General features: G+C 65.7%; 55 protein-coding genes and 1 tRNA gene (2 of these 56 running past the window's edge). 39 read left to right on the forward strand and 17 right to left on the reverse strand.

The window, feature by feature from the left end:
• From ACS5PJ_RS16600 to ACS5PJ_RS16620, 5 genes are all read left to right on the forward strand, one after another.
• Nucleotides 1–48: the 3' end of a CDP-alcohol phosphatidyltransferase family protein gene (locus tag ACS5PJ_RS16600; protein ID WP_439435970.1), read on the forward strand. It extends 594 nt beyond the left edge of the window; the window shows 48 of its 642 coding nt (coding positions 595–642); its start codon lies off the left edge, out of view; the stop codon is at nucleotides 46–48.
• Nucleotides 48–956, forward strand: a complete 909-nt coding sequence (locus ACS5PJ_RS16605; RefSeq protein ID WP_439435971.1) for a DMT family transporter — start codon at nucleotides 48–50, stop codon at nucleotides 954–956. The genes ACS5PJ_RS16600 and ACS5PJ_RS16605 overlap by 1 nt, the downstream gene beginning before the upstream one ends.
• Before the next feature lie 110 nt (nucleotides 957–1066).
• A complete protein-coding gene (locus ACS5PJ_RS16610; protein WP_439435972.1) occupies nucleotides 1067–2263 on the forward strand; it encodes a glycosyltransferase in 1197 nt (398 codons plus the stop codon).
• Between the two features lie 134 nt (nucleotides 2264–2397).
• A tRNA-Ile gene (locus tag ACS5PJ_RS16615) sits at nucleotides 2398–2471 on the forward strand.
• A gap of 174 nt (nucleotides 2472–2645) precedes the next feature.
• Nucleotides 2646–3836 carry an acyl-CoA dehydrogenase family protein gene (locus ACS5PJ_RS16620; RefSeq protein WP_439435973.1) on the forward strand — a complete coding sequence of 397 codons (1191 nt, stop codon included), beginning with the start codon at nucleotides 2646–2648 and terminating at the stop codon, nucleotides 3834–3836.
• On the opposite strand, the gene ACS5PJ_RS16625 is transcribed toward ACS5PJ_RS16620, so the two are convergent.
• Nucleotides 3822–4442, reverse strand: coding sequence for a M23 family metallopeptidase (locus ACS5PJ_RS16625; RefSeq protein ID WP_439435974.1), 621 nt, complete (start codon nucleotides 4440–4442; stop codon nucleotides 3822–3824). The two genes, ACS5PJ_RS16620 and ACS5PJ_RS16625, sit on opposite strands and share 15 nt — an antisense overlap.
• 404 nt (nucleotides 4443–4846) lie before the next feature.
• On the opposite strand from ACS5PJ_RS16625, the gene rpsB reads away from it, so the two are divergent.
• The 6 genes from rpsB (at nucleotide 4847) to ACS5PJ_RS16655 (ending at nucleotide 9862) form a co-directional block, all read left to right on the forward strand.
• Nucleotides 4847–5764, forward strand: a complete 918-nt coding sequence (gene rpsB / locus ACS5PJ_RS16630; RefSeq protein ID WP_439435975.1) for a 30S ribosomal protein S2 — start codon at nucleotides 4847–4849, stop codon at nucleotides 5762–5764.
• A 129-nt stretch (nucleotides 5765–5893) separates the two neighbouring features.
• Nucleotides 5894–6730, forward strand: coding sequence for a translation elongation factor Ts (tsf, locus tag ACS5PJ_RS16635; RefSeq protein ID WP_354147197.1), 837 nt, complete (start codon nucleotides 5894–5896; stop codon nucleotides 6728–6730).
• Nucleotides 6731–6855: 125 nt separating this feature from the next.
• Complete coding sequence (gene pyrH, locus ACS5PJ_RS16640; RefSeq protein WP_439435976.1) at nucleotides 6856–7593, forward strand: UMP kinase; 738 nt, start codon at nucleotides 6856–6858, stop codon at nucleotides 7591–7593.
• Nucleotides 7594–7718: 125 nt separating this feature from the next.
• Nucleotides 7719–8276: a ribosome recycling factor gene (gene frr, locus ACS5PJ_RS16645; RefSeq protein ID WP_354147199.1), complete on the forward strand. Its 558-nt coding sequence runs from the start codon at nucleotides 7719–7721 to the stop codon at nucleotides 8274–8276.
• Nucleotides 8276–9199, forward strand: coding sequence for a phosphatidate cytidylyltransferase (locus ACS5PJ_RS16650; protein ID WP_439435977.1), 924 nt, complete (start codon nucleotides 8276–8278; stop codon nucleotides 9197–9199). Before frr ends, ACS5PJ_RS16650 begins: the two co-directional genes overlap by 1 nt.
• Before the next feature lie 78 nt (nucleotides 9200–9277).
• Nucleotides 9278–9862 (forward strand): DivIVA domain-containing protein, encoded by a 585-nt coding sequence (locus ACS5PJ_RS16655; RefSeq protein WP_439435978.1) that lies wholly within the window; start codon nucleotides 9278–9280, stop codon nucleotides 9860–9862.
• A gap of 22 nt (nucleotides 9863–9884) precedes the next feature.
• Here ACS5PJ_RS16655 and ACS5PJ_RS16660 read toward each other — a convergent pair whose 3' ends face one another.
• The 5 genes from ACS5PJ_RS16660 to ACS5PJ_RS16680 form a co-directional block, all read right to left on the reverse strand.
• Entirely contained in the window at nucleotides 9885–10574 is a 690-nt protein-coding gene (locus ACS5PJ_RS16660; RefSeq protein WP_439435979.1) for a hypothetical protein, read from the reverse strand.
• A 130-nt stretch (nucleotides 10575–10704) separates the two neighbouring features.
• Nucleotides 10705–12171, reverse strand: a complete 1467-nt coding sequence (locus tag ACS5PJ_RS16665) for a sodium/solute symporter (RefSeq protein ID WP_439435980.1) — start codon at nucleotides 12169–12171, stop codon at nucleotides 10705–10707.
• 7 nt (nucleotides 12172–12178) lie between these two features.
• Nucleotides 12179–12529, reverse strand: coding sequence for a DUF485 domain-containing protein (locus ACS5PJ_RS16670; RefSeq protein WP_439435981.1), 351 nt, complete (start codon nucleotides 12527–12529; stop codon nucleotides 12179–12181).
• On the reverse strand, nucleotides 12526–13251 hold the full coding sequence (locus ACS5PJ_RS16675; protein WP_439435982.1) for a LytR/AlgR family response regulator transcription factor: 726 nt from the start codon (nucleotides 13249–13251) through the stop codon (nucleotides 12526–12528). The genes ACS5PJ_RS16670 and ACS5PJ_RS16675 overlap by 4 nt, the downstream gene beginning before the upstream one ends.
• A gap of 44 nt (nucleotides 13252–13295) precedes the next feature.
• Nucleotides 13296–14486 (reverse strand): sensor histidine kinase, encoded by a 1191-nt coding sequence (locus ACS5PJ_RS16680; protein WP_439435983.1) that lies wholly within the window; start codon nucleotides 14484–14486, stop codon nucleotides 13296–13298.
• 173 nt (nucleotides 14487–14659) lie between these two features.
• On the opposite strand from ACS5PJ_RS16680, the gene ACS5PJ_RS16685 reads away from it, so the two are divergent.
• Nucleotides 14660–15040 carry a DUF485 domain-containing protein gene (locus ACS5PJ_RS16685; RefSeq protein ID WP_439435984.1) on the forward strand — a complete coding sequence of 127 codons (381 nt, stop codon included), beginning with the start codon at nucleotides 14660–14662 and terminating at the stop codon, nucleotides 15038–15040.
• Complete coding sequence (locus ACS5PJ_RS16690; RefSeq protein ID WP_439435985.1) at nucleotides 15037–16653, forward strand: monocarboxylic acid transporter; 1617 nt, start codon at nucleotides 15037–15039, stop codon at nucleotides 16651–16653. The genes ACS5PJ_RS16685 and ACS5PJ_RS16690 overlap by 4 nt, the downstream gene beginning before the upstream one ends.
• Nucleotides 16654–16767: 114 nt before the next feature.
• On the opposite strand, the gene ACS5PJ_RS16695 is transcribed toward ACS5PJ_RS16690, so the two are convergent.
• Nucleotides 16768–17427, reverse strand: coding sequence for a hypothetical protein (locus ACS5PJ_RS16695; RefSeq protein ID WP_439435986.1), 660 nt, complete (start codon nucleotides 17425–17427; stop codon nucleotides 16768–16770).
• Nucleotides 17428–17557: 130 nt separating this feature from the next.
• Nucleotides 17558–18031 (reverse strand): Lrp/AsnC family transcriptional regulator, encoded by a 474-nt coding sequence (locus tag ACS5PJ_RS16700; RefSeq protein WP_439435987.1) that lies wholly within the window; start codon nucleotides 18029–18031, stop codon nucleotides 17558–17560.
• Nucleotides 18032–18226: 195 nt separating this feature from the next.
• Between ACS5PJ_RS16700 and pdhA the strand changes: the two genes are divergently transcribed.
• The 3 genes from pdhA to ACS5PJ_RS16715 are packed head-to-tail and all read left to right on the forward strand — an operon-like array spanning nucleotide 18227 to nucleotide 21860.
• A complete protein-coding gene (pdhA, locus tag ACS5PJ_RS16705; RefSeq protein ID WP_439435988.1) occupies nucleotides 18227–19426 on the forward strand; it encodes a pyruvate dehydrogenase (acetyl-transferring) E1 component subunit alpha in 1200 nt (399 codons plus the stop codon).
• A complete protein-coding gene (locus ACS5PJ_RS16710) occupies nucleotides 19426–20436 on the forward strand; it encodes an alpha-ketoacid dehydrogenase subunit beta (RefSeq protein WP_439435989.1) in 1011 nt (336 codons plus the stop codon). Before pdhA ends, ACS5PJ_RS16710 begins: the two co-directional genes overlap by 1 nt.
• Entirely contained in the window at nucleotides 20433–21860 is a 1428-nt protein-coding gene (locus ACS5PJ_RS16715) for a dihydrolipoamide acetyltransferase family protein (RefSeq protein ID WP_439435990.1), read from the forward strand. The genes ACS5PJ_RS16710 and ACS5PJ_RS16715 overlap by 4 nt, the downstream gene beginning before the upstream one ends.
• Nucleotides 21861–21955: 95 nt before the next feature.
• Here ACS5PJ_RS16715 and ACS5PJ_RS16720 read toward each other — a convergent pair whose 3' ends face one another.
• A complete protein-coding gene (locus ACS5PJ_RS16720; protein ID WP_439435991.1) occupies nucleotides 21956–22633 on the reverse strand; it encodes an SACE_7040 family transcriptional regulator in 678 nt (225 codons plus the stop codon).
• Between the two features lie 156 nt (nucleotides 22634–22789).
• On the opposite strand from ACS5PJ_RS16720, the gene ACS5PJ_RS16725 reads away from it, so the two are divergent.
• The 7 genes from ACS5PJ_RS16725 (at nucleotide 22790) to ACS5PJ_RS16755 (ending at nucleotide 30807) form a co-directional block, all read left to right on the forward strand.
• On the forward strand, nucleotides 22790–24397 hold the full coding sequence (locus ACS5PJ_RS16725; protein ID WP_439435992.1) for a carboxyl transferase domain-containing protein: 1608 nt from the start codon (nucleotides 22790–22792) through the stop codon (nucleotides 24395–24397).
• Nucleotides 24398–24404: 7 nt separating this feature from the next.
• Nucleotides 24405–26630, forward strand: coding sequence for an acetyl/propionyl/methylcrotonyl-CoA carboxylase subunit alpha (locus ACS5PJ_RS16730; protein ID WP_439435993.1), 2226 nt, complete (start codon nucleotides 24405–24407; stop codon nucleotides 26628–26630).
• A 2-nt stretch (nucleotides 26631–26632) separates the two neighbouring features.
• Nucleotides 26633–27808, forward strand: coding sequence for an acyl-CoA dehydrogenase family protein (locus tag ACS5PJ_RS16735; protein ID WP_439435994.1), 1176 nt, complete (start codon nucleotides 26633–26635; stop codon nucleotides 27806–27808).
• Between the two features lie 77 nt (nucleotides 27809–27885).
• Nucleotides 27886–28680, forward strand: a complete 795-nt coding sequence (locus ACS5PJ_RS16740) for a CoA transferase subunit A (RefSeq protein ID WP_439435995.1) — start codon at nucleotides 27886–27888, stop codon at nucleotides 28678–28680.
• Nucleotides 28681–28682: 2 nt separating this feature from the next.
• Nucleotides 28683–29450 carry a CoA transferase subunit B gene (locus ACS5PJ_RS16745; protein WP_439435996.1) on the forward strand — a complete coding sequence of 256 codons (768 nt, stop codon included), beginning with the start codon at nucleotides 28683–28685 and terminating at the stop codon, nucleotides 29448–29450.
• A complete protein-coding gene (locus ACS5PJ_RS16750; protein WP_439435997.1) occupies nucleotides 29447–29971 on the forward strand; it encodes a MaoC family dehydratase in 525 nt (174 codons plus the stop codon). The genes ACS5PJ_RS16745 and ACS5PJ_RS16750 overlap by 4 nt, the downstream gene beginning before the upstream one ends.
• A complete protein-coding gene (locus tag ACS5PJ_RS16755) occupies nucleotides 29968–30807 on the forward strand; it encodes an HpcH/HpaI aldolase/citrate lyase family protein (RefSeq protein ID WP_439435998.1) in 840 nt (279 codons plus the stop codon). The genes ACS5PJ_RS16750 and ACS5PJ_RS16755 overlap by 4 nt, the downstream gene beginning before the upstream one ends.
• Nucleotides 30808–30824: 17 nt before the next feature.
• Here the strand turns inward: ACS5PJ_RS16755 and ACS5PJ_RS16760 are convergent, their stop codons facing one another.
• The gene (locus tag ACS5PJ_RS16760) at nucleotides 30825–32297 is read right to left on the reverse strand and encodes a lipase maturation factor family protein (RefSeq protein WP_439436056.1); all 1473 of its coding nucleotides are present in this window, start codon (nucleotides 32295–32297) and stop codon (nucleotides 30825–30827) included.
• A gap of 86 nt (nucleotides 32298–32383) precedes the next feature.
• Here ACS5PJ_RS16760 and dxr point away from each other — a divergent pair, with 86 nt between their 5' ends.
• From dxr to ACS5PJ_RS16800, 8 genes are all read left to right on the forward strand, one after another.
• Nucleotides 32384–33568 (forward strand): 1-deoxy-D-xylulose-5-phosphate reductoisomerase, encoded by a 1185-nt coding sequence (gene dxr / locus ACS5PJ_RS16765; RefSeq protein ID WP_439435999.1) that lies wholly within the window; start codon nucleotides 32384–32386, stop codon nucleotides 33566–33568.
• A gap of 18 nt (nucleotides 33569–33586) precedes the next feature.
• Nucleotides 33587–34918 carry a M50 family metallopeptidase gene (locus ACS5PJ_RS16770; RefSeq protein WP_439436000.1) on the forward strand — a complete coding sequence of 444 codons (1332 nt, stop codon included), beginning with the start codon at nucleotides 33587–33589 and terminating at the stop codon, nucleotides 34916–34918.
• Nucleotides 34919–35025: 107 nt separating this feature from the next.
• Nucleotides 35026–35727 (forward strand): hypothetical protein, encoded by a 702-nt coding sequence (locus ACS5PJ_RS16775; protein ID WP_439436001.1) that lies wholly within the window; start codon nucleotides 35026–35028, stop codon nucleotides 35725–35727.
• A 130-nt stretch (nucleotides 35728–35857) separates the two neighbouring features.
• Nucleotides 35858–36523, forward strand: coding sequence for a MarR family transcriptional regulator (locus ACS5PJ_RS16780; RefSeq protein ID WP_439436002.1), 666 nt, complete (start codon nucleotides 35858–35860; stop codon nucleotides 36521–36523).
• Complete coding sequence (locus ACS5PJ_RS16785; RefSeq protein WP_439436003.1) at nucleotides 36520–37044, forward strand: hypothetical protein; 525 nt, start codon at nucleotides 36520–36522, stop codon at nucleotides 37042–37044. The genes ACS5PJ_RS16780 and ACS5PJ_RS16785 overlap by 4 nt, the downstream gene beginning before the upstream one ends.
• A 135-nt stretch (nucleotides 37045–37179) precedes the next feature.
• Complete coding sequence (locus ACS5PJ_RS16790; protein WP_439436004.1) at nucleotides 37180–37473, forward strand: YciI family protein; 294 nt, start codon at nucleotides 37180–37182, stop codon at nucleotides 37471–37473.
• Between the two features lie 49 nt (nucleotides 37474–37522).
• Nucleotides 37523–38689 carry a flavodoxin-dependent (E)-4-hydroxy-3-methylbut-2-enyl-diphosphate synthase gene (ispG, locus tag ACS5PJ_RS16795; RefSeq protein WP_108600185.1) on the forward strand — a complete coding sequence of 389 codons (1167 nt, stop codon included), beginning with the start codon at nucleotides 37523–37525 and terminating at the stop codon, nucleotides 38687–38689.
• Nucleotides 38652–39542 carry a GNAT family N-acetyltransferase gene (locus ACS5PJ_RS16800; RefSeq protein ID WP_439436057.1) on the forward strand — a complete coding sequence of 297 codons (891 nt, stop codon included), beginning with the start codon at nucleotides 38652–38654 and terminating at the stop codon, nucleotides 39540–39542. Before ispG ends, ACS5PJ_RS16800 begins: the two co-directional genes overlap by 38 nt.
• Here the strand turns inward: ACS5PJ_RS16800 and ACS5PJ_RS16805 are convergent.
• Genes ACS5PJ_RS16805 through ACS5PJ_RS16815 form a run of 3 tightly spaced genes read right to left on the reverse strand, consistent with a single transcriptional unit; the run spans nucleotide 39526 to nucleotide 41734 of the window.
• The gene (locus tag ACS5PJ_RS16805; protein WP_439436005.1) at nucleotides 39526–40182 is read right to left on the reverse strand and encodes a TetR/AcrR family transcriptional regulator; all 657 of its coding nucleotides are present in this window, start codon (nucleotides 40180–40182) and stop codon (nucleotides 39526–39528) included. The two genes, ACS5PJ_RS16800 and ACS5PJ_RS16805, sit on opposite strands and share 17 nt — an antisense overlap.
• Nucleotides 40179–40922, reverse strand: a complete 744-nt coding sequence (locus tag ACS5PJ_RS16810) for an ABC transporter permease (protein WP_439436058.1) — start codon at nucleotides 40920–40922, stop codon at nucleotides 40179–40181. Before ACS5PJ_RS16810 ends, ACS5PJ_RS16805 begins: the two co-directional genes overlap by 4 nt.
• Before the next feature lie 8 nt (nucleotides 40923–40930).
• Entirely contained in the window at nucleotides 40931–41734 is an 804-nt protein-coding gene (locus ACS5PJ_RS16815; RefSeq protein ID WP_439436006.1) for an ABC transporter ATP-binding protein, read from the reverse strand.
• A 414-nt stretch (nucleotides 41735–42148) separates the two neighbouring features.
• Between ACS5PJ_RS16815 and ACS5PJ_RS16820 the strand changes: the two genes are divergently transcribed.
• Genes ACS5PJ_RS16820 through ACS5PJ_RS16830 form a run of 3 tightly spaced genes read left to right on the forward strand, consistent with a single transcriptional unit; the run spans nucleotide 42149 to nucleotide 46213 of the window.
• Complete coding sequence (locus tag ACS5PJ_RS16820; protein ID WP_439436007.1) at nucleotides 42149–43957, forward strand: proline--tRNA ligase; 1809 nt, start codon at nucleotides 42149–42151, stop codon at nucleotides 43955–43957.
• Nucleotides 43958–43966: 9 nt separating this feature from the next.
• On the forward strand, nucleotides 43967–44761 hold the full coding sequence (locus ACS5PJ_RS16825) for a sulfite exporter TauE/SafE family protein (RefSeq protein ID WP_439436008.1): 795 nt from the start codon (nucleotides 43967–43969) through the stop codon (nucleotides 44759–44761).
• Between the two features lie 54 nt (nucleotides 44762–44815).
• The gene (locus tag ACS5PJ_RS16830) at nucleotides 44816–46213 is read left to right on the forward strand and encodes a pyridoxal phosphate-dependent decarboxylase family protein (RefSeq protein WP_439436009.1); all 1398 of its coding nucleotides are present in this window, start codon (nucleotides 44816–44818) and stop codon (nucleotides 46211–46213) included.
• 42 nt (nucleotides 46214–46255) lie between these two features.
• On the opposite strand, the gene ACS5PJ_RS16835 is transcribed toward ACS5PJ_RS16830, so the two are convergent.
• From ACS5PJ_RS16835 to ACS5PJ_RS16845, 3 genes are all read right to left on the reverse strand, one after another.
• A complete protein-coding gene (locus tag ACS5PJ_RS16835; protein WP_439436010.1) occupies nucleotides 46256–47260 on the reverse strand; it encodes an aminoglycoside phosphotransferase family protein in 1005 nt (334 codons plus the stop codon).
• The gene (locus ACS5PJ_RS16840; RefSeq protein WP_439436011.1) at nucleotides 47260–47988 is read right to left on the reverse strand and encodes a VIT1/CCC1 transporter family protein; all 729 of its coding nucleotides are present in this window, start codon (nucleotides 47986–47988) and stop codon (nucleotides 47260–47262) included. The genes ACS5PJ_RS16835 and ACS5PJ_RS16840 overlap by 1 nt, the downstream gene beginning before the upstream one ends.
• 84 nt (nucleotides 47989–48072) lie before the next feature.
• Nucleotides 48073–49227 (reverse strand): DUF4439 domain-containing protein, encoded by a 1155-nt coding sequence (locus ACS5PJ_RS16845; RefSeq protein WP_439436012.1) that lies wholly within the window; start codon nucleotides 49225–49227, stop codon nucleotides 48073–48075.
• A gap of 105 nt (nucleotides 49228–49332) precedes the next feature.
• On the opposite strand from ACS5PJ_RS16845, the gene rimP reads away from it, so the two are divergent.
• The 5 genes from rimP (at nucleotide 49333) to rbfA (ending at nucleotide 55368) form a co-directional block, all read left to right on the forward strand.
• Nucleotides 49333–49947 carry a ribosome maturation factor RimP gene (gene rimP / locus ACS5PJ_RS16850; protein ID WP_439436013.1) on the forward strand — a complete coding sequence of 205 codons (615 nt, stop codon included), beginning with the start codon at nucleotides 49333–49335 and terminating at the stop codon, nucleotides 49945–49947.
• Complete coding sequence (nusA, locus tag ACS5PJ_RS16855; RefSeq protein WP_439436014.1) at nucleotides 49947–50927, forward strand: transcription termination factor NusA; 981 nt, start codon at nucleotides 49947–49949, stop codon at nucleotides 50925–50927. Before rimP ends, nusA begins: the two co-directional genes overlap by 1 nt.
• Before the next feature lie 202 nt (nucleotides 50928–51129).
• Nucleotides 51130–51489: a YlxR family protein gene (locus tag ACS5PJ_RS16860; protein ID WP_439436059.1), complete on the forward strand. Its 360-nt coding sequence runs from the start codon at nucleotides 51130–51132 to the stop codon at nucleotides 51487–51489.
• 152 nt (nucleotides 51490–51641) lie between these two features.
• Nucleotides 51642–54560 (forward strand): translation initiation factor IF-2, encoded by a 2919-nt coding sequence (infB, locus tag ACS5PJ_RS16865; protein ID WP_439436015.1) that lies wholly within the window; start codon nucleotides 51642–51644, stop codon nucleotides 54558–54560.
• Between the two features lie 298 nt (nucleotides 54561–54858).
• Nucleotides 54859–55368: a 30S ribosome-binding factor RbfA gene (gene rbfA, locus ACS5PJ_RS16870; RefSeq protein ID WP_439436016.1), complete on the forward strand. Its 510-nt coding sequence runs from the start codon at nucleotides 54859–54861 to the stop codon at nucleotides 55366–55368.
• A gap of 77 nt (nucleotides 55369–55445) precedes the next feature.
• Here rbfA and ACS5PJ_RS16875 read toward each other — a convergent pair whose 3' ends face one another.
• Nucleotides 55446–55966: the end of a ScyD/ScyE family protein gene (locus ACS5PJ_RS16875; protein ID WP_439436017.1), read on the reverse strand. 592 nt of this gene lie beyond the right edge of the window; the window shows 521 of its 1113 coding nt (coding positions 593–1113); the start codon falls outside the window, past its right edge; the stop codon is at nucleotides 55446–55448.

A 55966-nucleotide genomic window follows, 5' to 3' on the forward strand; every position in this document is an offset into this window, starting at 1 on the left:
CAGTCACACCAGGGCACGCAGTCACGTCACGACGGCGGCGCCGCCTGATGGTATGGGTGGCGGTTCTGCTCGCGGTGCTGGGCGCTTTCTGCCTTGCCTTTGGGGCGCAAAAACAGGGAAGTGCCGTCAAAGCCGACACCGGAGGGCTCGCCCTGAGCTCAAACGGCTTCCTTCGTCTTCTCCGGAACCCGCGTTGGGTCCTTGGTCTGCTCCTGTTATGCGTGGGGATGGGAATGAACGCCGTGGCGCTCGTGTCCGCCCCGCTGACCGTGGTGCAGCCGATCGGGGCGATTGCCCTGGTCATTACCACCGTGGTCAACGCCCGCGACCAGGGCCTCACCATCAACCGCGCAACCATGGTCTCGATTGCGGCGTGCGTGACGGGTTCGGCACTTTTCGTCCTTCTGGCCGTCAACGTGACCCAGGAGAACCACCACGTCAGCCAGGACGACGAACTGACCATTGTGCTCCTGCTGGCACTCGCCGTGGGCGTTTTTGGTACCCTGGCGGTGATGTTCCGGCACCGGATGAGTGCGTTCGTTTACATCCTTGGTGCCGGTGTGCTGTTCGGGTTTGTCGCAGTGCTCACCCGGATTATCGGTAAGCATCTGCTGGATCCGAATGGGCTGGTTCTGCTCAATGTCCAGTGGTACTCGGTGGTGGCAATAGCCGCGGCCGGCGGCCTGGGGTCCTGGTTTGTCCAGAGCGCCTACTCCGGCGGCCCTCCGGATCTGGTGATCGCCGGCCTGACGGTCATTGATCCGATCGTGGGCATCGCCATCGGCATCGTGATCCTGGGCGAACTGCGCCCTGACGTCCACGCCGTGATGGCGATTGCCATGGCTACTGCTGCTTCGCTTGCTATCGTGGGGGTGATCGCCCTTTCCAGGCACCACCCCGAGGTCACCAAGCGCAAGAAAGACGCGCGGAAGGCGGCGGGCAGGGCGGCCCATTAGCCCACGTCCATCCACCAGCCGATTTGTATCCAACTGCCCGGCGCCACAGCGCGGCAAAACCGCGGCGGCCGGCGACAGCTGCCGCCCCGTGACCTTCAGGAGCTCTCCACGTGACAACGCCCTCTGACCAGCCACCCCTGACCGTCCTGATTGCAGCCGATACCTATCCGCCCCACATCAACGGGGCCGCCCAGTTCAGCTACCGCCTCGCGAAGGGTATGACCGGCCGGGGCCACGATGTGCATGTGCTGGCTTGCCGCGCAGATAACGGTGCGAGCTTCACGGAGTTCCGCTCCGAGGCCACAGTGCACCGGCTGCGTTCCCACGGGGTGTGGACCCACGAGTACTTCCGGATCTGCTTTCCGTGGGAAATCAAGAAGGAAATCAGCCTCCTGTTCGACCGCCTGAAGCCTGACGTGGTGCACATCCAGAGCCACTACATGATCGGCGAGCACGTCCTGTATGAAGCTGTGAAGCGCGGCGTCAGGGTTGTGGCCACCAATCACTTCATGCCGGAGAATCTGAACCCGTTCCTGCCGTTCCCGCAGTGGTTCAAGGACATCATCGGAAAGATTTCCTGGAAGGACATGGGCAAGGTCATGGGCCAGGCCGATGTGGTGACGACGCCTACTCCGCTGGCTGCCAAGGCCATGCACCAGCACGCCTTCCTGCGAAAAGTCCTGCCGCTCTCCAACGGCATCGACTCGGCGGCTTACGAGCTGAAGCCAGGCGAAGTCATCGAACCCAACCCCTTCCCCACGGTGTTGTTCGTGGGACGCCTGGCCGAGGAAAAGCACGTGGATGTGCTCATCGACGCGGTTGCCAAAACGCCGCCGGCGCTCAATGTCCATCTGGAAATTGTGGGCGGCGGCGAAGTCCGCAGTGCACTCGAAGCGCAGGCTGAACGGATGGGCCTGGGCGAACGGGTGAAATTCCTGGGCCTCGCCAGTGATGAGGACCTCAGGGAGGCCTACATCAAGGCGGATCTGTTCTGCATGCCGGGCACCGCTGAACTGCAGTCGCTGGTAACCCTCGAAGCCATGTCTGCGTCCACGCCTGTTCTGCTCGCCGATGCGATGGCCCTGCCGCATCTGGTGCGGGACGGCGAGAATGGCTACCTGTTCACGCCCAATGACAGCGACGACCTCGCTGAAAAGATCACCCGGATCATGCAGCTTCCTCCCGACCAGCGTGCCGTGATGGGCCGGGCCAGCCGCCGGATGGTGGAGGCGCACAGCATGGAGGGCACGCTGCAGACGTTCGAGGACCTCTACCGGGGTGCCAGCTTCGAGGACAAGGCGGTCTGAGGGCGGGCCCGCCGGGCGCTGGCGAACGGCCAGCGACTGCCACCCGGTGGTCCGAAGGCCCCGCTGCGGTTTGCTAGAGTGTTTTTGCCCTGCTGTAACCGAAGTCCTTTGCGGACCAGGCCGGCGGTGCGCACGGGGCTATAGCTCAGCTGGTTAGAGCGCGGGACTCATAATCCTAAGGTCCTCGGTTCAAGTCCGAGTAGCCCTACAGTTTCCAACCACCGTGACACCTGCAACAGCTGTGAAGCCGCGTCCGACGCCAAAGCGTCGGATGCGGCTTTCTTTTGTTAAAGGCGGATCTGCGGTATGTTACTGACCAGTAACATACCGCTGCCGCTTCTCCCGCCATGCAGGGGACGGCTGATCCTTGCGAGGGAAACCAATGTCCAAAGCCGCTGTTGACATCAACAACCTTCCGTACGCCGACGGTGACTTCTTCGCCTTCGAGCAGCTCCTGACGGGAAAGGAGCAGGACCGCCTGGCCGAAATCCGGGGATTCCTTGCCCGTGAAGTGCGGCCCATCGCGGTGGACTGCTGGAACCGCGGCGAATTCCCGATGGACCTCATTCCCAAACTCGCCGAAATTGACCTGGTGAGCCCGGTGCGCCGGCAGGGCTATTCAAATCTGTTCGCAGGCCTGGTCCATGCGGAGGCCACGCGCGCAGATACCTCCATCGCCACCTTCATGGGGGTGCATGACGGACTCTTCACCGGTTCCATCGAAGCCCTGGCCTCCCAGGAACAGCAGGACGCGTGGCTCCCGGACATCTACTCGCTCAAGAAAATCGGCGCCTTCGGGCTCACCGAACCTCTGGGCGGATCCGATGTTGCCGGCGGCACCCGCACCACAGCACAGCGCGACGGCGAGAACTGGATCCTCAATGGAGCCAAGCGGTGGATCGGCAACGCCACGTTCTCGGACTGGGTGGTCATCTACGCCCGGGACCTCGCCGACAACCAGGTCAAGGGCTTCCTCGTGGATACCGCACTGCCTGGCTTCAGCGCCACGAAGATTGAAAACAAAATCTCCCTGCGTACCGTGCAGAACGCCGACATCGTCCTCGAGAATGTGGTTGTACCCGGCTTCTTCAAACTGGCCGGCGCCAACAGCTTCCGCGACACGAACAAAGTCCTCAAAGTCACGCGCCTCGCAGTTGCCTGGCAGGCTGTCGGCCAGCAGCTTGCGGCCTTTGACGTGGCCCGCCGCTATGCGGTGGAGCGCCACCAGTTCGGCCGGCCGCTGGCCTCCTTCCAGCTGGTCCAGAGCCAGCTGGTACAGATCCTGGGTAACGCCGTCAGCTCCATGGGCATGATGGTCAGGCTCTCCCAGCTTGAGGACGCCGGCCAGGCCAAGGACGAGCAGTCAGCGCTGGCGAAGGCGTTCACCACCGCCCGCATGCGCGAAAGCGTGGCAATCGGGCGCAGCCTCCTGGGCGGCAACGGCATTGTGACCGACTTTGAGATGGCCAAGATCTTCGCGGACGCCGAAGCGATCTATTCCTACGAGGGGACCCATGAGGTCAACACCCTCGTGACCGGCCGCGCCATCACCGGGATCTCAGCCATCGTCTAGCGTCACCGGTGGCTTTGGCGTCACCGGCAGCTTCGGCGTCACCGGCAGCTCCAGCTCCAGCGCCATCGGTGGCTTTGGCGTTACCGGCAGGAGGATGGACGGGCGCAGATCCATCACGAAGTCCAGCGGATTGACGTAGGCCTCGCCCCGCCTGACGCCCCAATGGACGCAGGCAAGGACCCCGCAGTGGCCGGGCCGCAGTGTGCCGATCGCTTCCCCCTTGGCCACCGCGTCCCCGGCCGTCAGGGAGCTCTCCACCGGCTCGAAGCTGCTGCGGAGCCCACCCCCGTGATCGATCGTGATCACGGGCCGGTCCACCACTACGCCCACAAAGCTGACGGTGCCGGACTCGGGCGAGAGGACCATGACGCCGTCGTGCGTTGCCCCAAGGTCCACGCCACGATGGCCGCTCATCCACGGCTTGTCCGGTGGGTCGAATGCTCTCAGCACCGCCGGCCTGGGGGAGAACGGCCAGTTCCAGGACGGCTGCGGAGTTGCTGCCTGCACCGCTGCCACGGCCGCAGAGAACGTCGGCGCAGGTGCTGTCTGCGGGACCGCGGCGGCGGGCACAACAAATAAGGCGGCGAGGACCACGGCGGCTTTCATGTGCCCAGCATTCCGTGCACCTCCCGGCGGCGAAAGAGTCCGCTGGAGCCATGTGGAAAACCCGTGCCGGGGGACTGCCTGCTGTCCGTTGGAGAGGGGTCCCTGTAGTACACTTGGTGGAGCAGTTTGCTGTGCCCTCAACGCTTTGCGTCGGCACGCCTCATTCAGGAATGCGGGGGAGCAGCAGCTGACTACGCGCATCCAGACCTCCGATTCTGAAGCCCAGGCTTTGTATGAGGAGGATTGTGCCTCTTGCGGTCAGGGCCTTCGCGGTCCTGATGAGAGTCGCAATGGATGCCAGGAGCACGGCCCGCCCTGGGCCACGCTAATCAACCGTCAACTATTGGCAGGGTAAGAGGGCCGCGAGGCTTTCTCATGAATGACCTGCCGGAAGGAGCGCCGGCATGCCCGTCGTAACTATGCGCCAGCTGCTTGACAGCGGCGTCCACTTTGGACACCAGACCCGCCGTTGGAACCCGAAGATGAAGCGATTCATCTTCACGGAGCGCAACGGCATCTACATCATCGACCTTCAGCAGTCGCTGTCCTACATCGACCGCGCCTACGAGTTCGTGAAGGCCACCGTTGCACACGGCGGCACCGTACTCTTCGTCGGCACCAAGAAGCAGGCCCAGGAAGCAATTGCTGAGCAGGCAACCCGCGTGGGCCAGCCCTACGTGAACCAGCGCTGGCTCGGCGGTATGCTGACCAACTTCCAGACGGTTTCCAAGCGCATCCAGCGCATGAAGGAACTGGAAGAGATCGACTTCGACGACGTCGCCGGTTCCGCGTACACCAAGAAGGAACTGCTGCTCCTTCGCCGTGAACTGACCAAGCTGGAAACCAACCTTGGCGGTATCCGCAACCTGACCAAGGCACCGTCCGTGCTCTGGATCGTGGACACCAAGAAGGAACACCTCGCCGTTGACGAAGCCAAGAAGCTCAACATCCCCGTTGTGGCCATCCTGGACACCAACTGCGATCCTGACGAAGTCGACTTCCCGATCCCGGGCAACGACGACGCCATCCGCTCCGTGAACCTGCTGACCCGCGTTGTTGCCGACGCCGTTGCTGAGGGCCTCATCGCCCGCAACCAGCGTGCAACAGGCACCACCGAGGCTCCGGAAGAGCCGCTGGCCGAGTGGGAGCGCGAACTCCTCGAAGGCAGCAAGGCTGAAGAGGCTGCTGCTCCGGCTGCAGAGGAAGCCCCGGCTGCCGCCGAGGCCCCCGCCGCTGAAGCTGCTCCGGCCGCTGAGGAAGCACCGGCCGCTGAGGAAGCTCCGGCTGCTGCCGAGGCTCCCGCCGCCGACGCCGACAAGTAATACAAGTAAATCCGGAATCTTCGGCGCTCCTGGCAGCGCCGAAGCAGCTGACAGGATGGCCGCTCACAAAGTGAGCTGCCGTCCTGTCAGTCCGTACACCACATACATTTTCTAGACAGAGGGGTTCACATGGCGAACTACACTGCCGCTGACATCAAGGCTCTGCGCGAGCGCACCGGCGCCGGCATGATGGACGTTAAGAAGGCTCTTGACGAAGCCAACGGTGACGCCGAGAAGGCCATCGAGATCATCCGCATCAAGGGCCTCAAGGGCGCTACCAAGCGCGAAGGCCGCTCCACCGCTGAAGGCCTGGTGGCCGCGAAGGTCAGCAACGGCGTCGGCGTGATGATCGAAGTCAACTGCGAAACCGACTTCGTTGCCAAGGCTGATAAGTTCATCCAGCTGGCCGACAAGGTCCTGGCCGTGGCTGTCGAGTCCGGCGCCGCCGATCTCGATTCCCTCCTCGCCGTCGAGGTTGACGGCAAGCCGCTCTCCGAGGTTGTCGTCGAAGAAGGCGCAGTCCTGGGCGAAAAGGTTGTTGTCCGCCGGATTTCCCGCATCGAGGGCGGCACGGTTGACGCTTACCTGCACAAGACCTCCAAGGATCTCCCGGCCCAGGTCGGCGTCCTGTTCGCTGTTGACGGCGAGGGCGAAGCTGCTGCCACTGCCGCGCACGACGTCGCGGTGCACATTGCAGCGATGTCACCGAACTACCTGACCCGCGAAGACGTTCCGTCCGACCTGGTTGAGTCCGAGCGCCGCATCGCCGAAGAGACCGCCAAGGCTGAAGGCAAGCCCGAGGCCGCCATGACCAAGATTGTGGAAGGCCGCGTGACGGGCTTCTACAAGGGTGAAGTGCTGGTTGACCAGGCATTCGCCAAGGACGCCAAGAAGTCTGTGGCACAGGTCCTCGAAGAGGCCGGTGTCAAGGGAACTGCTTTCGCACGTTTCCGCGTCGGCTCCTAGCCGAAACCGCAAAGGGGTGGCCACTTCGGTGGCCGCCCCTTTTGCATGCACGGCGAATGGTCGGATGAGACCTTTGGCCGCCCGGCACGATAATCTTTTCAGAGTTCACCAACGGGAAGGCACCCATGGAAGCCGTCATTACTTCAAACCAGCCAGAGAAGAGCCGACGCCGCGTCCTCCTGAAACTCTCAGGCGAGGTCTTCGGCGGAGGAAAACTGGGCGTTGACCCCGAGACCGTCCGCGACGTCGCCAAGCAGATCGCCGCGGCCATCCCCGAGGTGGAAGTTGCGATCGTCGTCGGCGGCGGAAACTTCTTCCGCGGCGCGGAGCTGTCGCAGAGCGGCATGGACCGGTCGCGCGCAGACTACATGGGCATGCTGGGAACCGTCATGAACTGCCTTGCCTTGCAGGATTTCCTGGAGCAGGCAGGCGTGGAAACCCGGGTCCAGAGCGCTATCACCATGGGCCAGGTCGCTGAAGCGTATATCCCGCGCCGCGCCATCCGCCACATGGAAAAGGGCCGCGTGGTCATCTTCGGGGCCGGTGCCGGACTGCCGTACTTCTCCACCGATACAGTGGCTGCCCAGCGAGCCCTGGAAGTGCATGCAGACGTGGTGCTGATGGCCAAGAGCGGCGTGGACGCCGTGTACACCGCGGACCCCAAGAAGGACCCCGACGCCGAGCGGCTTGAGACGCTCAGCTATGACGACGCCCTCCGCCGGGACATCAGGGTCATGGACCAGACCGCAATGACCATGTGCAAGGACAACAACCTGTCCATGGTGGTCTTCGGGATGGAAGGCGAAGGCAACGTCACCCGCGCCATCCTGGGCGAAAAGCTCGGTACCCTGGTGACCCCGTAGCTACGGCTAGGATGATTTCAGGACACTCCCACCCGCTGGCAGGGCCAAGGGTGGGACCAGCAAGACTGAACCAAGATTATGCAGGGAACCGGGACCCGGACTGCACTGATTTCTGAGGAGAGACCGTGATCGAAGAAACCTTGCTCGAAGCCGAAGAGAAGATGGACAAGGCAGTAGAGGTAGCCAAGGAAGACTTCGCCTCGATCCGCACCGGCCGGGCAAACCCGGGCCTTTACAACAAGGTCCTGGTGGATTATTACGGTTCACCCACCCCGCTGCAGCAGCTCGCGTCCTTCGCTATTCCCGACGCCCGCACCATCCTGATCACGCCGTTCGACAAGACCGCACTGCGCGATATTGAGCGGGCACTGAGCGACTCCGAAGTGGGAGCCAACCCCTCCAATGACGGGAACGTCATCAGGATCACCATCCCCGACCTGACCCAGGAACGCCGCAAGGAATACGTCAAGATCGTCAAGACCAAGGGCGAGGACGCCAAGGTGTCCATCCGCAACATCCGGCGCAAGGCCAAGGAGACGCTGGATAAGCTGGTCAAGGACGGCGAGGCCGGCGAGGACGAGGGCAGCCGCGCCGAAAAGGAACTCGATTCGCTGACCAAGGCCCACGTGGACGGCATCGACGAGCTGCTCAAGCGCAAGGAAGCAGAGCTGCTCGAAGTCTGATGAGCCAGGCAGAGCAGGCCCCCGCCTCGAGGGCGCGGGCAAGGGGGACAAAGCCGCGCAGCAACCCGACGCCCAAGGCCGGACGGAACCTTCCCGCAGCCATCGTGGTGGGCCTGGCCATGCTGATCGGTGTGCTCGGTGGACTGATCTTCCTCCCGCTCGGCTTCGTGGCCGTGACCACGGGGTTCGCGATTTTCGGGGTCTGGGAGATCTTCCGCGCCCTGGAGGCCAACGGGACCAGAATGCCCATCATCCCGGTCATGGTGGGCACAGTGGCCATGCCCTTTGCCGCCTATTTTGGCGGCCTCGAAAGCCTCCTGTTTGCGCTGCTCCTGAGTTGCGTCGCCGTCCTGCTGTGGCGTTCGGTGGAAAGCCCGGTCGGATCGGCCAACAGCATCTTCGCCGGTGTGTTCACCCTCGGCTGGGTCCCCTTCTTCATCAGCTTCGCCACCCTTCCGCTCCATTCCGCCGGCGTGATGCCTACGTTGGGCTTATACCCAGGCGGGACCGTGCCGGCCGGGGCGTGGCAGGTGGCCGTGATGCTGCTGCTGGTGGTCTCGAACGACACGTTCGGCTACCTGGTTGGCGCGTCGCTGGGTAAGCACCCGATGGCTCCCAAGATCAGCCCGAAGAAGTCGTGGGAAGGCTTTGCCGGATCCGTTGCCGGGGCTATGGTGATCGGAATCCTCGCCTGCATCTTCCTCCTGGACAGACCCTGGTGGGTCGGCGTGGTCCTGGCGCTGGGTATCGTTGCCGCGTCCACTGCCGGAGACCTTGCCGAGTCCATGGTCAAGCGTGAACTGGGCATCAAGGACATGAGCAGCATCCTGCCCGGGCACGGCGGCGTGATGGACCGTCTCGACTCCATTGTTTTCGCCTCGCCTGTGGCGTTCGTCCTGTTTGCGGTGGTCTCGGGTGCCTGAGGGCGCCCCATCTGACACAGGCAGTCCAATAGACTGGTCCATAATGTGAGCCAGCTCAAGAGCAACAAAGGAACAACAGTGGCATTGGATTTTCAACGGAAAATTCCCGCGTCGTTTGAGCGCGTGCGCAGCAACGAATTTGGCTACAACGCCAAGCAGGTGGACCAGTTCCTCCAGCGGGCCAAAGTGGCGCTTGAGACCCCGAAAGCCGCCGTCCACCCGCTGGGGAGTGCCGATGTCCGTGCAGTGTCCTTTGATCCGGTCAAAGGCGGCTACTCGGCCGCCGTGGTGGATTCGGCCCTGGACCGGCTCGAGGACGCTTTCGCCCGCCGTGAGCGGGACGAGCTGATCGCGGCGCGTGGCGAAGACGCCTGGCTCCGCGAGATCGGAAAACTCTCCGGCATCCTCCGCGGCCGCCTGCACAGGCCTGACGGCGAACGCTTCAGGCGCCCGGCCAGGAAGAACGTCCGCAGCTACAACATCCAGGATGTGGACAAGCTCTGCTATGACCTGATCGGCTACCTCGAGGAGGACAAGCCCCTCAGCGTGGACAACGTCCGCCGTGCTGTCTTTCGTCCCGCCGCCGGCCAGGACGGGTACGAGGAGACCCAGGTGGACGCCTTCCTGGACCGCGTGGTTGAACTGATGGCAGCCATCGACTGAGGTCCTGGCTGAAGCGGGGGACTTACTTGTCAGTTCCAGGCGTGGGGGACAACGGCGTGTAGCTCCGCCACGAGGAAAAATACATGCGGTTTCCGTGGATAACGGATCCGGCCATGAACGCCAGCCCACAGACCGCCCCGACCAGGACCGCCAGGGCGGTTCCGGCACCCAGAATCATCGCAAAGGTTCCGAGGATGATGGCGATCAGGGCGGTGTTTGCCATCTGGATAAAGACCATGCTGCTTCCTGCCACCTGGCTCCAGGGTCTCCGCGGACCAAGAAAAAAATAGGTTTGGCGGGAGCCGGGCAGGTCATCATGGAGTCCGGCCATCAAGTACGGCGCGAGGCCCGGGTCAAGGTCAACGTAGGCCGCCCGCAGCCTGTTCATGGCAACGACGTACATCAGGTCCTCCAGGCCGACGTTCATCACCCGGACCTGGGTCAGCAGGCCGATCACCAGGTCCGCGAGGAGTACAGCCATCGCCAGGATGATGAAGGCGTCCGAGAACCTGGTCGCCTGACCCACCAGCGCCAGGCTCACCAGGCTGGCTGAGGTGAACGTCAGGAACATGCTGATCCGCGTCAGAACCTCACCTTGCGTGGTGCTCCGGGAGGCCAGCAGGGACCAGTGCTCGGTGGCGAGCAGCTGGGCCCGGACCGACGCCGGAACACCGTCAGGCCCGGCGGCAGTGTTTCCGTCCTGGGTGGACATGCGGTAATTGTCCACCTTTGACGGTCCCCCGCGCGAGGGGAGCCGACGACGGCGGCGGGTCACGCCGTCGTCGTACCCGCGGCGGTGGCGGTGGCGGTCGCGGTTGCGGTGCCTGCTGCGGCCTGCCGTCTCAGCGTTCGGTGACCAGCGGCCGTTCGGGAGTGTGCAACCGGGTCATCACCCGTGCCATGGTCCGCGGGACCCGCTTCCTGGTGGCACGGGAGACGAAAACCATCACGGCGAAGGCGGCGGGGACACTCCAGGCCGCCGGCTGGGCCAGCCAGAACGGGGTGCCCGCGGCACCAAGAAAAGAGCCGGACACCATCGCTCCGCCGCAGAGCATGCCGCCGGTCACCATCCCGGCAATCGCGCCGGTGTCCGTCAGGCCACGCCACCAGATGCCCAGCAGGAGAACCGGGCACACCGTGGACGCGGTGAAGGCGAACACAAGGCCTACACTGCCGGCCAGGGCCAGGGAGTCTGTCATAAAGGCAAAGCCCAACGGAACCAGGGCCGCGATCACGGCCGCCAACCGGAACCCCCGCACACTGCCGCCCAGGACATCCTGGCTGATGACCCCCGCCAGCGAGACCACCAGGCCGGAGGTGGTGGACAGGAAGGCGGCAAAAGCACCTGCCACCACCAGCGCCGAGAGCAGGTCACCGGCTGTCCCGCCGATGAACTGCCCCGGCAGCAGGAGAACCACCGCATCGGCCTGGCCTGAGCGGGCCAGTTCCGGAGCGAACATTCTGCCGAGCAGCCCGTACGCCGTGGGAAAGAGGTAGAACACCGAGAGCAGCCCCAGGACGATCAGGGTGGTGCGCCGCGCCGAGTGACCGTCGGGATTGGTATAGAAGCGGACCAGGACATGCGGGAGGCCCAGGGTGCCGAACAGCAGCGCCACCAGCAGGGAAATGTTTTGATACGGTCCGGCAGGAGCCAGGCCGGTGGGATTGACTGCCGCCGGAGCCACTTCGTGGCCCCCGGTGCCGGCAAGCGTGAAAATGAGGAACAGCACCGGCACCGCCAGCGCCGTGAGTTTGAGCCAGTACTGGAATGCCTGCACAAAGGTGATGGAACGCATGCCGCCGGCCACCACGGTCAGGCACACGATGACCACCACAGCCACCGACCCCACCCAGGCCGGCAGCCCTGTGCTGATCCGGATGGTCAGGGCTGCCCCGTGCAGCTGCGGCACGATGTACAGCCAGCCCACCACGACCACCACCAGGCTGGTCACGCGGCGGACTGCCCGCGAATCGAGCCGGGCTTCGGTGAAGTCCGGGATCGTGTACGCGCCGGACCGGCGCAGCGGGGCTGCCACAAAGAGGAGCAGCATCAGGTACCCGGCGGTGTAGCCCACCGGAAACCACAGGGCATCCGTTCCGGACAGCAGGATCAGGCCTGCCACACCCAGGAAACTCGCCGCCGACAGGTATTCACCGCCGATGGCGGAGGCGTTCCACCATGGTTTGACGGTCCGCGAGGCAACATAGAAGTCGCCCGTGGTGCGGGAGATCCGCAGCCCGTAGAAGCCGATCACTGCGGTGGCCACAGCCACCACCACGAGGGCCACCAGGCCCACAGCGGGATTCATTGCGGCCTCACTTGTCCTCCGCCAGATCGCGGTACCGGGCCTCATTCCGTGCCGCCGTCCGGATGAACAGCCACGCGCTCAGGCCGATCACGGGATAGATGCCAGCACCCAACAGCAGCCAGTCGAACGGTATCCCTGCCACCCTGGTCTCGGCGAGTCCGGGGACGGCTGCCAGAAGCAGCGGAAAGGCACCCAGGATCAGCAGGAATCCGCCCGCAACCACCAGCGCCAGCCGGAGCTGGGACCGGATCAGCGACCTGACAAAAAGCTGTCCCACCACGGACTCCTCGGCAGCCTCCCGCGTCTGTGCGGCCGGCCGGGCAGCGGAGAGCGGGGCAGTCACCCGGACCCGTGTCACAGCTGCGGCCGGATCCGGGTGGCCTGCAGCTTCTCCCGGACGGTGGGCAGGTGGCGGCGGCTGATGGGAAGGTTGGCCCCGGCCACGCTGACGCTGGGTCCGTCGGCGGAGAGCTTCATCGAGGCCACGTGCTTCAGTGCCACCAGGTAGGACCGGTGGGTCCGGATGAACCCGGCGTCTGCCCACTGCTGCTCCAGGTCAGCCAACGGCACCCTGATCAGGTAACTGGCGTCAGCCGTGTGGAGGCGGGCATAGTCTCCTTGCGCCTGGACGTACGTGACGTCGTCGCGCCTGATCATCCGAGTGGTGCCGCCCTGGTCCACGGTGATCATCTCGGGTGCCGGACCTGCCCCGCCGTCGCGCAGGAGCTCGCTGATCCGGCCCACCGAACGGGCCAGCCGCTCGGCGCGGACCGGCTTAAGCAGGTAGTCCACTGCGGCCAGCTCGAAAGCCTCCAGCGCGCAATCCTCGTCTGCGGTGACGAACACTACGGCCGGTGGGTGGCTGCTGCGTGCGATGGCCCGGGCGATGTCCAGGCCGGAAACCGCGGGCATGTGGATGTCGAGGAAGACGGCGTCCACGGACTCCGTGCTGAGCGCCCGCAGCGCCTCGGAGCCGGAGGATGCCCGGTGGATGGTGCCTATCCGGTCGTCCCTGCCCAGGAGGTAAGCCAGTTCCTCCACGGCCGGTAACTCGTCGTCGGCGACGAGGACATTAATCATGGTCCTACATTAGCCGCCCCGTGGTGCCTTGCCGGGGGAGCGGCTCAGGCGTCGTGGCCGGGCTGGGACTTGGGCACCCGCATGGTGATCAGCGTGCCTTCGCCGGGGGCTGTCTCAATCACCAGGCCGTGTTCATCGCCGTACACCTGCCGCAGTCTGGCATCCACGTTCCGGAGCCCCACGTGGTCGCCGTCGGTGTGGCCGGCCAGCATGGACTGAAGCTGGGCAGGGTCCATGCCCACGCCGTCGTCCTCGATGGTCACCTCCGCGAAGGCGCCCGAGTCCTCCGCGGTGATGCTGATATGGCCGGGCCCTTCCTTGGCCTCCAGACCGTGCCGCACGGCGTTTTCCACGAGCGGTTGCAGGCTCAGGAAGGGAATCACGGTGCCCAGCACTTCCGGCGCAATCCGGAGGCTGACCTGCACCCGCTCGCCAAACCGTGCCCGCTCCAGCAGCAGATAGCGGTCAATGCAGCGCAGCTCCTCGGCAAGGGTGGTGAAGTCGCCGTGCCTGCGGAACGAATACCGTGTGAAGTCGGCGAACTCCACCACCAGTTCACGGGCACGCGCCGGATCGGTGTTGATGAATGATGCGATGGCGTTCAGCGAGTTATAGATGAAGTGCGGGCTGATCTGGGCGCGGAGGGCCCGGACCTCAGCTTCCATCAGCAACGTGCGGGACGCGTCGAGCTCGGCCAGCTCCACCTGGACAGCCACCCAGTCGGCCACTTCACCGGTGGCGCGGACCAGTCCGGCGCCGGCGGACGGGGCAAACGCGGCAACCACGCCCACCACCTTGGAACCGGCCTTGACCGGCGCAATGACGGCGGCCAGACTGCCCTGGTTACCGCCAAAGCCCAGGTCCCGGGGCTGGATCACGGCAGTCCGGCCACCGGCCAGTACATCTGCCGCCAGCCCCATCAGAAGCGGTTTCAGTTCCTCCGCGGCACCGTCCCAGGCCAGCACGCCTGCGGTATCGGTGATTGCCAGGGCTTCGCAGCCGAGGAGGTTGCGCAGCTGCCGGCTCGCCTTCGCGGCACCGGCCGGATTGAGCCCGGTACGCAGGTGCTGCCCCGCGCGGGATGCAGCGTGGAGGGTGTTGTAGGTGGCCAGCTCGGCGTCGGTGCCCAGCTCACGGAAGGAACGCAGCACCTTGATGCCTGCACCGACCACGACGGCGATCGCCAGGACAATCACGGCGATGGCGGCAGCGGTCAGGAGTGGGGAGTCCGGCATGGTGCCCAGCGTAGCTGCGGGTGCCGTTAGGCGCAGCATCGCGACCGTTGAGCGAACGTTGGGCTGGCGGCTATGGAATGTAGCGCCCGTCACGGCGCACAGTGATTGCAGTCACACTGGCGCATCCTTCATGCAGGCGGTGTGAACCAGGCAAGACTCAATGAGGAGGAACGATGGGTAACGATGCCCACACTCCGGACGCAGCGGCGTCCGTGGACTTCGAGCAGGTCCAGTCGACGGAGCGGTTCCAGGAACTGCGCAAACGTCACCGCAGCTTTGTATTCCCCATGGCCGTTGCATTCCTGCTGTGGTACTTCGCATACGTCCTGCTGGCGGATTATGCAGTTGACTTCATGTCCACCAAAGTGTGGGGAAACATCAACGTTGGCCTGATCCTGGGGCTGCTGCAGTTCGTCACCACATTCGCCATCACCGGCTGGTACGTCAGCTATTGCAACCGCAGGCTGGACCCGATCGCGGCGGAAATCCGCCATGAGATCGAAGGCCACGAATTTGATAAGGACGGCAACATCGTGACCGGAGTGAAGAAATGATCGGGATTGCCACGGCAGTAGACGTTGCCGACCTCAAGGAAACCACGCTCCTGAACATGGGGATCTTCGGCCTGTTCGTGGCGGTCACCATGGTGATCGTGGTCCGGGCGAGCAGGAACAACAAAACAGCGGCCGATTACTACGCCGCAGGGCGCTCCTTCACCGGGCCCCAGAACGGCACAGCCATCGCCGGTGACTACCTCTCGGCGGCGTCCTTCCTGGGCATCACCGGTGCCATCGCTGTCAACGGCTACGACGGCTTTATGTACTCCATCGGCTTCCTGGTGGCCTGGCTGGTGGCCCTGCTGCTGGTGGCCGAGCTGCTCCGGAACACCGGAAAGTTCACCATGGCCGATGTCCTCTCCTTCCGGCTGAAGCAGCGCCCCGTGCGCATCGCCGCCGCCATCTCCACCCTCGCCGTCTGCTTCTTCTACCTCCTGGCCCAGATGGCCGGCGCAGGCAGCCTGATCTCCCTTCTCCTGGGCATCAGCGACTGGGGCGGACAGGCGCTGGTGATCATCGTCGTCGGCGCCCTCATGATCATGTACGTACTGATCGGCGGCATGAAGGGCACCACCTGGGTCCAGATCATCAAGGCCATGCTCCTGATTGCAGGGGCTGCGGTGATGACTTTCTGGGTCCTCGCCATCTACGGTTTCAACCTCTCCGACCTCCTGGGCGGCGCAGTGGAGACCTCAGGCAACCCGAACATGCTCAACCCCGGCCTGCAGTACGGCAAGACCGAGACGTCCAAGCTGGATTTTATGTCCCTCGGACTGGCCCTGGTCCTGGGCACCGCAGCCCTGCCGCACGTGCTGATGCGCTTCTACACCGTTCCCACGGCCAAGGAAGCCAGGAAGTCAGTGGTCTGGTCCATCGGGCTGATCGGTCTCTTCTACCTTTTCACCCTGGTCCTGGGCTACGGCGCTGCTGCCCTCGTGGGTGCAGCAACGATCAAGGCAGCACCCGGCGGAGTCAACTCCGCAGCACCGCTGCTGGCCTTCCACCTCGGCGGCCCGCTGCTCCTGGGCTTCATCTCCGCCGTGGCCTTCGCCACCATCCTGGCAGTGGTTGCCGGCCTGACCATCACCGCTGCCGCCTCATTCGCCCATGACATCTATGCCAGCGTCATCTCCAAGGGAAAGGCCGACGCCGACACAGAGGTCAAGGTCGCGCGGCGCACCGTGGTGGTCATCGGCGTGCTGGCCATCCTGGGCGGCATCTTCGCCAACGGCCAGAACGTGGCCTTCCTGGTGGCCCTGGCCTTCGCCGTGGCAGCCTCGGCGAACCTGCCCACTATTGTCTACTCCCTGTTCTGGCGGAAGTTCACCACCCAGGGAGCCGTCTGGAGCATGTACGGCGGCCTGGGCTCGGCCATCATCCTGATCATCTTCTCGCCGGTGGTATCCGGCGGAGCGACGTCGATGATCAAGGACGCCAACTTTGCCCTCTTCCCGCTCAGCAACCCGGGCATTGTCTCCATCCCGCTGGCGTTCCTGCTGGGCTGGCTCGGCACGGTCCTGGACAAGAACCGCGAGGACACCGCCAAGCAGGCCGAGATGGAAGTGCGGTCCCTCACGGGGGTCGGCGCCGAGAAGGCAGTGGATCACTGACCTCTGGTTTCCTGCAGGAACCGTGGTTTCCTGAGCGAACCTGCCGGTGACGCGAAGAACCCCTGTGCCTCGGCACAGGGGTTCTTCGCGTCACGCGCCCGGAGCTGCCGTGGGCTAGGTCTGCGGCTTGAGCTTGATGTTGACCATCTTGAGTGCCTCGCCCTCGAAGCGGTAGACGAGGTCGATCTTCTTGTCCCCGTCACAGGTGATAACGCCCGTGATGTCGGCGGACGTGGTGTTGTTCTCGGTGCCGGCTTTGACGTTGTTGTAGGCGGCCTTGCAGCTGTTGTCCATCTCCAGGCTTTTGACGCCCGCGATGAAAGCTTCCTTGGACAACTGTTCCTTCAGTGCCGGGTCCAGGTAATCGTCGTAGGCTTTGGAGCTGTCGCCGGAGATCACCAGCTTGGTGAAGCCATCCGCGAGGCCCCTGGCATGGTTGGTGGCGGCATTGAGGACGCTGAGGAGGATGATCACGCCCAGTACTGCCAGCAACAGGACACCAGCCGCGATTCCCAGGATGGTCCAGAGTTTCCTGCGGCCGCGGGCGGGCGGTTGCTGGCCGGGCAGTCCGAATGGCCCGTCTGCAGGGCGTTGCCCGGGGGCAGGGACGTAACCCGGTGTGCCGTCAGGCACGGCTGTCCGGTCAATGGCCGGTGCCGCGTACCGGCCGGGGGCACCGTACTGGCCCGGGGCGCCAATCGGGACTGCCGGTGGCTGTTGCGGCCCGGCTCCGGGCTCGCCCGGCTGGTACGGTTCCTGGGGATTGCTCAACATGGAGCCTTTCCGGCAACGCACTGCTTTGCCTTATTGCTGGGATCCGCTGAACGGCACCCATCGATACACCATGGAACAGCCTATAACCCGGCCCGCCTCCGGGCCTTAACCGTCCCTTTTCCTCCAGATCCTAACCATCACCGGATCCCCGCTCCAGCAGCGGCCGGATGCGGAAGGGGATCAGTTCGCTCATGGCCAGGGCAGTATCGGTCCTGTCTACGCCATCACACGCCAGGATCTTCCCGTTGATCCGGAAGAGGTCTTCGGCGTCCAGTGCGACCACACGCAGCAGGAGGTCTGCCGAGCCGGTGAGGCCGTAGCCTTCCAGGATCTCCGGGATGCCGGCGAGGTCGTGGGCCAGCTGTCCCAGCTTCTGCTGCTGGACGTGCACCGAGATGAAAGCCATCAGGGGGTACCCGAGAGAAGCCGGGTTGATCCGGCGTTCAAAGGACAGGAAGACGTGCTTCTTCTCCAGCTGGGCCATCCGCGCCTGGACGGTGTTCCGCGAGAGCCCCAGCTTCTGGGCCAGCGCCACGACAGTCCGCCGGGGGTCTCGTGCCAGGGCTGAAAGCAGGCGGGTGTCGGTGCCATCCAAAGGTTGCATGTTGCGCAACGTTAGCACGGTCGAACGGGCCCAAACAGGGCATTATGCTCAAGAGGCGCGGCGGTGGTTGTACCCATTGAGCATTGTGAGTAGGGTCACAATTATCCGGGGCAACGGCGCCCGGGCGGCTGCGGCCGGCGGAACCACAAGTTCCCAGGCAGTAGTCAAAACGACGTGAAAAGGTTGCGTGCGATCGTGTCTACAGACGAAGCGGGCCAGGGCGGAACGGGCACAGGCCGCCCGGTCGAAAATGCAGGAATCCCTGCTGGAAATTCGGTAACCCCTGCCGGACCAGGCAGGAACCTCATCCAGCTGATCACCCCTTCGGGGGAGCGGGTCAGCCATCCGGAATTCGACCCCTGGGTGCAGGACATCGCGGATGAGCAGCTGACTTCCCTCTACGAGGATTTGACGGTCATCCGGCGCATTGACGTCGAGGCCACCGCCCTCCAGCGGCAGGGCGAGCTCGGACTTTGGCCGCCGTTGCTGGGCCAGGAGGCGGCGCAGGTGGGTTCCGCCAGGGCCCTGAGGGACGATGACTTTGTGTTCTCCAGCTACCGGGAAAATGGAGTGGCCTACTGCCGCGGCGTTGACCTGGCGGACATCCTGCGGGTCTGGCGCGGCACAGCAGCCTCCGGCTGGGATCCTTACACCGTCAACATGGCGACGCCGCAGATCATCATCGGAGCGCAGACGCTCCATGCCACCGGCTACGCCATGGGGATCCAGAACGACGGCGCCGACTCGGTGGCGGTGACGTACTTTGGCGACGGCGCAACGAGTGAGGGCGACGTCAGCGAGGCCATGGTCTTTGCAGCCAGCTTCCAGGTGCCCGTGGTCTTCTTCTGCTCGAACAATCACTGGGCCATTTCGGAGCCTGTGCGGCTCCAGTCCCACGTCCAGCTCGCGGACCGGGCCACCGGATTCGGCATCCCCAGCCTCCGGGTGGACGGGAACGATGTACTGGCCGTCATGGCAGCCACCCGCGTGGCCTTGGACCGCGCCAGGCATGGCGGCGGGCCAACCTTCATTGAGGCCGTCACCTACCGCATGGGCCCGCACACCACGGCGGATGACCCCACCCGCTACCGGGACGCCAATGAACTGGAGGACTGGGCCGCCAAGGACCCCATCTCCCGGATCAAGGCGCTCCTGGACCGCAAGGGCCTCCTCACCGACCAGCTGCAGCAGCAGGTCCAGGACAAGGCGGATGCCGTCGCACGCGAGCTTCGCGCCGGCTGCATCAACATGCCCGATCCCGAACCGCTGGAAGTCTTCAAGCATGTGTACAGCTCGCCCAACTCCTGGCTGGACCGGCAGCAGGACCACTACACCCGTTACCTGGCTTCCTTCGGTGACCCCGCGGAAGCCCCTGCAGAAGAAGGTGCACGCTGATGACCCAGATGACCTTTGCCCGTGCCATCAATTCCGGCCTGCGCAAATCCCTCGAAAACGATCCCAAAGTCATCCTCATGGGCGAGGATATCGGCACCCTGGGCGGTGTTTTTCGCGTGACGGACGGCCTCCAGAAGGACTTCGGCACCCACCGCGTGGTGGACAGCCCCCTGGCCGAGTCGGCCATTATCGGCACCGCCGTCGGCCTCGCCTTCCGCGGGTACCGGCCGGTGCTCGAGATCCAGTTTGACGGCTTCATCTATCCCGCGTTCGACCAGATCGTGAGCCAGGTGGCCAAAATGCACTACCGGACCCGGGGCGCGGTGAAGCTGCCCATCACCATCCGCGTTCCTTTCGGCGGCGGCATTGGCTCACCGGAACACCACTCCGAGTCGCCCGAGGCGTACTTCACGCACACGTCCGGCCTGCGGGTGGTCACTGTTTCCAATCCGCAGGACGCCCACACGGTGATCCAGCAGGCAATCCTCAGCGACGATCCGGTGCTGTTCTTCGAGCCCAAGCGCCGCTACCACGACAAAGGCGAAGTGGACGAGGGCATTGACCCGCGGACAGCGCTGCCCATGGACACCGCCCGTGTGCTGACCGAGGGCACGGACGTGACGCTCGTGGCCTACGGGCCGCTGGTCAAGACTGCCCGGGACGCCGCCACCGCCGCCGCGGACGAAGGGATCTCCATCGAAGTCATCGACCTGCGTTCCCTCGCCCCGGTGGACTTCGCCACTATAGAAAAATCCGTACGCAAGACCGGCCGCCTCGTGGTCACCCATGAGGCAGGCCAGCACGGCGGAGTTGGAGCCGAGCTGGCAGCAAGCATCACCGAACGCTGCTTCCATTACCTTGAAGCGGCGCCCGTGCGGATTACCGGGTTCGACATCCCCTATCCCTCCTCCAAGCTCGAAATGCACCACCTGCCGGGCCTTGACCGGATTCTTGACGGCGTGGACCGCGCACTCGGACGCCCGAACTCCCTCAGCGGGCTGGAAGGATGAGCGCCACCATGATCAAGGAATTCAGGCTCCCCGACCTCGGTGAAGGCCTGACCGAATCCGAAATCCTCAGCTGGAAGGTGGCGGTCGGAGATACCGTCAGCCTCAACCAGGTCATCGCCGAGGTGGAAACGGCCAAGGCCGTCGTTGAGCTGCCGTCGCCTTTCGCCGGCGTGGTCAAGGAGCTTCACGAACAGCCGGGAACCGTAGTGGAAGTCGGCAAACCGATTGTCTCGTTCGAAGTGGCGGACGACGCCGGAGCGTCGCCGTCGGGTGCGCAGGTTTCCGGGGGAGCCCAGGCGGGGGAGTCCACCGCAGCGGCGGCTCCCGCCAAGAGGGAACCCAACCTCGTGGGGTATGGCGCCGTCCTCGAAAGTTCAGGCCGTCCCGCGCGGCGGACCCGTAACTTCGCGGCGTCCGTGACCGGTTCCGTGTCAGCCTCCCGCCCGGTGTCCGAACCGGCCGAAGCCCCGGCGGCAGGGCTGCCTGACCAGACAACCGGGAACGGGCGCCCCCGCTCCACCCCGCCCGTGCGGAAACTCGCAAAGGACCTTGGCGTGGAACTGTCGGCCGTCCGTGGCACCGGCACTGACGGGCTGATCACCCGCGAAGACGTCCTGAACTTCGTGGGCGGCGACCTTGCGCCGGTGCGCCATCTTACGGCCGTATCGGATGGCGCGGCAGTTCCGGATCAGGCGTCCGGCGGGCGTGGCGCATCCCGCGGGGAGCGGGAGGTCCGCAGCCCGATCAAGGGCGTTCGGAAGGCCATGGCCGCGGCCATGGTGGCCAGTGCTTTCACGGCACCGCATGCCACCGAATTCCTGACGGTGGATGTGACGCCCACCATGGACCTCCTCGCCAAGTTGAAGGCGGGCAAGGCTTTTTCGGGCCACAAGCTCACACCCCTGACGATCGTGGCGAAGGCTGTCCTGATCGCGCTTCGCCGGAATCCGGCGCTGAATTCCAGGTGGGACGAGGCCAACCAGGAGGTGGTGCAGTTCAACTATGTGAACCTCGGCATCGCCGCCGCGACCCCCCGCGGACTTACGGTTCCGAACATCAAGGACGCGGACACCATGTCGCTGCTGGAGCTGTCCGAAGCCCTCACCGGGCTGACCGACTCGGCACGCGCAGGCAAAACTGCTCCGGCGGAACTGTCGGGCGGGACCATCTCCATCACCAATATCGGCGTTTTCGGTATTGATGCCGGCACGCCCATCCTGAATTCAGGCGAGGCGGCCATCCTGGCCATGGGCGCCGTCCGGAAGGCGCCTTGGGAATTCCAGAATGAGGTGGCCCTGCGCCAGGTCATGACGCTCAGCCTGTCGTTCGACCACCGGCTGGTGGACGGGGAGCAGGGATCACGGTTCCTCGCGGACGTGGGCGCCATCCTGGCCGAGCCCGGCATGGTGCTGACCATGATCTAGGCGGCCGCCGGCCGCAGGACCGGCCCCGGCCCGCATGACCATTGCTGCCCAGCTGCGGTCATGCGGGCCGGGCCGCTTCCACGCCGTTTGTCAGTTCAGGTCCCCTGGACGTCCACGGTGAGCGCCGCCATGGCCATGCCTTCCAGCAGGGGGCGGGCTGACTTCGCCGTGACTTTACGCCCGTGGGTGCGGACGGAGTGGGGCGTGGAGTTGATCAGCCCGAAGGTGGCATGGGCGCGCATCCGCAGTTCGGCTGCGTCATCGGCAGGGTGCAGCCTGGCGAGGACGTCGACCCAGAGTTCCACGTAATTCCGCTGCAGCGTCCGCACCTCGAACTGGTCCTGTGCGGTGAGGTTGCTGAAGTCCCGGTCCTGTACCCGGATCACGTCCGGCTTTCCCAGGGCAAAATCGACCTGGAAACAGACGAGCCGCCGGAGCGCTGCCAGGGGGTCGGTGTTTTCAGCCACTACGCGGCGGCCGCCCTCAAGGAGGTCCCGGCTGACGGTGAGCAGCAGGGCGCCCAATACCGCCTGCTTGCCGGGGAAGTGGCGGTAGACGGCGGGGCCGCTGACACCTGCGGCAGCGCCCAGGTCCTCCAGGGATACCCGGTTGAACCCGTTCGCGGCGAAGAGCGACGCGGCAGCGCCCAGCAGGGCCTGCCGGCGGTTTTCCTTCGCCTGGCTCCGCTGGGTCGCCGGAGCAGGCCGGGTTGCCGGAGCAGGCTGGGCCGGCGGCGCCGGCTGCGCTGATGGAACCGGTCGGCTGGTGGGCACGTTTCCTCCTTGGACCAGCAAATTCTAGCAATGCCTGTTTGTGTTGGACATCACAGTTAATAAAGACTAACCTGAATTTCAGTTACAAATCACTAACCGAGTTGGCCTTGGCGCCTGCTCGGGTGTGGCTCAACAGAACAGGACCGGACACCGTCGATGGAGACCCTCAGCAGCCGGCTGGACCCCGCAGGGGAAGCCTTCGCTGCAAACAGCAGTGCGCAGACCTCGCTGGCAGCTGAGCTCCGGGCAAAGCTCGCCGAAGCTGCACTGGGCGGCCCCGTGGCATCGCGCGAACGCCATGTGGCCCGCGGCAAGCTGCTGCCGCGCGAACGCATTGACCAGCTGCTCGACGACGACAGCCCGTTCCTGGAAATTGCGCCGCTCGCAGCCAACGGAATGTACAACAACGACTCACCCGGAGCCGGTGTCATAGCAGGCATCGGCCTGGTCCATGGCCGCCACGTCCTGCTGATTTCCAACGACGCCACGGTCAAAGGCGGCACCTACTATCCGATGACCGTCAAGAAGCACCTGCGCGCCCAGGAAATCGCCCTCGAAAACCGGCTGCCCTGCATCTACCTGGTTGATTCCGGCGGAGCGTTCCTCCCCAAGCAGGACGAGGTCTTTCCGGACAAAGAGCACTTCGGCCGGATCTTCTACAACCAGGCCAGGCTGTCCGCTGCCAAAATCCCGCAGATCGCCTCCGTGATGGGCTCCTGCACGGCCGGCGGCGCCTACGTCCCCGCCATGAGCGACGAGACCGTGATCGTCAGGAACCAAGGCACCATCTTCCTGGGCGGGCCGCCGCTGGTGAAGGCGGCAATCGGCGAGATTGTCACCGCCGAGGAGTTGGGCGGCGGCGACGTACACTCCAGAGTCTCGGGCGTCACGGACCACCTCGCCGAGAACGACGAACACGCCCTGCAGATCATCCGCGACATCGTCTCCACCCTGCCAAAACCGGCAGCGCCCGCCTGGGACGTGGAAACCGCCGTCGAACCTTCGGCGGACCCTGCCGGGCTGTACGGCGCCGTGCCCACGGACGTCAACGCCCCCTACGACGTCCGCGAGGTCATTGCCCGTCTCGTGGACGGCAGCCGGTTCCACGAATTCAAAAAGGAGTACGGCGCCACGCTGGTCACCGGTTTTGCCAGGCTGCACGGCCACCCCGTGGGGATCGTGGCCAACAACGGCGTGCTCTTCAGCGAGTCATCCCTCAAAGGTGCCCACTTCATCGAGCTGTGCGACCAGCGCGGCATCCCGCTGGTGTTCCTGCAGAACATCTCCGGGTTCATGGTGGGCAAGGACTCCGAGCAGGGCGGCATCGCCAAGAACGGCGCCAAGATGGTCACTGCGGTGGCCACTGCACGGGTGCCCAAGCTGACGGTGGTCATCGGCGGGTCTTTCGGGGCAGGCAACTACTCCATGTGCGGCCGGGCGTACTCTCCGCGTTTTCTCTGGATGTGGCCGGCAAGCCGGATCTCCGTCATGGGCGGGAACCAGGCGTCCAGTGTCCTCGCCACCGTCAAGCGCGACCAGTATGAGGCCCGGGGCGAGGAATGGTCCGCCGAGGACGAGGACGCCTTCAAGGCTCCGATCCGGCAACAGTATGAGGACCAGGGCAGCCCCTACTATTCCACCGCCCGCCTCTGGGACGACGGCGTGATTGACCCCGCGGACACCCGCACCGTCCTGGGACTGGCGCTGGACGTCATCTCCCGCGCCCCGCTGCCGGAGACCTCCTTCGGCCTTTTCCGGATGTGAGCCAGCCGTGACTTTCCCCCTCCCAGCCACTCCTTCACCCGCCCCTGCCGATACGGTGCCGGACCGCACGGCGCCGGAGCACCTCTTCGGTACGGTACTCGTGGCCAACCGCGGCGAAATTGCCTGCCGCGTGATCCGCTCCCTGCGCTCGCTCGGGATCCGGTCGGTGGCGGTCTACAGCGACGCCGACGCCGGTGCCAGGCATGTGCGCGAGGCGGACGTGGCTGTCCGGATCGGGCCTGCAGCTGCAACCGAAAGCTATCTGAAGATCGCCGCCATCATCCAGGCCTGCCGCGACACCGGTGCCGAGGCGGTCCACCCCGGCTACGGCTTCCTCAGCGAGAACGTCGAGTTCGCCCGCGCGCTGGAGCAGGCCGGCATCACGTTCATCGGCCCCGGCGTCGAGTCGCTGAACATCATGGGTGACAAAATCCGGTCGAAGAACCACGTGGCAGGGTACGGGGTTCCCGTGGTGCCCGGCGTTGCCCGGCCGGGCATGACGGACGCCGAGCTCATGGACGCCGCGCCCGGCGTCGGGTTCCCGCTGCTCATCAAGCCGTCCGCCGGCGGCGGCGGGAAGGGCATGCACATCGTGGAGCGTCCCGAGGAGCTCGAAACCACCTTGGCAACCGCCCGCAGGGTGGCAGCGGGTGCCTTCGGCGACGACACCCTCTTCCTTGAACGGCTGGTGCGCGCGCCCCGGCACATCGAGGTCCAGGTCCTGGCTGACAACCACGGCAACGTCATCCACCTGGGCGAGCGTGAATGCTCGCTGCAGCGCCGCCACCAGAAGGTCATTGAGGAAGCGCCCTCGCCGCTGCTGGATTCCTTGCACGACGGCGGAGCCACCCGGGCCCGGATCGGCGAGGCAGCCTGCCAGGCAGCGCGCAGTGTCCACTACAGCGGGGCGGGGACCGTGGAGTTCCTGGTCTCCGACGAAGCCCCGGACGAGTTCTTCTTCATGGAGATGAATACCCGCCTCCAGGTGGAGCACCCGGTCACCGAAATGGTCACCGGTGTTGATCTTGTCCAATGGCAGGTGCGCATCGCCGCCGGCGGGGTCCTCACCGTCGCCCAGTCCGACGTCGTACTCCAGGGGCACGCAGTGGAAGCGCGTGTCTATGCGGAGATCCCGGAACGGAACTTCCTGCCCTCCTCCGGGACCGTTCTCCTGCTGGACGAGCTTCCCGGCCCCGCCCAGCGCCCCGGTGCCCCGGCCCGGGCGGAAGTTGAAACGGGCAGGGGCCGCGTCAGGGTCGACTCTTCCCTGATCGACGGGCTGGAGCTCTCCTCGAACTACGACCCCATGATCTCCAAGGTCATAGCCTGGGGTGCGGACCGCACCGCGGCGCTTGACACGCTTGACGAGGCGCTCGCCGGGTATACCGCCCTGGGCATCGAGACCAACGTCGAATACCTGCGGCTGCTGATCAACGACCCCGATGTCCGCGCCGGGCACCTCGATACGGGACTGATCGAACGCAAGCTGCCGGAGCTCGCCTTCCGCCGGCTGGCCGAAACCGAGCTGGTGGCGGCGGCCCTGTACGCCCTCGAGCGGGAGGAACAGGACAACACACCTGCCCCGCCCGGACCGTGGCGGAACAGGAAAGGCTGGCGGCTCGGCCCATCGGCACCACGGCGGATCAGCCTGGGAACCCCCGACGGCGGCGTCGCAACGGTGCGGGTGTCCGGAGGACGGATTGTTGACGGGCCCGTCCGGGTCACAGTGGACAACGGGGCCGAGCGGCAGGCGTCACTGGAGTTCATTTCGCGAAGACAAGCCGTGTTGAGCCTCGACGGGAAAGCCGTGACCTATTCGTTCGCGCCGGTTTACACCGGCCCGGTCAGGCCCGCATGGGATAACCCGGCCCCTGCCCGGCCCACGGGACTGTTCCTCGGCAACGAGGGCTGGTCCTGCCGGCTGGAGGTCCTGACGAGGGAGACCCGGCTCACCAGGGTCCTGGCTGCCATCCACCGCGAGGAAGGCGCCGCGGACCCCGAGGTCCGTTCGCCCATGCCGGGCACGGTGGTGTCCGTGGCCGTCAGCGACGGCGACACCGTCACGGCCGGCCAACTGCTCCTCTCCGTGGAAGCCATGAAGATGGAACACCAACTGAGCGCCGAGGTGGCCGGTACCGTCCACATCAGCGCCAAGGCCGGCGACCTGGTCAAGCTCGACCAGGTCCTGGCCACCATTCACGAAACACGCCAAGAACCGATCCAGGAGCCCTAGCCATGGCAGATTTTGAACTCAGCGAGGAGTACCAGGACCTCAGCGATACGGTCCGCGACTTTGCGGACTCGGTGGTGGCCCCGGTCTCGGCCAAGCACGACGAGGAACACAGCTTCCCCTACGAAGTGGTCAAGCAGATGGCGGACATGGGCCTGTTCGGGCTGCCGTTTCCGGAAGAGCACGGGGGGATGGGCGGGGACTACTTCGCCCTGGCTCTCGCCCTCGAACAGCTGGGGAGGGTGGACCAGTCAGTAGCCATCACGCTTGAAGCCGGAGTCTCGCTCGGGGCCATGCCCATTTACCGGTTCGGCACGGATGCGCAGAAGGAGGAATGGCTGCCGATGCTGGCCTCTGGCCAGGCGCTCGCCGGCTTCGGCCTCACGGAGCCGGAAGCAGGCTCGGACGCCGGCGGCACCAAGACCCACGCCCGGCGCGAGACCGTCGGAGACAAGACAGAGTGGGTGATCAACGGCAACAAGGAGTTCATCACCAACTCCGGCACCGACATCACCCGCCTGGTCACGGTCACCGCCGTGACGGGCCAGGAAGAGCGCCCGGACGGCAGCCTCAAGAAGGAGATCTCAACCATCCTGGTGCCCACCGGCACGCCGGGCTTCAAGGCCGAGAAGGCCTACAACAAGGTGGGCTGGAATGCCTCGGACACCCACCCGCTGACGCTGAAGGATGTCCGCGTGCCGGAGGAGAACCTGCTCGGCGAGGAGGGACGCGGCTACGCCAACTTCCTCTCGATCCTGGACGAGGGCCGGATTGCCATCGCAGCCCTTGCCACCGGGGCCGCCCAGGGCTGCGTGGATCTCTCGGTGAAATACGCCAAGGAACGCAGAGCCTTCGGCCAGAACATCGGCAAGCACCAGGCCATCGCGTTCAAGATTGCCCGCATGCAGGCACGCGCGCACACCTCCCGCCTGGCCTACTACGATGCTGCCGCCAGAATGCTGGCCGGCAAGCCGTTCAAGACGCAGGCGGCCATCGCTAAGATGGTCGCAGGCGAGGCGGCCATGGACAACGCGCGGGATGCCACCCAGGTATTCGGCGGCTATGGCTTCATCAACGAATTCACCGTGGCACGCCACTACCGCGACTCCAAGATCCTTGAAGTGGGGGAGGGCACCACGGAGGTCCAGCTGATGCTCATCGCCCGCGAACTCGGACTGTAACCCGGACTGCAATAACCCGGACTGCAGCAACCCGGACCGTAGGACCTCGCACTGTAGCCGCCCTGAAAGGATCACTGATGATTAACAAGGTTGTTGCCAGCGCTGAGGAAGCCATCGCGGATATTCCCGACGGCGCGTCGCTCGCGGTGGGAGGGTTCGGCCTCTGCGGCATACCGGTCGCCCTGATCGACGCCCTGCACCGGCACGGCACCAAGGACCTGGAGACCGTCAGCAACAACTGCGGCGTCGACGACTGGGGACTGGGAGTCCTGCTCCGGGACGGCAGGATCCGGCGGACCATCAGTTCCTATGTGGGTGAGAACAAGGAGTTCGCCCGTCAGTACCTTTCGGGTGAGCTGGAGGTGGTGCTGACCCCGCAGGGCACACTCGCCGAGAAGCTCCGGGCGGGCGGCGCCGGGATCCCGGCCTTCTACACCAAGGCGGGCGTGGGCACCCAGGTCTCCGACGGCGGCCTGCCACAGAAGTACGACGCCGAGGGCGGCATCGCCATCGCCTCAGCGGCCAAGGAGGTGCGGCCCTTCAACGGGGTCGACTACGTGCTCGAAGAGTCGCTGACGCCCGACTTTGGCCTGGTCCACGCGTGGAAGGGCGACCGCCACGGCAACCTGGTCTTCCATGCAACGGCCATGAACTTCAATCCGCTGTGCGCCATGGCGGGGCGGATCACCATCGCCGAAGTCGAGGAACTCGTTGAGCCGGGGGAGCTGGACCCGGAACATGTCCACACGCCGGGCATCTTCGTCCAGCGCGTCGTGGTGGTCCCTGCCGGCGAGAAACGGATTGAAAAGCGGACTGTGGCTCTCACGCGGGCCTCCGGATCCGAGAAGGCAACAGAACAGGCAGGAGCGTAGCCATGGAGTCCACCAGCCCGCAGGGAGCCCCGCCCCGTCCTGAAGCCGTCCGTCATGAATACCGGCCCGCCGCCGTCGGGCATCCCGAAGGCATCAATCCCGAGACCAAAGGCTGGACCCGCAACGAACTGGCCGCGCGGGTGGCGCAGGAACTCAGCAACGGCCAATACGTCAACCTGGGGATCGGCATGCCCACCCTCATCCCCAACTACATCCCCGAAGGCGTGGAAGTGGTGCTCCACTCGGAGAACGGGATCCTCGGCGTCGGGCCCTACCCGGAAGAGGACCAGGTGGATCCCGACCTCATCAACGCCGGAAAGGAAACCGTCACGGTCAACAAGGGTGCCGCATTCTTCGATTCCGCTTCGTCCTTCGGCATGATCCGGGGCGGCCACGTGGACGTGGCGGTCCTCGGCGCCATGGAAGTGGCCGCCAACGGGGACCTGGCCAACTGGATGATCCCCGGCAAGATGGTCAAGGGCATGGGCGGTGCCATGGACCTGGTCTTCGGTGCCAAGAAGGTGATCGTGATGATGGAACACGTGGACCGCAACGGCAAGCCCAAGATCGTGGAGCAGTGCTCGCTGCCGCTGACCGGCAAAGCCTGCGTGGACAGGATCATTACGGACCTCGCCGTCATCGACGTGGTGCGCGACGCAGGATCGTCCCGGCTGGTGCTGCGCGAACTGGCCCCCAACGTGTCCGTGGAGGACGTGGCAGCCGCCACCGGCGCCGAGCTTTTCGAGGAAGACCAGGAACTCACCGTATGACCGGCAGCCAGCGCATCGTCGAACAACGCGGACTCTACTTCGAGGAACTCGAGGAGGGCGTGCTCTATGCCCACCGGCCCGGACGGACGGTGACGGAGGCGGACAACGTCCTGTTCACCACCCTGACCATGAACACCCAGGCCCTGCATCTCGACGCCGCCTGGAGCGCCGGGCAGCCGTTTGGCCAGAGGCTGGTCAACTCCATGTTCACGCTGTCCACCATGGTGGGGCAGTCCGTCACCCAACTGACCCAGGGCACCATCGTCGCCCAGCTGGGCCTCACAGACGTTTCCTTCCCGCACCCGCTGTACCACGGTGACACGCTCTACACGGAGACCGTCATTACGCAGAAACGCCTGTCAGCGTCCCGTCCCGGCCAGGGGCTTGTGACCATGCAGCACACGGGCCGGAACCAGGACGGCACCGTGGTGGCACTGGCCACCCGCACGTGCCTCATGTGGACCCAACAGGCACAATCCGGGCAGCAATCCGGGAGCCAAAAGGGGACAATGGCTGTATGACTTTCGTGATGGGTCCTGCCCTGCTGTTCTGCCCGGCCGACCGCCCCGAGCGGTACCAAAAAGCTTCGGAACGGGCGGACGCAGTCATTCTCGACCTCGAAGATGCCGTGGCGCCCGCGGACAAACAGCGGGCCCGCGGCGCCATCCTCGCCCAGCTCGGGGCTGCGGGCGAAGGGCCGGAACTCGATCCCAGCCGCACCATCATCAGGATCAATCCGGCGGGCACGGAGGAGTTCGAGAAGGACCTGCACTGCCTGGCCCACACACCGTACAAGACGGTAATGCTGGCCAAAGCGGAGAGCGCGGACCAGCTCAAAGCACTCAGCGGATTCCACGTCATTGCACTGTGTGAGACAGCTGTCGGGATCCTCAACGCCCCCGCCATCGCTGCCGCTCCCAACGTCGTTGGCCTGATGTGGGGCGCCGAGGACCTGGTGGCATCACTCGGCGGCACGTCCAGCAGGAAGGACGACGGCGGCTACCGCGCTGTCGCCCTGCACGCCCGGTCCGCCGTCCTCATCGCAGCGAGGGCGTTCGGAAAGGCAGCCGTTGACGCGGTGTACATCAACATCCCGGACCTTGAGGGACTGGCTGTGGAAGCCGCAGACGCCGTCGCCTCCGGGTTCGGCTCCAAGGCCTGCATCCACCCCACCCAGGCAGCGGCTGTCCGGGGGGCCTATGCTCCGACGGAGGCCGACATCGCGGCCGCAACCGAGCTGCTCAAAGCCGCGGCGTCAGCGGGTTCCGGCGTCTTCCAGTTCAACGGCAAGATGATCGACGGGCCCATCCTCAAGCACGCGGAGGCCACCATCCGCAGGGCCGGGATCCATAGCTAGCCCGCCGGGATCCACAGCTAGCGTGCAGGCCGGCGTCCCGGCGTCCGGCGGAGGGACAGCGGTGGAATCGCCTCATAAAGCGGAGTCCTGACCCACCGCTCACCGGTCTCCCGGAACTCGGCCCGCGTGGCAAAACGGTAAAGGTAGCTGCGGGCACGCACCCAATGCGGCGGTGCGCCGTCGAACGGGTCGCTGCGCAGCAGCCGCAGCATCCGCGGGTCCGCCTCAAGGAGCTTGGCGAGGAAGGCATAGAACCACTCCTCGTGCACCGTCCGGAGCGGCAGGAACCACATGAGCCAGTCCAGCCTCAGGTGGTAAGGCGCCCACTGGCGGGGCAGCCGGCGCACATCGCCGGGCTTTCCCTTGAACCCGTACTCCCTCCAGTCGGCGGTTTCATCGGGATCCTCGTCCAGGGTGCCTTCCACCACGATCTCGATGCGTTGTTTGGTCACCGTCCCGAAAGCGCCGTACGTGTTGACAAGCTGCCAGCGGTTGAAGCTCGCATTCATCAGCTGCCGCTTGGAAAACAGGTTGCGGACCGGCCAGTAGCTCAGGACCACCAGCAGCAGGGTCGCCAGCAGGGTGACCGCCAGCCAGTACGGCGGATTTCCACGGCTGCCCTCGAGCGGATGCCAGTCCAGCGGCAGGAAGGGCAGCACCGCATGGGCCGCCTGGTCGCTCACCGCGGAGAATGCCAGCACGATGGCTATCCAGTTCAGCCAGGCGAAGTTGCCGCTGCCCACGAGCCACAGCTGCGTGAAGATGATGATGCCCGCGGCGGCGCTGGCCACAGGCTGCGGCGCGAAGAGGAAGAACGGCACCACCAGCTGGGCAAAGTGGTTGCCCACCACCTCCAGCCGGTGGAAGGGCTTGGGCAGCAGGTGCGCCTGCCGGCTCAAGGGACCGGGCATCGGCTGGGTCTCGTGGTGGTAGTAGAGGGCAGTCAGGTCCCGCCATTCCCGGCCGCCGCGGATCTTGATCATCCCGGCGCCGAACTCCAGACGGAACACCAGCCACGCAACCAGGATCAGGATGGTCCGGGGCGGCTCAGTCTGGTCCGAGCCCAGGAACGCCACCGTGAAGCCGGCCTCCAGAAGCAGCATCTCCCAGCCGAAACCGTAAAAAGTCTGGCCAACATTCACGATCGACATGTACAGCAGCCACAAGGACAGGAACGCGATCAGCGGAACCCAGGGCGGTCCCAGCTGGGGGACCCCGGCAACCAGGAGGGCGGAAACGCCGAGGCCGGCAACGCAGACCAGGCGCAGCAGCCGGTCCGAATAGCGCCACCGGAAGAGCGTGGGCCGGCGCCGTGCACTGAAGCCCTCCAGGTAGTCGGGAACAGGGAGCAGCCCGCGCTCGCCCAGGAGTGCCGGAAACTGGTTCAGGGTGGACAGGAACGCAACAAAGTACAACGACGCCACGCCTCGCTGCAGCACATTCCGGGCGAATCCGTACTCCGGAGCATCGAACCAGGAAACCCAGTCCACGCACTCCACGTTACGCCCACGCCTGCCCGGGCTCCAGATCCGGCCGCCGGATCGGAACGCCATCTCCTGTGCGGGATACTTAAGCCATGCAGCCACGCAGAATCGTCCTTCTAGGGTCCACGGGTTCCATAGGCACCCAGGCGATTGACGTCGTCGACGGCGCCCCGCACCTTTTCGAGGTGGTGGCACTGAGCGCAGGCGGCGGCAACCTCGGGCTCCTGGCCAGGCAGGCCGTCCACACCGGGGTCAGCGTGGTGGGAATCGCTGCCGGGGATCCACGGCAGCTCGAAGCCCTGATCGCTGAGGCGGCGAGGAGCGCCGGGCGGCACGGGTACAAGCCAGAGATCATTTCCGGCCCGGACGCTTCGGCCCGGATCGCAGCGGTGGACGCCGATGTGGTCCTGAACGGCATCACCGGTTCCATCGGACTGGCACCCACCCTTGCGGCGTTGAAGTCAGGGGCAACGCTGGCCCTGGCCAACAAGGAATCGCTGATCGTCGGCGGCGAGCTGGTCAAGGCTGCCGCCCGGGCTGGCCAGATCGTTCCGGTGGACTCCGAGCACTCGGCCATTGCGCAGTGCCTGCGTTCCGGTTCCGCCGCCGAGGTGGAAAAGCTCATTCTGACCGCCTCAGGCGGCCCCTTCCGCGGCCGGACGAGGGAACAGCTCCACGATGTGTCCCCTCAGGAAGCGCTGGCGCACCCCACCTGGGACATGGGTCTGATGGTCACCACGAATTCGGCCACGCTGGTCAACAAGGGCCTTGAGCTCATTGAAGCCCATCTGCTGTTCGATGTGCCCCTGGACCGGATCGAGGTTGTGGTCCACCCGCAGTCAGTGGTGCACTCGATGGTCCAGTTCATTGACGGGTCAGTCATTGCCCAGGCGTCGCCGCCGGACATGCGCCTGCCCATTGCCTTAGGGCTGGGCTGGCCGGACAGGGTTCCCAAGGCCGCCGCAGCCTGCGACTGGACCAAAGCCACCAGCTGGACCTTCGAGCCTTTGGACTCGGCAGCCTTCCCGGCAGTGGCGCTGGCCAAGGACGCAGCCAAGCAGGGGAGTACCTTTCCGGCCGTCTTCAACGCGGCGAATGAGGAAGCGGTCACGGCCTTCCACGCAGGGCGCATCCGGTTCACAGAGATCGTGGACACCATCGATGCCGTCCTCAGCGAACATTCAGGTTCTTCCGGGCTGACACTGGAGTCGGTACTGGATGCTGAAAAATGGGCACGGGAGCGCGCCCACGAACGTTTAGCAGTCAGCAGTCTCTAGGAAGCAGCAGATCCACGCATGAGTCCCGTCATCCTCTTTATCCTCGGCGTCGTCTTCGTGGCGATCGGCATCGCCGTGTCCATCGCGCTTCACGAAGTGGGGCACCTGGTGCCGGCGAAGCTGTTCAAGGTGCGTGTCACCAAGTACATGATCGGCTTCGGCCCCACCCTCTGGTCGAAACGGAAGGGTGAAACCGAATACGGAGTCAAAGCGATCCCGCTGGGCGGCTACGTGTCCATGATCGGCATGTACCCGCCGAACAAGGACGACGGAACGGTCCGGCCCTCCAGCACCGGCATGTTCCAGACCCTGGCCACCGAAGCCCGCTCCATGGCCCACGAGGAGGTAGGCCCCGAGGACAGCAACCGGGTGTTCTACCGGCTGCCTGTGTGGAAAAAAGTCATCGTGATGCTGGGTGGCCCTGCGATGAACCTGCTGATCGGTGTGGCGCTCACAGCGGTCCTGCTGATGGGCTTCGGCGTGGCCACTGCCACCACCACCATCTCCGACGTCTCCAAGTGCCAGGTCGCGGCCGGCCAGACAGTCGACCCGGATTCCCCCGATTGCCGGCTGACCCCGGCGGCAGCGGCCGGACTCCTGCCCAAGGACGTAGTCACCTCGTTTGATGGAAAGACGGTCACCGGCTGGGACCAGCTGACCGAGTGGATCCGTGCATCCGCCGGCAGGGAAGTGAGCATCACGGTCCAACGCGACGGCGCCCCGGTCACCACCACGGTGACGCCGGTGCTGTCCGCGCGGCCCGTCGTCGGCGTTGACGGGCGCCAGGCCAAGGACGCCGCCGGGACACTCCTGTACCAGGACGTGGGCTTCCTGGGCATTGGCGCGCAGACCGAGCTGGTTCCCCAGCCGGCGTCGTCCGTCCTGCCCATGGCGGGGGAAAACATCAGGCAGGTGGCCGGTGTGGTGTTCAACCTGCCTGCCCGGGTGGTGGGCGTCGCCAAGGCGGCCTTCAGCGAGGAAGAGCGTGACCCCAACGGGCCCATCAGCGTGGTGGGTGTTGGGCGGGTTGCCGGTGAGGTGGCCGCCATGGAAGAGGTGCCCCTCCAGTCCAGGCTGGGTGCGCTGGTGGGGCTGCTGGCCGGACTGAACTTTGCGCTCGCGGTCTTCAACCTCATCCCGCTGCTCCCGCTCGACGGCGGCCATGTGGCCGGTGCGCTCTATGAAGGGGCCCGGCGGCGGGTGGCCAAGCTGTTCGGCAAGCCGGACCCGGGTGCCTTCGACATCGCCAAATTGCTGCCTGTGACCTATGTGGTGGCCGCCCTGCTGATGGGCATGAGTGCTTTGCTGATCTACGCCGACATCGTCAAGCCGGTGAACCTGTTCGGCTGAGCGGCTTCGGGGGAGTGCTTGCCTAAAACCGTGCAGTCCAGCTTCGCGGCAGTGCGGCGAGTCTTTTGGCCCTGTTGGCGTGATCCGGCCCGGAATTAACCTGAAACATGCGCGCGTCGAACCCGCAGATCGTCAGCCGCTGGATCCAGGCAGGGCTGTGGGCGCTGGCTCTGTCCTGGCTGGTCACAGCCTGGGCAACTCTGGAACCGCAGCCGGACCAGGCGAAGGACCCGGAAACCTGGGCGCGCTTTGTCAGTACCGACTCCTACCAGTTCAGCCACCTGTATGGCGGCACTGCAGGCACGATCCTGACCCTCCTTGGTGTCTTCGCCCTGGGCTGTTGCCTGGCCAACAGCCGTGCGGGCGGCCTCGCGCTGGCGGGAATGGTCACCACTGCTGCCGGAACGGCGCTGCTGCTCGTGCCGGCGGTCATCTCCACGTTCGCCAGCCCCGCCATTGGCAAGGCCTACCTGGCCGGAAACCGGGACGTGATGCAGCTGGAGTTTCCCGGCTCCATGAACGGGGCGTTCCTGCTCGGCCTCCTGCTGGCGTTAGTCGGCAACGTGCTCCTGGGGATCGCGGTCTGGCGTTCCCGCCTCCTGCCGCGCTGGGCGGGGGCACTCTGGGCTGCAGGCACCGTGCTGTTCTTCGTGCTGGGTGTCGTCCTGGGGCAGGCGACAACAGGTGCCAGCCTGCCAACCCAGTCTGCCGGGGCCGTGCTCATGGCTGTGGCAGGCGGATGGATTGCCTGGAGCGCATCAAGGCACCGTGCTGCAGCGCCGAACGTTACGACGACGGGTCCGGCCTGACTCGGCCTGGCTCTGCGCACAGGTGCTGCCTCGTACCGGCTGATTCCCACTATTCAGCCTTTTCCGGCTGATATCAGATAATCAGCTGTTTTCGATTGAATATTTCTTATCAGCCGCATACGGTTGTCCCATGTACGTTCTGACCATCGATCAGCGGGGCAGCACCGGCGATATCGATCGGGTCCCGGACCTGATTGCCGAGCTGGGCACGCTCACACACGCGCCCTTTGAGCGTTCCGTGGGTGATGAACTCCAGGGAGTCCTCGAAGACGCCGCAGAGGTGGTCGAGATCGCTTTGCACGCGCTCCGCAGCGGGCGCTGGTACGTCGGGATCGGGATCGGTACCGTGCAGCTGATGACCGGCGCAAGCCCGCGTGAAGGATCCGGAAGCGGCTTTGTGGCGGCTCGAAAGGCCGTGGAACTGGCAAAGGGCGCGGCAGGCCAGGTCCCATTGTCAGTGGTGTCCGGCAGTATGGGCCGTGGCCGGGAGGTTCCTCCCGCAGCCAAGGAAGGATCCATGGCAAGTGCAAATGCCCAGGCAGTGCTTCGCCTGATCGGACGCGTCGTGCAGCAGCGGACAGAGGCCCAATGGCGGGTGGTCGATCGGCTCCGGGAGCTCCAAACCGGTGAGGGAAGGCACGGCAGCCAGAAACAAGTGGCCCGCGACCTCGGGATAACTGAGCAATCGGTGAGCCGTGCAGTGCTCAGATCCGGTTGGCCGGAAGAATGGGCTGCCAGGCCTGCTGCAGCCATGCTGCTGGACTACGCTCGTTCCCAGATTGAAGGAGACCGGTGAACGCACTCTGGATCACCATTGCCCTGATTGTGGCCGGATTCGCGGGGTGGCCCGTGACGGCACTGGTGTTCCGGCTCGCCAGGACCATCGATGACAAGGCCGACGCCGCCGGGAAGACGGAACAGGACGCGTCAGTCCAGGACCCGTCCGCCGACGTCACAGTGGACACTCTTCCGGCGGGCCCGCCGGCCCAGGCGGGACAAACCGTCGACGGAGAGCTGACCACCGGGGCCAGCCACCCGACGTCGGACGTTACCCACCCGGTGCCACCGATTCCGGCCCAGCGGATCCTGCGGGGCGGCGCAATTATCGGCGTCCTCGAGCGCCTCGGAGTCTGCCTGGCCATCCTGGCCGGACAGCCGGTGGCCATTGCCTACATTGTGGCTGTCAAAGGCCTGGGCAGGTTCGCCGAACTGAAGGAAACCCCCGTGGCGGCGGAACGGTTCATCATCGGGACGCTCACTTCGATGCTGTGGGCTGCGGGGACGGCGGCGATCGCCAAGGTCTTCTTCCTGAGCTGAGCTGGGCTGAGCTGGGCTGAACTGGGCTGCGCTGAACTGAGCCGGGTCTGCGCTTCCGGGTCTGAGGGGCCGGCTGTGGAGCGGACCCTGCCCGCCGGATCGGCGACAGGCCACGCCGGGGGATAGGGTGTCCTTATGACTGTTTTTGCCGTTGAGTACGTGTACGCCGCAGATTCCTCCGCCACCCGCGATGAACACCGCCCTGCCCACCGCGGCTGGCTTGCCGGTCTCGCGGAGGACGGCCGGCTCCTGACCAGCGGACCCTACGGTGACGGCGCAGGCGCCCTGCTGATCTTCAAGGTCCAGGACGAAGCCGCACTGAACGACCTCCTGAAACAGGACCCCTTCGCCGTCGCGGGAACCATCGCCGGTATCCGCAGTACAGAATGGACTCCCGTGATCGGCATCCTGGCAGCGCACGCGTCCTGATTCCGACGGACCTCTCTCACCCCCGATAAAACCTACCCAAGGAGTCCACGTGACCTCGGTCAGCCTGGGAATGCCGTCAGCACCGCCACCCGTCCTCGCCCCCCGCCGCAAGACGCGCCAGATCAAGGTGGGCTCCGTGGGAGTCGGCTCGGACTCGCCCATCAGCGTGCAGTCCATGACCACCACGCCCACCACGGACATCAACGCCACACTGCAGCAGATTGCTGAACTCACCGCTTCGGGTTGCGACATCGTGCGCGTGGCCTGCCCGTCTGCCGATGATGCCGAGGCGCTGCCCATCATCGCCCGCAAATCCCAGATCCCCGTTATCGCGGATATCCATTTCCAGCCCAAGTACGTGTTCGCGGCCATCGAGGCCGGCTGCGCCGCCGTCCGCGTGAATCCGGGCAACATCCGCAAGTTCGATGACCAGGTCAAGGAGATCGCCCGCGCGGCGAAGGACCACGGCACCTCGATCCGGATCGGCATCAACGCAGGTTCGCTGGAACCCGGGATCCTCAAGAAGTACGGCAAGGCCACACCTGAGGCGCTGGTGGAGTCCGCCGTGTGGGAGGCTTCGCTGTTCGAGGAGCACGGCTTCAACGACTTCAAAATTTCGGTCAAGCACAATGACCCGGTCATCATGGTCGCCGCCTATGAGATGCTGGCCGAGCAGGGCGACTGGCCACTGCACCTGGGCGTGACCGAAGCCGGGCCGGCTTTCCAGGGCACCATCAAGTCGGCCACCGCCTTTGGGGCACTTCTCTCACGGGGCATCGGCGACACCATTCGTGTTTCGCTGTCCGCCCCGCCGGTGGAGGAAATCAAGGTGGGCAACCAGATCCTCCAGTCACTGAACCTGCGCCCGCGAAAGCTCGAAATCGTTTCCTGTCCTTCGTGCGGCCGCGCCCAGGTTGATGTCTACACCCTCGCCGAGCAGGTCACCGCCGGCCTGGAAGGAATGGAGATTCCGCTGCGCGTGGCTGTCATGGGCTGCGTGGTGAACGGACCCGGCGAAGCACGCGAAGCGGACCTCGGAGTGGCGTCCGGCAACGGCAAGGGCCAGATCTTTGTGAAGGGCGAAGTTATCAAGACTGTGCCTGAAAGTGAGATTGTTGAGACACTGATCGAAGAGGCCATGCGCATTGCTGAAGAGATGGGGGAGGCCGATGGCGAAGATGCTGTCAAGGGTAGCCCCGTGGTTAGCGTCTCATAAGCCGGGGACCGCAGAGGCGGGGATATCCGTCCATGCCCTTTCCGGCGCGGACACCCCTGCCCTCCGGCACCTTGCGCAGCAGGACCCGGTGGCCAATGTCTTCATCCTTGCCCACCTGCGGTCCGTAGGCACCGCAGCGCCTACCACCGGCGGTGCCGCCGTCCTGGGCGTGTTCGACGACGGCATCCTGGTGGGTGCCTGCTGGACCGGGGCCAACCTTGTGCCGGTCGAACTTGACCCCGCGTTCGCGGGGCTCGTGGCAGCCGCGGCAAGCAGCTCCGGGCGCCGCTTCGCATCGGCTTTCGGGCCCGCGGAGGCGGTTCTCGCGCTCCACTCCGAGCTTGCCGAACTGGGGCACACGGCCCACGAAGTGCGGGACGAACAGCCCCTCATGACCCTTGACCAGCCGCCGGCCGTAGCACCCAACGCTGACCTGGCGCTGGGCCGGCTGGCCGATTTTGACCGGATCCTGCCGGCCTGCGCGGCCATGTTCGAAGAGGAAGTGGGCTACTCGCCCTTCCTGGGCGGCAAGGAGTTCTACAGCCGCCGCGTTGAAGGCCTGATCCGGCAAGGCCACTCACTGGCCCACGTCAACAGCTCCGGCGAGGTGGTCTTCAAGGCCGAGCTGGGGGCGGTAACCGCGGACGTCACGCAGATCCAGGGCGTCTGGATGAACCCCGGCTACCGCGGGCAGGGGCTGAGCGCCGGCTATATGGCAGCCGTGGTGGAGCAGGCCAGGAAACTCGCTCCCGTGACCAGCCTGTACGTGAACGGTTTCAACCTCCGCGCCCGGTCGACGTATGAGCGCGTCGGTTTCCGCCAGGTGGGCACCTTCGCTACGGTTCTCTTTTAGCCGGCTTTTCTTCGGGCAGGTCTCCGGTCAGGTAACGCTGGACGTTCGGGGCAACAAGCCGGATCACGTCCTCAGGCGAGGCGGAGGCGAGGGGTTCAAGCCGCACCACATAGCGGACCAGCATCAGGCCCACCATCTGTGTGGCCACCAGGTTTCCGCGCAAAGCAACTTCCGCGGGCGGACCGGGCACCCCCGCCATGATCCGGCTGAGGATGGCCCGCGATACGAGTTCCCGCAGCAGCAGGGTCTTGGCTTTGGAACCGATGGTTCCCCGCAGAAAGGCCACCAGGCTGTGCTGGGCGGGGCTCTCCCACACGCGAAGCACTGCCCGCACAATCGCCTCGGCCCTGTCCTCCGGGGGGTGTTCGTCGACGCCCTCAAGGACTTTTTCCGGGTCGACCGGCAATGCCACGCTGAGCGCGAACAGCTCGTCCTTGCCGTCGAAGAAGTGGTGGACCATGGCAGGGTCCACACCGGCTTCCCGGGCAACCCCGCGGAGGCTGGTTCCTTCGAAACCCTGTTCGGCGAACAGCCTCCGGGCGGTCTCCAGGATCTCGGCGCGCGACTCCGTTGCCCCGCCCCGCCGGCCACGCCGCCCGGACCCGGCTGTGGCGCCGTCGTCGTCCGTCCTTCCGTTCACGCGGTCCGCCGACGCAGGGTCAATGATGCCAGCACCAGGACCGCCAGGACTATGGCCGCGATGACCCCGGCGTCCATCCACAGCCGGTCACTGGGATCGGCGTTGGCGGCGATCTCCTGCAGCGCATCCACCGAGTAGGTGAGCGGCAGGACATTCGCCACCGCTTCGAGGACGTCGTTCATCCGGTCGCGGGCGACAAAGAGGCCGCACAGCAGGATTTGCGGGACCACCACCACCGGCATGAACTGCACGGCCTGGAATTCCGTCCGGGCGAACGCCGAGCACAGCAGGCCCAGGGCGACGCCCAGCACCGCATTGATCACGGCGATCATCACCACCAGTCCAGGGCTTCCCTGGATGTCCAGGCCAAGGATCCAGTACGCCACCCCTGTGGCAACCAGCGACTGCAGGGCGGCCATGATGGAGAAGGCCAGGCCGTAGCCGAACAGCAGGTCGGCCTTATGAACCGGCGTGGTCAGCAGCCGCTCCAGGGTCCCGGACGTGCGTTCACGCAGCATGGTGATGGAAGTGACCAGGAACATGACCACAAAAGGAAAGATCGCCAGCATCATCAGGCCAACGCGGTCGAACGTCCTGGGGACTCCTGGCGGGAGTGTTTCGTTCTCGAAGAGGAAGTACACAGCGGTCAGCAGCAGCGCCGGCACTACCAGGATCAGCGCGACACTGCGGTGGTCGTGGCGGAGCTGGTCCAGGACCCGCCGGGCAGTGGCCAGCATCATCATCAGGTTCATGGCCGCACGGTCCTTTCAGCCGGGCTCCCGCGATGTTCGGGGGAGCGGCCGGACTGCTCGGCAGCATGCAGGATGATATGCAGGAATGCCTGCTCGAGATCGGCGCTCTGCCCGCGCTGGCTCAATTCAGCCGGCGTCAGCTGCGCAAGGAGCCTGCCCTCACGCAGGAGCAGGAGCGATTCGCAGTGGCTTGCTTCCTCCATCACGTGGCTGGAGACCAGGAGGGTTGTCCCCGCATCGGCCATCGACCGGAACCTGCCCCACAGGTCCGCCCGGAGGACAGGATCAAGGCCGACGGTCGGCTCATCGAGGACCAGCAGTGCCGGATGCGCCACGAGGGCGCACGCCAGGGAGACCCTGCTGAGCTCCCCGCCGGAAAGATCGCCGGTTTTTTGCCGGGTTTGGGGTTCAAGTCCGACGGCGGCGATCGCCTCTGCCGCCGCATCCCGGCCCTTGCGGTGCATGGCGCCGAAGTAGCGGACGTTCGCTTCAACGGTCAGGTCCGGATAAACACTCGGAGACTGGCTTACATAGCCCACCTGGTGCCGAAGATCAGGGTGGCCTGCTGGAAGGCCGAGAACCTCGATCGAGCCGGACGTCAGGGCCTGGACACCCATGATTGCCCGCATGAGGGTGGTTTTTCCGCTGCCGGACGGTCCCAGGAGTCCGGTGATCCGGCCCGCCGGGATGGCGAAGTCAAGACCACGCAGAATGGGAGTCTTGTCCCGGACGATGTGAAGGGCAGTGGCGGTGACACCCGCCCCGCTCCGGGGGGCCGGCGATGATGCTGCGTGGGACATTGATGCCTCCGTGCCCTGACAATCCTTTTAATTCACCACCTGATGAATTAAAACTAGGCCTGCCCGGAACCATCGTCAATAACTTCGAATTGAAAAAATACTTGTCATCGTGTCGGCTATCACATAAGTTCGATCTAGCTGCGCTGGAGTGGGTGGGCGGTCTCACCAGTCCTCACCAGTAAACCAACGGCGTAAACGGCAAGAAAAGCCACGCCCGGCCGCAATGACCAGCCCGAATGGGGGCCAGGGGCTTTGCAGCCCGGGCGTGGCTTTTCGCTGTATTCGGCCACGGGAATCGCCGGCGGGCCCGCACGCTCCCGCGGGCATCGGCGTTGCTTGCCGGTAGATTAGTACCCAGACGAATTGCCCGGCTCTGCTTTCCAGCAGCCATTCCCCAGAAACGGATACCCGCCCGTGGTCACAAGAATGTCCCAGCTTTTCCTGCGCACCCTGCGCGAAGATCCCGTCGATGCCGAGGTGGCGAGTCACCGGCTGCTGGTGCGGGCCGGCTACATCCGGCGCGCAGCGCCCGGCATCTATACCTGGCTGCCGCTGGGGCTCAGTGTGCTCCGCAAGGTCGAAGCCGTCATCCGCGAGGAAATGGCAGCCATCGGCGCCCAGGAAGTCCACTTCCCGGCGTTGCTGCCGCGCGAGCCCTATGAGGCCACCAACCGGTGGACCGAATATGGCGAGGGCCTGTTCCGGCTCCAGGACCGCAAGGGTGCGGACTACCTGCTCGCCCCGACGCACGAGGAAATGTTCACGCTCCTGGTCAAGGACCTGTACTCCTCCTACAAGGACCTGCCCCTAAGCCTCTACCAGATCCAGAACAAGTACCGCGACGAGGCACGTCCCCGGGCGGGACTGCTGCGCGGCCGCGAATTCATCATGAAGGATTCGTACTCCTTCGACGTGGACGACGCCGGCCTGGACGCCAGCTACGCAGCGCACCGAGCCGCCTATATCCGCATCTTTGAGCGCCTGGGCCTGGAGGTCATTCCCGTTGCCGCCACGGCCGGCGCCATGGGCGGCTCCAAGAGCGAGGAATTCCTGCACCCCACCGAGGTCGGCGAGGACACCTTCGTGCGGTCCGCGGGCGGCTACGCAGCCAACGTCGAGGCCGTCACCACCGTGGTCCCGGCAGACACCGACTTCACCGATGCCCCGGCCGCAGAGGTCCTGGACACCCCGGACACACCCACCATCGAGACTCTGGTGGCAGCCGCCAATGAGATTTCTCCCCGGACAGAGGCCGACGGCGGCGCCTGGACCGGTGCCGACACCCTCAAGAACGTGGTCCTCGCCGTCACCCTGCCCACTGGTGAACGCCAGTTGGTTGTCATCGGCCTGCCCGGTGACCGCGGGGTGGACCTGAAGCGGGTGGAGGCCAACATCGGGCGTTACCTGCCGATCGCCGGCGAGATCGGGCTGGAAGCCGCCAACGACGATGACCTCAAGAAGCAGCCCCTGATCGTCAAGGGCTACCTTGGCCCGGGCCTGTCACTGGCTGAACCGCTCCTGGGCACTGAAAGCGCCACCAAGCTGCTGTACCTGGTCGATCCCCGTGTTGTCAGCGGCACGGCCTGGGTGACCGGCGCCAACGAGGCCGGAAAGCACGTGTTCGGCCTCGTGGCCGGCCGCGACTTCGGCTGGGACGGCACCATCGAATGCACCGACGTCCGCGAAGGCGATCCCGCCCCGGACGGCTCCGGACCACTGGAGATCGCGCGCGGCATCGAGATGGGCCACATCTTCCAGCTCGGCCGAAAGTACGCGGCGGCCCTGGAGCTGAAGGTCCTGGACCAGAACGGCAAACAGGTGGTGGTCACCATGGGCTCCTACGGCGTGGGCGTCACCCGGGCCGTGGCCGCCCTCGCAGAGTCCAACCACGACGACAGGGGCCTCGTCTGGCCCCGCGCCGTCGCCCCCGCCGATGTCCACGTCGTGGCAGTTGGCCGCGGCGAGGAGATCTTCGCGGCTGCGGAGAAGCTGGCGCTGGAACTCGAGGCCGCCGGTCTGGACGTCATCTATGACGACCGCCCCAAGGTTTCCCCCGGCGTGAAGTTCGGCGACGCCGAACTCGTCGGCGTCCCCACTATCCTGGCCGTCGGCCGCGGCCTGGTGGACGGCGTGGTGGAGATCAAGGACCGCCGCAGCGGCGAAGCGGAAAACGTGGCCGTGGACAAGGCTGTCGACTACGTGGTCACCGCCGTCCGCGGCTAAGACGCGGCGGTGATTTCGGGGTTCGAGTCGATCCAGACCGCCACGATCATCCTGATTGTGGTGGCTGGATTCGCCGCCGGCTGGGTTGACGCTGTGGTGGGCGGCGGCGGGCTGATCCAGCTTCCCGCCCTGCTGCTGGTGCCCGGCATCACGCCGGTCCAGGCGCTGGCCACCAACAAGATGGGGTCCATTTTCGGCACCACCACCAGCGCGGTGACGTACTACGGACGAGTGAAACCTGATCTCAGGACGGCCATACCCATGGCCGTCATCGCCCTGGCCGGCAGCTTCGGCGGCGCAGTCCTGGCTGCGACTTTGCCGGCCAGTGTCTTCAAACCAATCATCGTTCTCGCGCTGGTCGCCGTCGCACTTTTTACCGCCCTCAAACCTGACGTCGGTGACATCACCGTGCTGCGGCACGACGGCCACACCCACTACGTCGTGGCGTGCCTGATCGGGGCGGTGATCGGTTTTTATGACGGCCTCATCGGCCCGGGAACCGGCTCGTTCCTCATCATCGCGCTCGTCTCGGCAATGGGCTACGCATTCCTGGAAGCCAGTGCCAAGGCCAAAATCGTGAACATGGCCACCAACGCCGGGGCCCTGCTGTTCTTCCTGCCCCACGGATCCCTGCTGTGGGGCGTGGGCCTCATGCTTGGCCTTGCCAACATGGCCGGCGGCTACCTGGGGGCGCGGACCGCCGTCAAGCAGGGAAGCCGCTTCGTCCGTGTCGTTTTCCTGCTGGTGGTGGGTGCACTGATCATCAAGCTTGGCTTGGACGTCTGGGCCGAAAACTTCGCCTGACCGGGCCGTCCGGAAACCCTCGCAGGCCCGGCCCGCCGGGCGTACCATGCTGGTATGTCCGCAGGCGGGGAACCCTATTCGGAAGCACTGTCAGTAGCGGCCGCGCGGGCCAGGGAGTGGCTGGAGAGCCTGCCGGACAGGCGGGTCGGACCCCTGAAAAACGCCCACGACCTCGCAGCGGACTTCGGCGGGCCCCTTCCCGGGCAGGGCATGCCGGCCTCGGCCGTGGTGGAGTATCTTGCGGACAAGGCCGGGCCGGGCCTTATGGCCATGCCGGCCGGACGGTTCTTCGGTTGGGTGATCGGCGGGACGTTGCCGGCAGCTCTGGCTGCGGACTGGCTGGTCAGCGCCTGGGACCAGAACTCCGGCCTGCGCTACGCCACCCCCGCCATAGCCGCCATCGAAGACGGCGCCGCGTCCTGGCTGCTGGACCTTTTGGGGCTCCCGGCAGAATCCGATGTCGGCTTCACCACCGGGGCCACCATGGCCAACTTCACCGGGCTCGCTGCCGCACGCTGGCGGCTGCTGACCGACGCAGGGTGGGACCTGGACCGGGACGGGCTCGCGGGCGCTCCACGGATCAGGTGTTTGGTGGGGCAGGAACGGCACGACACCATTGACCTCGGGCTGCGCTACCTCGGCCTGGGCCGGCCTGCCCCCGTCCCGGCAGACACCCAGGGCCGGCTGCTCCCGGCAGAACTGGACCGGATGCTTTCGGCTTCCTCCGGTCCGGCACTGGTGTGTCTCCAGGCAGGCAACCTCCATTCCGGAGCCTTCGACCCGTTTGAGGACGCCATCCGGATCGCCCGGCGCCATGGTGCGTGGGTGCACGTGGACGGCGCCTTCGGCCTCTGGGCGGCCGCCGTCCCCGAATTCGCGCACCTCACCCAGGGCATGGAGTTGGCCGATTCGTGGGGGACTGATGCGCACAAGACCCTGAATGTCCCGTATGACTGCGGCATCGCCGTAGTCAAGGATTCGAACGCCCTGCGCAGCGCCATGGGCGTGCACACCAGCTACTTGATCCAGGATCCGGAAGGTCCCGGGGACCCGCATGAAAAGGTTCCGGAACTGTCCCGCCGGGGCCGTGGCGTGCCGGTGTGGGCGGCCCTCCGCTCCCTCGGCCGCGAAGGGGTGGCAGCGCAGGTCCGGGCGCTTACCGACGCCGCTGCACGGATCGGCAAGCGGCTGGCGGAAGTGGATGGCATCGAGGTGCTCAACGACGTGGACTACACCCAGGTTTCCCTCGCCTTCGCCGACGACGCCATCACCCGTGCCGTGACGGCCCGGGTGATCGCGGACGGCAAAGTCTGGATGTCCGGCTCGCACTGGCAGGGCCGGGACGTCCTGCGCGTCTCTGTGAGCAATTGGAGCACTGACGCGGACGACGTCGACACCGCCGTTGAAGCGGTCAGCTCAGCTTTGTCAGCGGTGAAGTCTGCGGGCAGCTGACCGTACGGCCAGGGCCTGAGCCCGCCGGGCGGCACGCGTTCCTCAGCCGGCGGAATGCCCCGGTTCCGGCAGGTCATGGGCGGCGGGCAGCCCGTCAAGGGTCCGCCCGGCCAGGGTGCTGGCAACCCACAACGACCGGGCGAGGTCGCCCTGCCGGCCTGGATGCGAGGCGTACTGCAGGGCGTTTTCCACTTCGCGGGCGACGGCCCACTGGCGCGCGGCTTCCGGGTCAACGCCGGCAGCGGAGCTGAAGTCCCGGCAGCGCTGCCTTAACCCTGCGGCCGGATCCGCGCGGGGCAGGTCGCCCAGACGGTTCCACAGAAGCGGTGCGACGGCGAACGCGGCTTCGCCGACCATGGGTTGAGGGTCGATGGCAGCAAAGCCTCCCTGCGGCCTGGCCAGGATATTCAGGAAATGAAGATCCGTGTGGACCAGGACGTCGTGTCCCGAGCGGCGTCCCACGGCGCCGCGGGTCTGGCAGACTTCCAAAGCCGCTTCGAGCAGCCAGCGCGGGAAGGGGCGGCCCTGCTGTTCCCATTCGGCGGGCAGGTCATCGCTCCACTGTTCCGCCTGTGCGGCGATGTGGTTGAACTCCCGCCATTGGGGTCGGGTGTCCGGTGGCAGGCTCAACAGCGGCATGAGGTTGCCCCAGACCTCCAATGCCTCGTGCAGCGGCACACTCTGCAGGGAGCAGTTCCCGTTCAGCCGCTCCAGGAGCATGGCGCAGGTACCCGCGTCGGACTCCAGCAGGCGGACGGCGCCGTGTCCTCCCCACAGCGCAAGAGCGTGGCGTTCAACCCTGGCCTCGTCGTGGGGGAATGCGATCTTCAGGGCGGCAGGTGTGCCGTCCTTCCTGAGGACCGGGACCACCACGGCGCCATGCCCGTGCCAGGGCAATCCGCCGGGTCCAAGGTCAACGGCCAGCTCCCAATGCTCCAGCCGCCCCTGGACCAGGTCAGGCAGCGAGGCAAGCCAGGCACGGCCTGCGCTGCTGCCGCCGTAGCGCAGGCTGAGGGCCGGCGGGATGGGAACCTCTGTCCGCAGCATCACATCACGCCGCTTGCCCCGAGCAGGTTGCCGATCGAGAACGTCGCAACGAGGGCCGCAGCGCCTCCCACCACCACCCGCACGGCCGCCCGCAGCTTCGAGCCTCCGCCGATCCAGGCGCCCAGCGCACCAGTGGCGGCGAGTGCCACCAGGACGGCGACGAACGTCAGGGGCACCCGGATGTCCGCCGGCGGAAGGAGGATGGCCAGCATTGGCAGGACGGCGCCGATCAAGAATGCGACAGCCGACGCAAAGGCGGCGTGCCACGGACTCACGATGTCTGTCTCGTCGATGTTCAGTTCTGCCGAGAGGTGGGCGCCCAGGGCATCGTGGGCCGTGAGCTCCCGGGCAACCGTCTGCGCAGTGGCCACGCTGAGGCCTTTGGACTGATAGATCGCCGCGAGTTCCGCGAGCTCCTCGTCAGGCTGTTCGAGAAGTTCACGGCGTTCTTTCTCGATCAGGGCCTTCTGGCTGTCCTTCTGGCTGCTGACGGAGACGTATTCGCCCAAAGCCATGGAGATCGCGCCGCCCACTACGCCGGCGGCACCGGCCACCAGAATCGGGCCTGCCTCGTTGGTCACACCGGCGACACCCACCACGATGGCGGCGACCGAGACGATTCCGTCGTTGGCACCCAGGACGCCGGCGCGAAGCCAGTTGAGGCGGTGGGCGATGTCATTGTGGTGCGGCTCGTCCTCGTGAAGAGCCGGTGCAGATGCGTTGTCCATGCCTACAGCAAAGCATTAGCGCCCGCGGCGTGCCAGTGTGCCAAGGCTCAGCTGACTTCCAACCGGGTGCTCTGGTTTTGCGCCCTAGCCGCGGGCGGTGGTGGACGGTTCCGGCACGCCGGCCGCGGACGGCTTCGGGGCCCGGACCGTCTCCGGCAGTTCCGGCAGTTCCGGTTCGGCCAGGACCAGGCCGGGCACGGCGCCCGGGGAGCTGCCCCAGTGCAAGGTCCTGCGGGCGGCAGACTGGAGCGCCGCTATGGCCCAGACCCTGCCGGATCCTTCGCTCAGGGCTACCAGGTCGCCGTACACCGGGAGGCTCCCTGCCTCGAGGGCCCCGAGTGCGGTGGCGGGTGCGGCAAGGAAGGCCTGGCTCAAGGGATAGCCGGCAGGTTGGGGAGGCACGCCGGTGCAGCCGGCCGCGGCGAGTGCCTCGGCGTCGCCGTGGAGGTCCTGGTGCTGTGCCAGGAAGCCCGACGCCGGAACCGCCGAACCGGCGTCAAGCCGGGTCAGCGCGGCCTGGTAGGCGTAGACGAGTTCCAGCTCCGCTGCCACGGCCGACGCCAGGGCCGAACCCAGACTGCTGCCGTCCCCGGGTGGCCCGGCCGGGCAGCTTGCGGCGGCCGAAACGGTGGACCTGTCACTTGCCTGTGCTGTGGGGGAGTGGGCGCCGGCGTCCGGAAGATCCGCAACCGGAGTGGCGGCCAGGGCTATCCCGGCAGCCTTGGCGATGTCCTCTGCTGCCAGCAGCTGGGCCGTGCCGGCGCCGGCCAGGAGGCGGGCCATACCGCCGTCGGCCGTTTCTGCGTCCTTCAGGCGCCGGGCCGCACTTGCCTGAAGTGCCCCGGCGAGCTCCGCCGCTGATGGCGGGGCCGCCGAAGGAGGCGGAGGCGACGGGACAGAGGACGCTGGCGGCCCGGAAGCTGTCGAATCTCCCGGCAGCATCAAGGCCCGGGCGTGGACAGTCAGCAAAGTCACAGCGCGGCCCACGGCGGCGGCCTGTGCGCCTGACGGTACGTCTCCGGCGGCGCGTTCAAGTACGAGGCCGGCGGACCTGAGTGACAGGGCATCCGAGTACGCGGACGCCCTCGCCTGCTCGGAAAACGGCGGTGTGTGGGGAACTTCAGGCCCGCGGGGGATCACGACAAATCCCAGGCTGAGGACAAGAAGGGCTGCCAGCGAAAAAACGGCATACCGGAAATAGCGCCTGGGGCGGCCGTTTTCCTGCGTGTCGTCATTCACAACAGACCATGTTGTCACGCCTGATGCCAATCTCCGTGCACCACTGCGGCCGGATAATCGCTAGGCTAGTAGTCACAACATCATCTATCGGAGGCGGCCGGAATCGTGAGTAATGCAGAAGCCACGACTTCATCAGAACCTACCGGGGCGGGCAAACCCGAGGCTGCGCCCGCTTACAATCCGGAAGCTGCCCGGCTGCGGGCCCTGCTGGAACCCGCAGTCCAGGCCAACCGCCTCTATCTTGAGGATGTCTCCATCAACGCCGGCTCACACCGGGTGGTCCACGTCGTCGTGGACCTGCCGCAGGAGGAAACGGGCGGGGTGAACCTTGACGTCATCTCCGACATCTCCAGGGTCCTCTCCGATGTCCTGGACAACGATCCTGCCGATGACGGCCGCCCGTATGATCTTGAAGTCTCCTCCCCGGGGGTGGGGCGTCCCCTGACCGAACCGAGGCACTGGCACCGGGCCCGCGGCCGCATGGTCAAGGTCAACGTCATCCAGGGCGAGAACGTCACCGGCCGGGTCCAGTCAGTGGACGACTCCGGCGTGACGCTCGTCCCGGAGATCGAGGTCAAAAAGGGCATGAAGGCCAAACAGGGCGAACCGGTAAAACTTCCTTTCGACAGGATCCGCAACGGAAAAGTCGAGATCGAATTCAGCCACCTCGAAGAGGCCGGTCTGGAAACTGAACACAATGGACCTTCTGAGGAGGCCTGATGGATATTGACATGAGCGCGCTGAGACTTCTGGAGCGTGAACGGGAAATTCCGCTGGACCTCCTGATCCCCACCATCGAGCAGGCGCTCCTGGTGGCCTATCACAAGTCGCCCGGGGCTTTCGAGAAGGCCCGCGCAGAGCTGGACCGCAAGAGCGGCCACGTCACCATCTGGGCCGTGGAGATCGACGACGACGGCGCCCCGATCGGCGAGTTCGAGGACACCCCGGCCGGTTTCGGCCGCATCGCGGCAAGCACCGCCCGGCAGATCATCCTCCAGCGCCTGCGCGACGTGGAGGACGACGCCGTCCTGGGCGAGTTCAAGGGACGCGAGGGCGAACTCGTGTCCGGGACCATCCAGCAGGGCAACAACCCGCACATGATCCAGGTCAACCTGGGTTCGGTGGAGGCCCTGCTGCCGCCGCCCGAGCAGGTACCGGGGGAGAAGTACACCCACGGCAACCGGCTCCGTGCCCTGGTGATCGATGTCCACCGCGGCACCAAAGGCCCGTCGGTCACCCTTTCCCGGTCGCACCCGGGCCTGGTCCGGAAGCTCTTCGAACTGGAGGTGCCGGAGATTGCCGACCGCTCCGTGGAGATTGTTGCCCTGGCCCGCGAGGCCGGCCACCGCACCAAGATCGCCGTCAAAGCCAACACCCAGGGCATCAACGCCAAGGGAGCCTGCATCGGCGAAATGGGTTCGCGCGTCCGGGCCGTCATGACTGAACTGAACGACGAGAAAATCGACATCGTCGACTACAGCGAAGATCCTGCCGCGTTCATTGCCAGCGCCCTCTCGCCTTCGCGTGTGAACTCCGTCACGATCACCGATGAGGCCACCAGGTCTGCGCGTGTTGTGGTTCCCGACTACCAGCTCTCGCTGGCAATCGGCAAGGAAGGCCAGAACGCCCGCCTGGCAGCGAAACTGACCGGATGGCGGATCGATATCGTCTCCGACGCTGCCGCGCCGCGGGATCACTGACCTGCATCCGCCGCGCCTCCCCGGGCGCTGGTACCTGCCGCGGCTTCCGCACCGGAAGCCGCGGTTTCAGGCAGAACGGCCCGGAGGGTCTAGAATAGAACGTGACCGCGCCTAACGGCCGGTATTCGTGTGCCCTGAGAATTCCTGATCCGCTGACTTGCGGTGAGGGGATTCCGGGCCGGCAGTTATGAACGTCAGGATGATGCTCCCCGTGGCAGAAGTGCTTCACAGCGAGAATCAACCGCAGCGTACCTGCATCGGATGCCGAAAGAAGGGTGCGCGGTCGGAGTTACTCCGGCTCGTCGCCGAAAGCACTGGTTCCACCACAGTGCTGGTTGACGAACGACGCCGGATGGCTGGCAGGGGAGCATGGCTGCACCCCAGCGAAGCGTGCCTTGCCCTGGCGGTGAAGCGGCGTGCATTCGGACGTGCCCTCAACGGCGCAACCGGAACCGCCGACGTCGAACGCCGGATCCTGGCAGGCAAGCAAGCCGGCCCGTTGCGGAAACCTCCGGTAGCTGCAGCAAAAACCGTCCAACCTGAAAGCGGGTCAGAAAACTGATGGAAACCCGATGAGTTCCCAGCGATGAGTGCGCAACGATGACAACTTTGTTGCGCTCTGCAATGGGCCCGACAGCTGCAAACGCGGCTGGGGCCCGCAGTAAGAAGTAGACGGTTCGTGCCTGGCTCGGTGCGGACCGAGACAGGAGAAATGTGGCCAAGGTCCGCGTACATGAGCTCGCTAAAGAGCTCGGTATTACTTCCAAAGATGCAGTGACAAAACTGCAGGAACTGGGCGAATTCGTTCGCTCCGCCTCGTCAACAATTGAGGCCCCGGTGGTGCGGAAACTCCGCAACGCCTACCCCGACGCCGCGGCAAACGCCGCAGCTCCGGCAGCTGCGCCCAAGGCGCCGGCCCCGGCTGCAGCAACTGCACCCGCAGCACCGGCCCCGTCGGCTGACTCACGTCCGGCAGCTCCCACGGCGCCTGCAGCACCTGCTGCCGCAGCGCCTGCTGCTGCCGCTCCGGCGGCCCCGGCTGCAGCTGCAGCTCCGGCCGCCCCCGCTGCCAGTGCTCCGGCATCCCCGTTCAACGGTGCAAAGCCTGGTGCCCGTCCGGCCCCCAAGGCTGAGACTCCGGCCGCACCCACCCGCCAGGGATCACCGCAGGGTGGATCCCAGGGCGGTTCGGCACCCCGCCCCGGCGGTCCCCGCCCGGGCAACAACCCTTTCGCCACCTCCCAGGGCATGCCCCGCGGCCGTGGCGGCGACGGGGAACGCGCTCCGCGTCCGGGTAACAACCCGTTCGCACCTTCACAGGGCATGCCCCGGTCCGGTGGAAGCCGGCCCGACGGTGACCGTCCAGGTGGTCCCCGTCCCGCAGCCGGTGCAGGCGGCCCCCGTCCGGGTGGTCCCCGTCCCGCAGCCGGTGCAGGCGGCCCCCGTCCGGGTGGTCCGCGTCCCGCAGCCGGTGCAGGCGGCCCCCGCCCGGCAGGTGCCGGTGGAAACCGTCCTACCCCGGGCATGATGCCCAACCGCACTGAGCGTCCCGCACCGGCCGGTGCAGGACGTCCCGGTGGCGGCGCACGCGGTCCCGGACGTCCGGGCGGCGCGCCAGGTACAGGCGGCGCTCCCGGTGCCGGTGGCGGCGCTCCGGCCGGCGGCGGTTTCGGCAAGGGTGGCCGCGGTCGCGGTGGCACCCAGGGTGCCTTCGGTAAGGGCGGTGCAGGACGCGGCAAGCAGCGCAAGTCCAAGCGCGCCAAGCGCCAGGAACTCGAGCAGATGAGTGCTCCGTCGCTGGGTGGCGTGAGCGTACCCCGCGGCGACGGCAACACCGTAGTCCGGCTTCGCCGTGGCTCGTCCATCACGGACTTTGCCGACAAAATCGAGGCAAACCCCGCAGCACTGGTGACCGTGCTCTTCCACCTCGGCGAAATGGCTACTGCCACGCAGTCGCTGGATGAAGAGACCTTCGCCCTGCTGGGTGAGGAACTTGGCTACAAGCTCCAGGTTGTGTCCCCGGAAGATGAGGAGCGCGAGCTGCTCTCCGGCTTCGACATCGACTTCGAAGCCGAGCTGGAAGCCGAAGGCGACGAAGACCTCGAGGCACGTCCTCCGGTCGTCACCGTCATGGGTCACGTTGACCACGGTAAGACCCGGCTGCTCGATGCCATCCGCAAGTCCGACGTTATGGCGGGCGAGCACGGCGGCATCACGCAGCACATCGGTGCTTACCAGGTCACGCACCAGCACGAAGGCACTGACCGCAAGATCACGTTCATCGATACTCCGGGCCACGAGGCGTTCACCGCCATGCGTGCCCGTGGTGCGAAGGTCACCGACATCGCCATCCTGGTGGTCGCAGCGGACGACGGCGTTATGCCGCAGACCGTTGAAGCCCTCAACCACGCCCAGGCGGCCAACGTGCCGATCGTCGTGGCCGTGAACAAGATTGATAAGGAAGGCGCCAACCCGGAGAAGGTCCGCGGCCAGCTGACCGAATACGGACTGGTTCCGGAAGAATACGGTGGCGACACCATGTTCGTGGAGGTCTCTGCCCGCCAGAACCTCAACATCGACGAGCTGCTCGAGGCCGTCCTGCTCACCGCAGACGCCGCCCTGGACATGCGCGCCAACCCGAACAAGGACGCCCGCGGTATCGCGATCGAAGCCAACCTGGACAAGGGCCGCGGTTCCGTGGCCACCGTCCTGGTCCAGTCCGGTACGTTGCATGTCGGCGACACCATCGTGGCAGGCACGGCCCACGGCCGCGTCCGTGCGATGTTCGACGACGACGGCAGCGCCCTGACCGAGGCCGGCCCGTCCCGCCCCGTTCAGGTGCTGGGTCTGTCCAACGTGCCGCGCGCCGGCGACACCTTCTTTGTGACCGCTGACGAGCGCACCGCCCGCCAGATCGCCGAGAAGCGTGAAGCAGCCGACCGCAACGCAGCCCTCGCCAAGCGCCGCAAGCGCATCAGCCTCGAAGACTTCGACCAGGCTGTGGCCGACGGCAAGATCGACACCCTCAACCTCATCCTCAAGGGTGACGTGTCCGGTGCCGTGGAAGCCCTCGAAGACGCACTGCTCAAGATCGACGTCGGCGAAGGCGTGCAGCTGCGCGTCATCCACCGCGGCGTGGGTGCCATCACGCAGAACGACGTCAACCTGGCAACAGTGGACAGCGCCGTTATCATCGGCTTCAACGTCAAGCCCGCCGAGCGGGTTGCCGAACTGGCAGACCGCGAAGGCGTGGACATGCGCTTCTACTCCGTCATCTACGCAGCAATCGATGACATCGAAGCAGCCCTCAAAGGCATGCTCAAGCCGGAGTACGAAGAGGTCCAGCTGGGCACCGCCGAGGTCCGCGAAGTCTTCCGCTCTTCCAAGTTCGGAAACATCGCCGGGTCCATCGTTCGCTCGGGCATCATCCGACGCAACACGAAAGCCCGCATCAGCCGCGACGGCAAGATCATCGGTGAGAACCTCACCGTTGAGACGCTCAAGCGCTTCAAGGACGACGCCACTGAGGTCCGCACGGACTTCGAGTGTGGTATTGGTCTTGGTTCGTTCAACGACATCACCGAAGGCGACATCATTGAGACCTTCGAGATGCGCGAAAAGCCGCGCGTCTAAGTTGTCTTTCGCTTGACGGGTCGGGGGCGTCGGATTTTCCGGCGGCCCCGCCCCTGCGCTGGACGGCACTGGATCTGCGATCCTGTGCCGCCCAGCTCCGGTAGCGGAACTGGCCTTCCCAACCCTCGCAAGCTCGGGTCGGGGCCCTCGGCCAGCTCCTTGGATGCCACTCCCAGGCCGCCGGAAAAATCCAACGCGGGTCAGTCGTAGACTCGCCTTAGGTGCGTGGCATCAAAACCCAACAGTTGTGCGGGCCCGTTCCGGCGCCGTCGTACATCCAAATTTTTTAGGAGTGGAAATGGCTGATCCCGCACGGGCTGCCAAGTTGGCGCAGCGGATTAAGGTTGTTGTTGCGGAGGCTCTGGGCCGGAAGGTTAAGGATCCCCGGCTGGAGGGCATTACTGTTACCGATGCCCGCGTGACCAATGATCTGCAGCATGCCACGATCTACTACACCGTTTTCGGTGACCAGGCTGTCCAGGCTGATGCTGCCAAGGGGCTGGACAAGGCCAAGGGTGTGCTCCGTCAGGAAGTGGGGCGCAACATCACCGTCCGCCTGACGCCCACGCTGGAATTTGTGGCTGACCAGATCCCGGTCAACGCCTCGAACCTCGAGGAACTCCTCCGGGCTGCCAAGAAGCGCGATGCCGAGGTGGCGGCCCTGGCTGCCAGCGCCAAGCACGCCGGCGACGCCGATCCTTACAAGAGCGACATCCCCGAGGACGTCGAAATTGACGAGGATGACTTCGACGAAGAGGACCTCGACCTCACCGACAACGAAGAGCTCGACGAAGACGGCTCCAAGTAGAAGCCCGGTTCTTAGCAGAAGGCCCGGACCGCGCAGGTGGTCCGGGCCTTCTGCTTCCCGAAAATCCGGTCTTGCTGCTAGCTGATGCCGGCCTCGATGACCTCACCCAGGGCCGGCGGCGGCGGTGGGGCCGTGAAATCAGGCAGGGCGTTGACCGTGGCGTAAAGGGTCCGGCCCTTGATCTCAACCGCACCCGGTGTTGTCACCGCCAGGAACTGTGACTGCTCACGGCTCCGGGCGTCGATCCTGACGATCTCGTTGCCGAACATCGAAGCGGCGTACACGTCCCCGTTGCCTGCGACCGCAATGCCGGTGGGGCTGAGGATGTCCTCTGCCCAGACGTGAGTCGCCCCGGTCCAGGGATTGATCCGGAAGATGGCACCGCGGGCGCCCAGGGACGGATCCTCAGGACCGCCCGGCAGCGATGAGACGTACAGCCAGCCGTCAGGGCCGATCTCCACGTCTGTTGGCACCGCCTCGAAGGCATAGTCGTAGCCCTTAACGCACTCCGGGAAGCCAACAGCTGCGGCGGCATCGGCAGTCACCTCTGCCGGACGCGGGGGCAGCACGGCGACCGTGGAGATTTCTCCGGTGGTGG

It is taken from the genome of Pseudarthrobacter cremeus (assembly GCF_051857465.1).
Lineage (GTDB): Bacteria > Actinomycetota > Actinomycetes > Actinomycetales > Micrococcaceae > Arthrobacter.

Excerpts from the sequence above, each read along its gene's own strand:
- ACS5PJ_RS16770 (WP_439436000.1), top strand. The coding sequence starts at position 33,587 with ATGAGTCCCGTCATCCTCTTTATCCTCGGCGTCGTCTTCGTGGCGATC.
- ACS5PJ_RS16695 (WP_439435986.1), bottom strand. The coding sequence starts at position 17,427 with ATGTTGAGCAATCCCCAGGAACCGTACCAGCCGGGCGAGCCCGGAGCC.
- ACS5PJ_RS16685 (WP_439435984.1), top strand. The coding sequence starts at position 14,660 with ATGGGTAACGATGCCCACACTCCGGACGCAGCGGCGTCCGTGGACTTC.
- ACS5PJ_RS16755 (WP_439435998.1), top strand. The coding sequence starts at position 29,968 with ATGACTTTCGTGATGGGTCCTGCCCTGCTGTTCTGCCCGGCCGACCGC.
- rpsB (WP_439435975.1), top strand. The coding sequence starts at position 4,847 with ATGCCCGTCGTAACTATGCGCCAGCTGCTTGACAGCGGCGTCCACTTT.
- pyrH (WP_439435976.1), top strand. The coding sequence starts at position 6,856 with ATGGAAGCCGTCATTACTTCAAACCAGCCAGAGAAGAGCCGACGCCGC.
- ACS5PJ_RS16740 (WP_439435995.1), top strand. The coding sequence starts at position 27,886 with ATGATTAACAAGGTTGTTGCCAGCGCTGAGGAAGCCATCGCGGATATT.
- ACS5PJ_RS16790 (WP_439436004.1), top strand. The coding sequence starts at position 37,180 with ATGACTGTTTTTGCCGTTGAGTACGTGTACGCCGCAGATTCCTCCGCC.
- ACS5PJ_RS16605 (WP_439435971.1), top strand. The coding sequence starts at position 48 with ATGGTATGGGTGGCGGTTCTGCTCGCGGTGCTGGGCGCTTTCTGCCTT.
- ACS5PJ_RS16620 (WP_439435973.1), top strand. The coding sequence starts at position 2,646 with ATGTCCAAAGCCGCTGTTGACATCAACAACCTTCCGTACGCCGACGGT.
- ACS5PJ_RS16780 (WP_439436002.1), top strand. The coding sequence starts at position 35,858 with ATGTACGTTCTGACCATCGATCAGCGGGGCAGCACCGGCGATATCGAT.
- ACS5PJ_RS16715 (WP_439435990.1), top strand. The coding sequence starts at position 20,433 with ATGAGCGCCACCATGATCAAGGAATTCAGGCTCCCCGACCTCGGTGAA.
- ACS5PJ_RS16810 (WP_439436058.1), bottom strand. The coding sequence starts at position 40,922 with ATGATGCTGGCCACTGCCCGGCGGGTCCTGGACCAGCTCCGCCACGAC.
- ACS5PJ_RS16835 (WP_439436010.1), bottom strand. The coding sequence starts at position 47,260 with ATGCTGCGGACAGAGGTTCCCATCCCGCCGGCCCTCAGCCTGCGCTAC.
- ACS5PJ_RS16840 (WP_439436011.1), bottom strand. The coding sequence starts at position 47,988 with ATGGACAACGCATCTGCACCGGCTCTTCACGAGGACGAGCCGCACCAC.
- ACS5PJ_RS16735 (WP_439435994.1), top strand. The coding sequence starts at position 26,633 with ATGGCAGATTTTGAACTCAGCGAGGAGTACCAGGACCTCAGCGATACG.
- tsf (WP_354147197.1), top strand. The coding sequence starts at position 5,894 with ATGGCGAACTACACTGCCGCTGACATCAAGGCTCTGCGCGAGCGCACC.
- ACS5PJ_RS16690 (WP_439435985.1), top strand. The coding sequence starts at position 15,037 with ATGATCGGGATTGCCACGGCAGTAGACGTTGCCGACCTCAAGGAAACC.
- ACS5PJ_RS16625 (WP_439435974.1), bottom strand. The coding sequence starts at position 4,442 with ATGAAAGCCGCCGTGGTCCTCGCCGCCTTATTTGTTGTGCCCGCCGCC.
- ACS5PJ_RS16725 (WP_439435992.1), top strand. The coding sequence starts at position 22,790 with ATGGAGACCCTCAGCAGCCGGCTGGACCCCGCAGGGGAAGCCTTCGCT.
- ACS5PJ_RS16830 (WP_439436009.1), top strand. The coding sequence starts at position 44,816 with ATGTCCGCAGGCGGGGAACCCTATTCGGAAGCACTGTCAGTAGCGGCC.
- ACS5PJ_RS16750 (WP_439435997.1), top strand. The coding sequence starts at position 29,447 with ATGACCGGCAGCCAGCGCATCGTCGAACAACGCGGACTCTACTTCGAG.
- ACS5PJ_RS16860 (WP_439436059.1), top strand. The coding sequence starts at position 51,130 with ATGCTCCCCGTGGCAGAAGTGCTTCACAGCGAGAATCAACCGCAGCGT.
- ACS5PJ_RS16745 (WP_439435996.1), top strand. The coding sequence starts at position 28,683 with ATGGAGTCCACCAGCCCGCAGGGAGCCCCGCCCCGTCCTGAAGCCGTC.
- ACS5PJ_RS16710 (WP_439435989.1), top strand. The coding sequence starts at position 19,426 with ATGACCCAGATGACCTTTGCCCGTGCCATCAATTCCGGCCTGCGCAAA.
- ACS5PJ_RS16775 (WP_439436001.1), top strand. The coding sequence starts at position 35,026 with ATGCGCGCGTCGAACCCGCAGATCGTCAGCCGCTGGATCCAGGCAGGG.
- nusA (WP_439436014.1), top strand. The coding sequence starts at position 49,947 with ATGGATATTGACATGAGCGCGCTGAGACTTCTGGAGCGTGAACGGGAA.
- ACS5PJ_RS16800 (WP_439436057.1), top strand. The coding sequence starts at position 38,652 with ATGCTGTCAAGGGTAGCCCCGTGGTTAGCGTCTCATAAGCCGGGGACC.
- ACS5PJ_RS16680 (WP_439435983.1), bottom strand. The coding sequence starts at position 14,486 with ATGCCGGACTCCCCACTCCTGACCGCTGCCGCCATCGCCGTGATTGTC.
- ACS5PJ_RS16660 (WP_439435979.1), bottom strand. The coding sequence starts at position 10,574 with ATGTCCACCCAGGACGGAAACACTGCCGCCGGGCCTGACGGTGTTCCG.
- ACS5PJ_RS16675 (WP_439435982.1), bottom strand. The coding sequence starts at position 13,251 with ATGATTAATGTCCTCGTCGCCGACGACGAGTTACCGGCCGTGGAGGAA.
- ACS5PJ_RS16650 (WP_439435977.1), top strand. The coding sequence starts at position 8,276 with ATGAGCCAGGCAGAGCAGGCCCCCGCCTCGAGGGCGCGGGCAAGGGGG.
- dxr (WP_439435999.1), top strand. The coding sequence starts at position 32,384 with ATGCAGCCACGCAGAATCGTCCTTCTAGGGTCCACGGGTTCCATAGGC.
- ACS5PJ_RS16815 (WP_439436006.1), bottom strand. The coding sequence starts at position 41,734 with ATGTCCCACGCAGCATCATCGCCGGCCCCCCGGAGCGGGGCGGGTGTC.
- rbfA (WP_439436016.1), top strand. The coding sequence starts at position 54,859 with ATGGCTGATCCCGCACGGGCTGCCAAGTTGGCGCAGCGGATTAAGGTT.
- ACS5PJ_RS16665 (WP_439435980.1), bottom strand. The coding sequence starts at position 12,171 with ATGAATCCCGCTGTGGGCCTGGTGGCCCTCGTGGTGGTGGCTGTGGCC.
- ACS5PJ_RS16700 (WP_439435987.1), bottom strand. The coding sequence starts at position 18,031 with ATGCAACCTTTGGATGGCACCGACACCCGCCTGCTTTCAGCCCTGGCA.